Here is a 57,671-nt window from a genome sequence, read left to right as displayed (position 1 = left end):
TCGGCACCGAAGAACGTTTGTGAAGTCGCGCGGAGCCGGGGCTCGAAAGCGGCTCCACAGCCCGGCAGGGAAAAGCAAAGGTAACTCTTCCCCGAACGATCTGCATTCGATGGGATCAGAAAGCTCGCACGCCCTTGCCCGTCTGTCCAGATGTCCTCGTGCTTGCCGGTATAGTCATGAAGACGTACATGCGGGCCGAATCCTGTCTCACATGTGATCGAATGCTCGTTCACCGAATCGAAATTGAGTGCCGTCAACAGGCCCGGATGCCCGGTGCGATTCAGAACGATGACGTTCCCGTCGATGTGCTGCGTGACGGTGTTTCCCGAAGCAAGGTTCTCGTGAATCCAGATCAGATTGTCGATCCAGGGTTTGAGACCATATGCGCCGGGCCAGACGTCCTCTCCGAAATAGTCCTTCCCGTAAACGAACGGATACCCTTCGGTAGTCAATATGAAAGCATAGGCAAGCAATTTGTTCGATACGATCTGCTCGCCAGGTGACGTATCTGTGTCGGGGTTGTCGACGAAAGTGCACGAGAGATACGGATTCCAGCTTGCGTACCCAGCACCGTTCAGTGCGGTGACGTTGCCGCTGTCGCAAGCGGCCTGGAGCGCCCAATGAAGTGTGAAATCCGTGACCAGCGAGCGAGAAAGCATCGGCGACTGCGTGACCCAATCATTCAGTGCCGCAGGATTGCCGTCGAAGTATTCAGCGTAAGCAAACTTCGACGCCATCGATTTCGAACGCATGAATTGCGACACAAACGGAGCCCAGGTGCCCTTGACATCGTCGAAGCGCATACCGTCAGCATCCGTGGTGCGAAACAGCCAGTCCCCGAAGTCGATTGCATCGTGCAGCGTGTAGTCGAGTGGGACGCAATTCTGATAAACCTTCTCCCGCCCGAATGGAAAATCGTCGGCAGGAACCGGGACTGCGTCCTCTGGACGAAAAGGAGGAATGGGATCCTGGTTGCCAGTGCCGCCACGGAAGCATCCAGGCTGCATTGGACCACGGCCATTCAACGAATGGCCATCCGCGCCCGCATACCTGAAGACGCCCGGACCACCGTTCTCTCCGATGAGCTGATGCAGGACGACGTCGAGATAGACGTCGATGCCGACGGAGTGACAGCAGGCGATCATCCGGCGCAACGCGTCCACGGTTCCATAACGGGTCGGGGTACTACCCTGCTGCGGCTTGGATCCGAGGTCGCGCGGGTCGAATACGCCATACCCATCACATCCAGGTTCGGCACCACCTTGCGCCTTGCTCGCCGGAGGCAATTGCAATGCCGTAAAGCCGACGCTACGCAAGTCCGAAGCCATGCCCGCAAGGTAATCCCAAAGCCATGGCGCACCCGAATCCGTGCTTGGTGCTGGCACAGTAACCTTATCGCCACGCTCGAAAAATCGTCCCCATGCGATCAGAGCAACGCCCATTCGCTTTCCTTTCGGCTATGCACCAGATCAGTTACATTGCGTGCGACAGACCACGATTCGTACCCTCGATGCACCTGCATGCATTCGGCTGATAACAGAACCGGGGGCGGCGAAGTTTTCTTCAGGGTGGACGCGCGGCAACGCAATAAACCGTCTAGCGCTATTGTCTAGTAATAGTCGATCCTCACATAGAAGCAAGACAGTCATATAGTCTTCCACAGACTTGTTCGGCTGCATTCGGACGCCTTCAAGATTGCGCCCGAGATGATCCCTTTTGCTTCGTTTGCGTCCGTATCAAGGATGACCCGGTGTTCTTTAGGGGGTGAGTACAAAGACGTCTCAGGCGTTATAGTGTCCGAGAATATCGTTGTCCGAGCCTAATCTGTCGAGTCCCGACTACTTAATCGGAATGGACTAAACCGCTCGCGCGGTAGGGGGCTGCGGCCCGTCTCTGGCGGCGAATGGGAGGCCAGTGGCGCCGGCGCTTATGTTGGTGGTTGAGGCAATCCGCCTCGTCCTCCAGCAGGAGCCCCATCATGACCTCCTCCGATCCGGGCATCAGCCCGCTGCGCCGCCGTATGCTTGAGGACTTGCGCATGCGCAAGTTCGCACCCAAGACCCAGGCCGCCTACCTACGTGCCGTACGTCAGTTCGCCCGATACCTCGGGCGTTTACCCGATACCGCCACTGTCGAGGACCTCCGGGACTACCAGCTGCATCTGGTCGATCACGGCGCGTCGCCGGTGTCGCTGAACGCCGCGATCAGCGGTCTGAAGTTCTTCTTCGAAGTCACGCTCGGCCGGCCTGAGCTGATGGCGCGGATGCAGCCGGTACGCGTGCCTCGCACGCTCCCGGTTGTGCTCAGCCCCGAGGAGGTGCGCCGGCTCATCGCGGCAGCCGGAAACCTCAAGCATCAGACCGCGCTGTCGGTCGCCTATGGCGCCGGGCTGCGTGCGAGCGAAGTGGTCGCCCTCAGGGTCAGCGACATCGACAGCCAGCGCATGACCCTGCGCATCGAGCAGGGCAAGGGCCGCCGTGACCGCTACGCGATGCTCTCGCCGGTCCTGCTCGAACGTCTGCGCGTCTGGTGGCGCGTTGCCCGTGCCCAGGGCTGCATGCTCGATGGCGGGTGGCTCTTTCCGGGCCTCGATCCGATCGACCCGCTCAGCACGCGGCAACTGACCCGCGCCATCCATGCGGCCGCCGAGACCGCAAACATCGACAAGCGCGTATCCATGCACACGCTGAGGCATTCCTTTGCCACGCACCTGCTGGAACAGAAGGAGGATATCCGCGTGATCCAGGTGCTCCTTGGACACAGGCAGATCGAGACCACCACGCTCTATACCCAGGTTGCCACTGACCTCCTGCGCAAGGTGGTCAGTCCGCTGGACCGCCTGCCCGCCGGCTAGCCCGGCCGCACGCGGAGCACCCCGTGCTGGAGGTCGCGGATATCTTCCGCGCCTGCGGGCCGGCGTGGCGGCGCACGGTAGCGCTGAGCCTGGGGCAGCTGAAGGTCATGTCGGCCATCGAACAGTGCCGCAGTGCGGCACTCGGGGGGCATGTGCTGCGCTGCGCCGGCTGCGACCGCATCGAGGTTGCCTACAACTCCTGCCGCAACCGTCATTGCCCCAAGTGCCAGGGCAGTGCTGCGCATCGCTGGCTCCAGGCACGCCAGGCCGATCTGCTTCCGGTCGGGTACTACCATGTCGTCTTCACGCTGCCCGCGCCCATCAGTGCCATCGCCTGGTACAACAAGGCCGTCATCTACGGGCTGCTGTTCGATATCGCCGCCGAAACGCTACGCACCATTGCCGCTGATCCGAAGCACCTCGGCGCCCAGATCGGCGCGACGCTCGTGCTGCACACCTGGGGCTCGGCACTCACGCATCATCCGCACGTACACGGTATCGTCCCCGGTGGTGGGCTGTCGCCCGATGGTCAGCGGTGGATCGGATGCCGGCCCGGCTTCTTCCTGCCGGTACGTGTGCTATCGCGCCTGTTCCGCAGGCGCTTGCTCGAAGCGCTCACGGACGCGCACCGGCACGGCCACCTGCAGTTCTTCGGCCAGTACGCTGAACTTGCCGACCCAGCTGTCTTTGACGTGTGGCTTGCGCCGCTGCGTGCCTGCGAATGGGTCGTCTACGCAAAGCGTCCCTTTGCAGGACCCGAAGCAGTGCTCGCGTACCTGTCGCGCTATACGCACCGCGTCGCGATCTCCAGCCAGCGCCTGCTTGCATTCGATGAACGCGGCGTGACCTTCCGCTGGAAGGACTACCGTGCGAAGGGGCACACCCGCTACAAGACCATGACCCTCGAAGCCGGCGAGTTCATGCGCCGCTTCCTGCTCCATGTGCTGCCCGGTGGCTTCCATCGTATCCGTCACTACGGACTGCTCGCCAACCCGGTGCGCCGCGCCAGTCTCGCGAAGGTCCGCGAACTGCTGCACGTCGCGACCGACGTCAACACATCAGCTCACGAAACCGTCATCGAAACGCGCCCCGCCTTCATCTGCCGGCACTGCGGCGCGCCGATGATCGTCATCGATATCCTTGCGCGCATTGCACCGATCCGCGCACCACCCACGCGCCGGGGCGAGATATGAGCGCCACTGTTCCAGGACGAACAACCCGACCCTCGGCTTTGCGGCAACGCGGCCCACGAGCAGACCTTTGCGTCTGTCGCTTCGCACAGGCCCTTGCACGTCCGTTCCGCCATCACGATGGCGCCACTGCACCGCTTCGGCACAACCTCAGCCCTCAACCGGCCTCCCGCCTGACCACGCATCCCGCAACACCGCTCGCCATCCCGGGCAATCAATCGCCATAGCCCCGAAGACTCCATTGCATCAGAGCACTCCGCGGTTTCCTCCCTTCAGGTTTATTCAACGCCTGCCCGCACGCGCCGGCGCGCACCCCGAGTCCACGGACATGGGCAGGCATCGAACAAACCTCAAGAAATTCAGACCGTGCCTGCAATATTGGCTTGTCGTCACGCTTCGAGGAGTGAACTGCTACTGCCACCCGCGCACACGTGGAGTTCGTCAAACGGGTAGTTAGCAGTTCCTTCATTGCAAAGACGATCTATGCTGGTCCACAACGCTAACCCACATCAGGCTTACATTCCCGTATCGGAACGCCACCCCTAAACCTGCAAGTCCTTCGTGCCACGAGGCATGCGTCATAGCACGCGGGCAGGATGGTGCGTACGTCGCAAAGCAGTACCGTTCTCGCGCAGCGCGAGAAAACGCACAAGATGCCGACATTAGTTACCTCGCTGTCAACCGATTGACAATGGCGAGCGAGTAGAAAGAAGAGGCGCTGCGTTGCCGCGGATCTATCGACGGATCTAACGGCCGCTTTTATCCGCCAAGATTTAGACGGTTGGCCGAAGGCCTGCTGGTGTGCCGGGCCTCGCCAAGTACATCCCAAATCTCTGGGTCTGGAAGCCTCTATTAGAGGATGGCTGCTCTCGGCTAAGCGGATGGGCGGTTGCTCTTTCTCAAATCCGGTGGACAACGGTTCCACCGGACCACGACAGATTGGCAGAATATGCCGCTGCAGCAACGACGGTGCGTCAGAACCTGACCGTCAAATACTCGCCGTCGGCACATATGGCTTATCTCGACAGAAATTCGCGCGTTGGGCTAAAGGGCGATCTTGTTGTGCTTTATGAAAGCGCGATTTGCGATCATGCGGCGATGGTGCGTGGCGGATGTCGCAGGCGGCGAGAAGGAAGATCAGAGGCGTGACGGTATGACCTGATTGAGCCCGGGATACCTGAGTGAGTGCCTCGCTACCGATAAGTGGATGACCGTCACGCGGCTGGCTCGCCCAAACCTTCGAGGTCTGGTGTGATGCAAGCGCTGTTCCGTGCCGTTGCATCGCGCCGCCCGGCGCTCGGTCTGATCCATCACACGTACCGCGAGTCTCAATTCTGCGCTCACGCATATCAGAAGCTCGTCGGCTGGTTTGGCATGCAGGCATCGATGAGTCGACGAAGAAACTGCTTCGATAACGCGCCGATTGAACCGTTTTGGGGCACGCTCAAAAAAAGAGCTAGTCTTTCATCGACACTTCGCCACACGCGAAGAGGCTAGGTCCTGTTCACATTCTCACGAGCGGTCCAAAGGCACAGGCAAGCGAAGCGAAGGCGAGATAGTTCCCCGCGAGCTTGTCGTAGCGAGTGGCGACACGACGAAAATGTTTGATACGACTGAAAAATCGTTCGACGATGTTCCGGGTCCGATACAGCACGCGGCTATAGCGACGCCTGGTCTTCCGGTTCGAACGCGGCGGGATTACGGCCTTCGCACGCGTAGTGCGGATACTCTCCACAAAGGCGTTCGAGTCGTAGCCCTTGTCAGCGATGACCGCGCCGGTGCGCAAATGCTCAACCAGTTCATTCGCGCACGTGATATCGGAAACTTGTCCCTCGGTGGCAATCAACCGCAGGGGGCGTCCGGCGTCATCGACGGCAAGGTGCAACTTGGTGGTCAGTCCACCTCGCGAGCGCCCAAGCGCTTGCGGACCGTTTTTTTTCGAGCTCCGGACGAATGCTGGTGTGCGCGCACGATGGTCGAATCGATCAACACATGCTTGATCTCGGTTTCGTCAGCCACAGCGTGGATCACGCGTTCCCATACACCCTTGCGACGCCACCTGGAGAAACGCATGTACACCGTATGCCATCGGCCGAACGCCTTCGGCAAATCGCGCCACGGGCAGCCGGTCCGGCCGATCCAGAGGACAGCTTCGACAAACCAACGATTGTCGGCCGCCGTTCGCCCTGGATCGCCTTCCTTGCCCGGCAAGGCGGATTCGATTCGTGCTCATACTTCATCGCTCAATAACGTTCGAATCATCTTGCCCTGCTCGCGCAAAAGACAAGATGTAAGCACATTTCATCGAATGTAAACAGCCCCTAGGCGAGCCATCAGCGAATACATTGAGATCTTCCACAACAGGCAACGCACGCAGGCTCGTCTTGATTACCTGTCACCTGTAGCATACACGCAGCGATACTATCTTAATCAGGTCGCTGCTTAACCCGTTGGCGTCCACGCGTTCCGACCGACCTCAATCCGATGCGAGTGCGTCAATGTGGAGGTCGAGCTGGCACCGTCGAGTTCGACGTCCGGCCGCGGAAACTCAGTGGCACCGGAGTACTTTATCTGTCGGTTCCATGACGAACGTAGTTTGACGAAAATCCCCTTGGAATCGACGCGCGCTTTCCTATACTTTGGGACATTCCCCCAGCAAAAACACCTTCAATAAATTGAATCCGGATAGCCCGACGTTTGCCTGACAGGCAACTTTGCTAGGGCGCTGCACGGATCATCGCGATCAGGGTGAGAACCCTTGGCATCGCTCAATGCACGTCGCATCGCTGATGACGCAGGAGAGGGTTTCGACGCGAATTTGTCGATCCCCTGGTATGTGTTTGGACGCGCGTTTTCGCTCCAGGGCAAAAGCGGGCACGCCCCGGCATGAATATGGAGATCTGCGATGAGCAATGCTGCAAAGAAGGAAGTCCCTCCCGATGAACACCTTGCCGACACCACCCCTTACGGGTACGGTCCGGACGATTCGATCAGCGATGCCACTGAAAACGCCGCGATCACGCACCACACTCTGAATGTCAATGGAAAGTCGATTGCGTACACGGCGCGAGCCGGTCACCTTGTGACGACCGATACCTACAGTTCCCGGTCGGGCGCGAAACTGTTCTACGTGTCGTTCACGGCTGACGATGCAACGCCATCGACACGACCGGTAACTTTTTTCTATAACGGCGGCCCGGGCTCGTCGTCGGTTTTTCTGCTGCTGGGATCTTTCGGACCGAGGCGAATCAAAACGAGCATGCCGGACTTCACGCCGCCGGCGCCTTACACGCTGGAAGACAACCCGGATAGCCTGCTCGATCACACTGACCTGGTGTTCATCGATCCCGTTGGCACGGGCTACTCGACCGCGATCGAGCCACACAGCAACAAGGATTTCTGGGGCGTCGACGAAGACGCAGGCTGTATCAAGCAGTTTATCAAGCGTTATCTAACTGCATTCAACCGGTGGAACTCTCCGAAATACCTGTTTGGGGAATCGTATGGAACACCGCGTACCTGCGTGCTCACATGGATGCTTCACGAAGACGGCGTAGATCTGAACGGAATCGTGCTGCAATCGTCGATTCTCGATTATTCGCAGGCGAGCGACCCAATTGGTGTCCTGCCGACGTTTGCAGCCGATGCCTTGTTCCACAAAAAGGTTACCGTGTCGCCCGCTCCGGCGGATCTGCCCGGCTTCATGGAGCAGGTAGAGGCATTCGCGACGGGGCCCTATGTTAATGCGTTGAACAACTTCCCCAATGTCGCGCCGGACGTCCTCCAGCAGATGAGTGACATGCTCGGCATTCCGCCAATGGTCCTGAAGTACTGGCAGCTCAATCCGTCAATGGGAAATGGCTCGGCGTTCCTGACGAGCCTGCTGCTGGACGAAGGACTGGCCGTCGGCGCTTATGACGGACGTGTGACGGGCGAAGACACGGGCATCGCCGAATTCATCGCACCCGACTCCGGCGGCAACGATCCCACGATGGCGGCCGTGAGTGGCGTCTACACGGCGATGTGGAACGTGTACCTCAACGACGAATTGCAATACACATCGATTTCGCCTTTCATGGACCTGAACGATCAGGCATTCGAAAACTGGGACTTCAGCCACGTCGATCCCACGGGCGCGGAACGGGGCGGTGCCGGAAGTCTCTATACCGCCGGCGATCTGGCGGCTGCGATGGCCGTCAATCCTTACCTGAGGGTGTTTTCGGCGAATGGCTATTACGATGCGGTGACGCCATTCTTCCAGACGCTGATCAATTTCCAGAACATGCCGCTCGATAGCGCGCAGATCCAGAGCAATCTGACCTTCAGCAATTATCCCTCAGGCCATATGGTGTATCTCGACAATGCATCGCGAACGGCCATGAAGGCGGATCTCTCGTCGTTCTACGGGAATGCGCAGGCGCATGTCGAGGCGATCAAGGCAAAGATCAAGCCCGAGCAGAAGGCCATATCGGGCGCCGCAAAATATCGCAAACGCTCGAGCCGCACGCCGTACTGAATCTTTCGCAGAACAGTCAGCAACATCGCCGAGTGAGGCAATCATGAACGTATCGCATCGTAAGCTGCCCGGCAGCCTGAGGCGCGCCATGCCGGGTGCGAAAGTACTGGGGCAGGCCAATCTGCACGGCGTCATCGAAGTGACACTGAAGCTCCGACGCAAGCAGGCACTGCCGGAACTGGAAGCGCGTCCACCGAACCCGCTGACCCGGGACGAACTCGAGGCGCGCTATGGCGCGTCGCAAGACGACATCGACAAGGTGACGCAGGTCATGTCGGGTCTCGGTATCAAGACGGTCAGTTCGAGCGCTGGCGCGCGCACAGTCCGATTGTCCGGATCGGTCGGCGCACTGGAGTCCGCATTCAACGTCAAGCTTTTTAACTACTCGCACGCGGATGGGAACTATCGCGGGCGCGTCGGCTATCTGTTCGTCCCCGACGAACTGAAGGATGTGGTGCAGGGCGTGTTCGGACTCGACAATCGACGCACCTTGAGACGGCGACGTCAGCCGGTTCGCGACACGGGGGCGCGGCAGGCGCTTTCGTCGTCGACGCCAAAGTGGTATCTCCCTGAGCAGTTCGGCGCGCACTATCACTTCCCATCTGGCGACGGCTCGGGCCAGACAGTCGGCATTCTTGAATTTGGCGGCGGGTATTTCCCGAGCGATCTGACCAAATTCTGCGCGAAGGCGGAAGTCACTGCGCCGCAGGTCACGACAATCAGCACGGACGGGACATCGAGCGAGAGCAAGGACGGCGCCGAAGGAGAAGTGATGCTCGACATTGAAGTCGTCGCGGGTCTGTGCCCGCGCGCCAGCATCGTGGTCTATTTCGCCGCGTGGACAGAGCAGGGGATGATTGGCGCGCTGGACGCCGCCATGCAGGACAAGACCAATAATCCAGGCGTGCTATCAATCAGTTGGGGCGCGCCCGAGGGTAGTGATATCTGGTCCGATCAGGCCATGTCGCAGATCAACGAAACGCTGAAAGAGGCGGCATACCTTGGAATCACCGTATGCGTGGCTGCCGGGGACGATGGCTCGAGCGATGCGCTTGCCGATGGCCACGCGCATGCCGATTTTCCGTCCTCGAGTCCCTATGTCCTTTCTGTGGGCGGAACGACGATCGTCGATCTCGAGGGCACGAAGGCGGACGTCGTCTGGATGGAGGGAGACGGCTTGCGGGCCGACTCCGGTGGAAGCACGGGCGGTGCGGTCAGCGACGTATTTCAACGACCCGACTGGCAAAGCAGTATCACGATCCAGTCGGTCAATCCGGGCGCCATGACTGGCCGGTGCATACCCGATGTCGCTGCCAACGCGGACTGGGTTGCTTCGCCTTATCTGCTCGTCGTGGATAACCACGCCGAACCCAATGGCGGAACCAGCGCAGCGAGCCCGCTCTGGGCAGCGTTGATCGCATTGATGAACGGCCAGCTCGAAGGCGGAAAGCGCGTGGGTTATCTAACGCCCTTGCTCTATCAGGTGGCGGCTGGGGCAGCGGTGGGGCAAACGGTTGGCGCGGTTGGCTGCACCGACGTGACCTCGGGCAACAACAACACGGCGTCAGTAGGCGGGTATAGTGCCGGCCCCGGATATGACGCGGTATCGGGTTGGGGCACGCCGGATGGGCAAGCCCTGCTGGATGCGATCAAGGCAACCTTGTCGTCCTCGACACCTGCAGCATCGGCTGGCGCGTCTGCGTCCCCCGCATCGCCTGTGGCGACTTCATGACGCTCGTCATCAACTGTCAGGAGGAAAACATGGCAAGCGCGCAAAAAATCATGGTGATTCGCCACGGCGAAAAGCCTCAAGGTGCTGTACCACCCTACGGCGTCACGGTTGACGGTGAACAGGACGTCAATTCGCTGCTCGTTGCAGGCTGGACCCGCGCCGGCGCGCTTGCCGTGCTGTTCGCGCCGAGCCGCGGTGCACTGCAAAGCCCGCAGCTTGCACAACCGCAAACCGTCTTTGCAGCATCGGACGATGCGGGCAAGTCGAGCAAACGGCCAGAAGAGACAGTGAGCGTCGTCGCGCAGAAGTTGAAGCTTCAAGTGGACACGACCTATTCGGTCGGTCAGGAGCAACAACTCGCGGCGGCCGCGATGTCATGCACCGGTGTGGTGCTGATCGGTTGGGAGCACAAGCATATTCCGCTGATCGCCAACGCCATACTCGGCAACACAAGCGCACCGCAAACGTGGCCGGGTGACCGGTTCGACGTGGTATGGGTGTTCGATCTGAACGCGACCAGCGACGCCTATCAATTAACCCAGGTGTGCGAACTGCTGCTTCCCGGCGACAGTCCCGAACCGATTCCGGTGATTTCCAGTTGAGGGGCACGCGATGAACGCTGCATTCATGTCGGTCAAGCATATCGTCGTGCTGATGCTGGAAAACCGCTCTTTCGATCACATGCTGGGCTATCTGTATGCGGATCAGGGCAACCGGTCGCCGGGCGGCCAGCCCTTCGAAGGACTCACCGGCGACGAGACGAACCAGGACAGCGCCGGCAACCGCGTATCCGTGTTCAAGATTGCTCCAGCAGACCAGAACGCCTATTTCATGCCTGGAGCCGATCCGGGCGAGGGCTACGTCGCAACGAACATGCAACTGTTCGGCGTGGCAAGCGCCTCATCGTCGCAAGAACCTGGCAACGGCGGATTTGTGCGGGATTATGCCCAGACCCTTCAGTGGGAGGCGCGCAAGGGCGGGTCCATTCTGCCCGGTACGACCGGGAAGAACATCATGGGTATCTTTACGCCAGACATGCTGCCGGTGCTGTCGGGACTTGCACGCGGCTTCGCCGTGTGCGATCACTGGTATGCCTCGGCGCCGACGGAGACCATGCCCAATCGTGCTTTCGCTTGCGCAGCGACAAGTCAGGGGCACATGGACGACGTGACGAAAACCTTCACGTGCCCCAGTATCTTTGGGCGGCTGACAGACGCCGGACAGAGCTGGGCCATATACGGGTACGACACACCACCGCTCACCCGCCATAATTTCCCCGATGTGACCAACGCGCCTGAATCCCATTTCGGGTTGTTCACTGACTTTCAGGCGGCCTCAAAAGGCGGCACGCTGCCTGCATTCAGCTTTCTCGAGCCGGGCTGGAGTCCGACGGGGAACAGCCAGCATCCCAACTACGATGTCGCGCTCGGCGAGCAATTGATCTACGAAGTCTATCAGGCTGTGTCCAGGGGGCCGAACTGGAACCAGACGCTGCTGATCGTCACCTACGATGAACATGGCGGATGCTATGACCACGTGCCTCCGCCATCTGACGCGGTGCCTCCGGACTCACTTGCGGGCGAGTATGGATTCGATTTCAGGCGTTTCGGGGTGCGCATACCGACCGTGCTGATCTCACCGTGGATCGAAGCGGGTACCGTATTCCGTGTGCCAGATGGAGCCATGCCGCTCGATCACACGAGCATTCTGAAGACTGCGCAGTCGTTATGGGGCATGCCGGCGCTTACCGCACGCGACGCGGCGGCCCCGGATGTCAGCGGCGTGTTCACGCGTACAGCACCCCGTACAGACGACCCGCTCGCGGGTGTCACCGTGCCGACATCCGGTACGCCATATCCTGGCGGCGACGCGCCTTCCCATCTGCAGGTGATTCATGCCGAACTCGTCTCGCAACTGCCGGTTGCTGACGATTACGGGCATCCCCACGCTCCGATGCCTGCGCTGAAGACGAGTCAGGACTATACGCAGTACATCCGGACCCGAACGGAAGCGTGGATAGCACAGCGGCAGCGCCAAAGCGGCGACGCTACAAACTGAGCCGGACCGTTCAGCGCCATGCTGTCGTCGCGGCCTGTCGTTCTCTCGGGAAGGAATGGGGTCCGTGCGAACTTCAAAAACGTCAACGTTATTTCGTTTTCGAAAAGAACTGCTCCGCCCGGATCGCCCACACGAGGCGAACATGAAAAGTCCATTGCGGGGTTCGCGCTTGTTGCGGGGCATGGAAAGATTTTGGGGCGAATCATGAGAATCGACCACCTGAGATTATTTGCTCACTGGGCGCGCCGCGATCATGTGGCCGTCTTCAGGCGACCAATCCTGATGATCGTCGCGCTGTTGCTTATGTGCCTGGCCCAGACGGGCGACGCGCAGGCCAAAGACGCAACAGCGGTTGCCGCGACACCCGTCATCGATGGCTGGAACACCTGTGAATGGCGGTCGGAATCCGACATTGGATGGCGGCGTCGGACAGCCGGGCGACGCGATTGCTGTTCAGCCCGGCGACTCTGGGACGTTTCATGAGGCTCACATTCGGGTGCGTCGGAGGGAGCCCGTAGGGCGAGCGCAGACGCACCGGGGATGTTCGGTTCGGCAGGGGGATGACGCGGGAATCGGGATGCGGTAGAAGAACGACTACAACTGACCGCCGAAGAAACAGGCCCGACACCGGTCCTAACCGCCAAGTTCATTCCAGTGTCGAGCCCCACACGCGCACAACGGGGTACGGGTGCCGGGCCAGTATGGCACGGCTGATCCGCCTCGTCGATTCCGCTTCGGCATTGACGGGGACTGCCGATGCCGGCCACTGGCCGCCTCTTTCTGTGCGCCCGCTGCCGGGCGCAGGTCGTCGTGTGCCGCCGTTGCGATCGCGGCCAGATTTACTGCGGTGGCGACTGCTCACAGGCCTCGCGCCGCGCCCGCCTGCGCGAGGCTGGCCAACGCTATCAACTCAGTCGTCGTGGCCGCTTTGCACATGCCGAACGGATGCGTCGCTATCGTCAGCGCCTCAATAAAGTGACGCATCAGCGTTCCCCGACACCCGTCGCCAATGCTCTACTGCCACTGACTTCGACGACGACGGCCACCGCATCGACATCCACTGTCGCCGCGCCCGGATCGACGCCTTGCTGCTTCTGTCGCCGCATCTGTTCGGGCCTTGTACGCATCGGGCCACTGCGCCGTCGGGTCTTCCGTGATGTTCGTACTACTACTGACAGAACAGGAAACGACCCATGACCATTGGAGCTGAACTCGAGGCGCAGATCCTGCGCTATTACCACGTGGAGAAGTGGCGTTGCGGCACCATCGCGCGCCAGTTGCGCGTGCACCGCGGCACCGTCCAGCGCGTGCTGGCCCAGGCCGGCCTGCCCAGGATTGGCGCCGTGCAGCGAGCCTCACAGATCGATGCTTACCTGCCGTTCATCCACGAGACGCTAAAGAAGTTTCCCTCGCTCACGGCCAGTCGCCTGTATGCGATGGTGTATGAGCGCGGCTACCGGGGCAGTCACCACCACTTCCGGCACCTGATCTCGCTGCACCGGCCACGCCCGGTACCTGAGGCTTACCTGCGCCTGCGCACGCTGCCCGGGGAACAGGCGCAGGTCGATTGGGCCAGCTTCGGTCACCTGCAGATCGGTCGGGCACGACGACCGCTGATGGCCTTCGTGATGGTGCTGTCGTGGTCACGGCAGATCTATCTGCGCTTCTTCCTCGATGCCCGTATGGACAGTTTCCTGGCAGGACATGCCGGCGCCTTCGAAGCATGGTCCGGGGTCCCCAGGGTTCTGCTTTACGATAACCTGCGTAGCGCCGTGCTTGAGCGTCAGGGCGATGCGATCCGCTTCCACCCGACATTGCTCGCGTTCGCCGCGCATCATCGTTATGAGCCTCGTCCGGTGGCTGTCGCACGGGGCAACGAGAAGGGGCGCGTTGAACGGGCAATCCGCTTTGTACGCGAGAGCTTCTTTGCCGCTCGCAGATTCACGGACCTCGACGATCTCAACGCCCAGGCGGCAATCTGGTGCGCGGGACCCGCTGCTGAGCGGCCCTGCCGCGAAGAACCCATGATCACCGTGCGCGAGGCCTTCGGGCGCGAACAGCCCAGCCTGCTCACGTTGCCGGAGAATCCGTACCCGTGTGAGCTGCTTCTCGCCGTGAAGGTCGGCAAGACGCCCTACGTGCGCTTCGACCTGAACGACTATACGATCCCGTATACCCATGTGCGACGCACGCTCACGGTACGAGCTGATCCCCGGCGCGTACGCATTCTCGACGGCGCCGATCTGCTCGCCACCCATGAACGCAGTTACGATCGCGGCGCGCAGATCGAGATTGCCGCACACATCGATGCGCTCGTCGCAAGGAAGCACGAGGCCCGTCACCATCGCGGTCTTGATCATCTGGCCCGGGCTGCGCCGGCCAGCCGGACCCTGATGCTGCACGCCGCTGAGCGTGGCGGCAATCTGGGCAATATCACCACGCACCTGCTGCGACTGCTCGACCGCTATGGCCCGGCCGAACTGCAGGCCGCGATCGAGGAAACCCTTGCCAGCGACGCGGCGCCTCATCCCAATCCGGTACGTCTGGCGCTTGAGCGCCGGCGCGAGGCACGGCAGGCCCCGCCGCCAGTCACCCTCATCCTGCCCGAACACGTGCGCAACAAGGACACGCTGGTGACACCACACCGGCTCGACATCTACGACCAGCTTGCGGGAGGCGCCGATGAACACGCCTGAGAACCTTCATGGGCGCGCGAACGCCCTGCGTCTGTACGGACTGCTCGCGCATTGGACCGATGTGGCCGCCGAACAGTGGGTCGCGCCGCTGTTGCAGTGGGAAGAGGATGAGCGCGCCCGCCGATCACTGGAGCGACGTATCCGCGATGCCCGCCTGGGCAACTTCAAGCCGCTGTGCGACTTCGACTGGAGCTGGCCCACGCGCTGCGACCGGCTTGCCGTTGAAGAGTTGATGTCGCTCGGGTTCGTCAGGGATACCGCCAACGTCGTGTTGATCGGCCCGAATGGTGTCGGCAAGTCAACCCTCGCGCTCAATCTCGCCTATCAGGCGCTCGTGCACGGTCACACCGCGCTGTTCACTACCGCCGGTCAGATGCTCGGCGAACTGGCCGCACTGGACAGCGATTCGGCGCTGCGTCGACGCCTGCGCCGCTATGCATCCCCTGACGTCCTGGTGATTGATGAGGTCGGTTACCTCTCGTACTCAAACCGCCACGCCGATCTGCTGTTCGAACTGGTCAGCCGCAGGTACGGATCGGCAAGTACCGTGGTCACAACCAACAGACCGTTCTCCGAATGGCACGAGGTGTTCCCGAACGCCGCCTGTGTCGTCTCGCTCGTTGACCGGCTGGTCCATCGCGCCGAAGTCATTGCCATCGAGGGCGAGTCCTACCGGGTCAAGGAAGCGCGCGAGAGGGCCGAGCAACGCGCCAGCAGACGCAGTAGCGCGCGTGCGGAGAAGAAATCATGAAGCGCCTGGCACACCTGCCTTCGGGCATCACCCGTGGGCTCGACTTCCTGATACCGGACAACTGGTCGCCGGAACAGGCGCTCGCCGTCGTCGAACTCATCGGGGATCTGCGTGCCCGGATCTGCATGCACTATGACCTCGCCCTGCATGACCTGCTGCACGAACAGCATTCCCCTCCCGAGGATCCCAATCTCAACGACATCGGCGATCCATTCTGATTGGGACCGGCCACCCCGACCGAGGCCGTCAACGGCGCTTCATTGTTGACGGTCCTGGTGAACCTTGTGCCGCCATTTATGTGCGGATTTACGCCGCCGTCAACAACACCAGGCCGGAAACCATCCAGCATCACCAGACATGGATATTCACCCCATCTACGACGCTTCCAAACGGCAAGCGCGGCCTGCTGATTGTGTTGCACGGCTGCATACAGACCAATACCGATCTCAAGAAGTTTGGTAACCTAGATGCACTTGCGAAGAATAGAGGGGTCGTAGTAGCAGTACCTTTCGTCGGTGCTGACAACTTCGGTGGCAATCTGTACCACTGCTGGGATTATGATGGAGCTAGAGATGCCAGCGGGAACATGGACGATCTGATCAAACTGACAGAGAAAATCGAAGATGATGCGTCCCTGAACATCGACCCTAATCAGGCATACCTTGTCGGATTGTCTTCAGGTGGTGCTATCGCTTTGGCGATTGGTTGCAAAGCGCCCCAGATATTCGCCGGCATTGGAGCAATCGCTGGTCCGTCAGTGGGAAGTTCCCAGTTCCTCGCGACTTCGGAACCTCTGTCCACTAATGTTGAGGATGCGGTAAGCAAATGTAGATCGCTTGCCCAACCAAATGAAGCTGCGCTGGATACCCAGATTACCAGCATCGCGTACGGAAATATGGACAAGGACGGTCCAGCCGAGACTTTCGACTACTCGGAAATCGACCAGTCCTTTGACGACGCGCACGCTGGGCAGTTGGCCGTAGTGAGTATGCATTGGAGCATCGACAACGTCGAGGTCCTGCGACGCATATATGGTTCGGAAGCCATGGGGCCCACGCAGGACGTGCAAAACGGCGCGGGTGTACAACAAGTGGCGGTAAAAGACGGAAAAGAGCGAATTTCGCTTCTGATGGCGAAAAACGTGGGACACGCCTGGCCTGCCGGCACAGGGCAAGCGAATACCGCAGATGGCGGAGACTGGATTGCTCAACGCGGGATCGACTACCCGGATTATGTGATGGATTGGTTCTTACGCAACAATCTCCGGACGGGAGCGTCGACGTCGTCATCACAAACACAGCTGTACCGGTGATGTGTGCCGGATGATCTTGGCTATTTTCGCCCACCCCGGAAATATCTACTGAACTAATTTAATCGGGATATGCAGAGTTCAAGAATACGCGGACTGCACGAAAAGGAGCCCAATTCAGACGAGCCTTTCGGCTCCCGCCTCACAGCATTAATTGACACGGGCTGAGGCGCAGGTTGCAACCGCATCGCTCTTTCGGATGGCAGCTTGAACGGGATTATCAGGACTTTTGCTTGGGAACACTTGCCGTTTGCCACCAGTGTTGACAATGCGAGGAGAACGCTATGAACGACGTCGTTATCGCCTTATTGAATTGTGTTGCAAAGTTGCTTGACCCCGTGAACCTGTATAATCTTTTCAAGACCGAAAAAAATCAGGAGACCGGCGCAAGGTTGTTTATGCTTTTTGCCGCGGTCGATGAAGTTTACTTTAATGGAGAAGTTGTTGTCAACGATCTCGAGAGCTATGTCAGAAAGATGACATGCTACCTGCAAGATGAAAGACAGCGATGGGCATTAGGTGGGCTAAAGGCAGTCGATCATATGAGTGTACATATTGATCGGCAGCTGGAGGCCATTGAAGCACTCGTGAATACGGCTCAAGAACTGGATGCCGAATTACGCATTGTAGACCCCGAAGGGTACGCGAAGCTGCGACTGTTATCAGGCGGGATACTCATCGAGAAAAAGCAACTCCTCAACGCTCTCGATTCCATGATTCAATTACTGCGGCACGATAAGGTCCCGCTGCTGGGCCCTAGCGCTCAGGATCTGCTGAGAGTGGCGAACGAGTTGGTTTGCGAGTTCGATGTACACGCCGCCGGTCTCGAAACAGAGATGACAAGGAAAATGGCCGACACGGTCGCTGCTTTGGGGGAACAATTCGAGCTTGGAGCAGTGGCATATACCACCGCTTGGGATGAGTCAGTATTTCGACTAGTCAAGGAATATCTGGCCACAAGGAATCCCCGCGCCCAACTGCAGGAGATACATATGGTCGCATTGCAGATCCGGGAAGCGGTGTCAAAAGTCTTTGCGCCAGACCAGATTCTCTGGCTCGTGGGTTCGAGCAGATTCCGTTCTGCATATCGCAAGAGTAAATAGGAGCCATCCAGGCGCCTTGTAATCCCCGCAGGCGGTGACAGTTTGGAGCCGAAAGTGAATGACCAAAATAGGGCGCGTAACCAATACGAGTTTTTCGGGGGCAGTAGGTGCTTATCCTGCGGGAAAAACTCCGGACATAGGTCTAAGGGGGCTACGATGGTTTTGCGAGAAGGCGCGATCCTCTGAACTACGCACTTTGCTACTTCTTTTGGACAATACGCAAAATTTAAAAAAAGGTAATTTGGAATTTATTTTTGATCTACGACATCAAATGCAGGCAGAAGGGTTATCACTAATCACGGTGGCGGGCATCTACCAGCCGACACTAGAACAATTTTTTGGTGATTTTGAAAAAAACGAAAGTTGGAGAAAGTTAAGCTTGGATGTCTTCCGGCGTGACATGAGTTTCAGTTGCGTTTCAAACCAAGACGACCTGAGACTCACTCTTGAATGTGTTGATTTAGCCGAAGACGGGCGAGGGCAAAGCTGGGTCCAATTTTTCCTTCCCATGGCATACGCAAAAGGATTCCGCCTTGCGAACATGACGGATGCCTTGTTCGGTAAGCTCTCCGCGGAATCGAAGTGGCTCGAACTCGGATTTCCGTCTGGCGCAGTCTTCGCGATAATTCGAAAGTTTCTATCGTTAGCTACACACCATGACGGCGGGTCCTGCTCTTTGGACGGCTTAGCCAACGACATCTTGAATAGCGTGTTCGAAACGTCCGGATTTCGTGCTGCAATGGCCGACAAACTCTCTGCTGACGTCTACAACGGACACATTTAGTCGACCAGGGCGATCATGGATACGTTCGAATGGGTTGGCCTTAGGTACTCGCCCCTGCCATACGAATCAACGCCATCAATCATTGGAAGATTCGCATATTTCAACGTCCTGAGTCGCAGCTCGCTTACCAAGCTAGTTGACTTCAAGAGTGACTCGGGACTTCGCCCCTATCCGCGCGGTATTTACGTCGATAAACAGAAGTTCATTGCGCAGACGGGTTGGGAATTTCCCGGCGAGGAGAGTAGGTTTTTTGCTGCGACCCGGGAGTTATCGGGCTTGCTTTTTTCCAATAGCTTTCGATTCTGTCCTTCATGCCTTGACTGCGGGTACCACAGCTACTGGCATCAATTCGAAGGGCTTGAGCGATGCCCACTCCACGGCGAGGTACTAACGAGATTCTGCCCCAATTGCAAAAGACTGGTGGGCACCGTCGCTTTCGGAATTGGCAATGGGTCCGGCTTCTACAACTGCCCTCATTGCAGCGCGCCGCTGTCGGGCAGTCCGTTTTCCTCAGAGAGTCACGAATACCTTCGAGACCACACGTCGTCTCTCGATGCATTCAGGCCACTACAACAATGGTGGGCGGGGGATGATGACCTGCAAACGAAAGACGTAATGCGCATCGTGTCGCGGAAAGTGATTTTCAAATGGGCACATTGGTGTGACGACCGAGCAATCCTCCGAGGTATGGCCCGAAGATTGACGGCTTGCGCACTTGAATCGATGGGAGGGGAGTCGCTCAAGCGTATCACCGTGTTGCGCTGGCCTCTTCAATTGACAACAAACAAATCTTCCGATGACGAGCGTATCGGTCACCTGCAGTGCTCTCCCGAGCGAGAGAGCACTGCATACAGGACGACCTTGCGTGCACTTCATAACTGGGCAGTTGGCAAGCGCGGAGGCGCCATCTTAGCGCGAGACATTCGCACGCTTATGCTAAGAGGGGTTGTGAGCACAGAAGGCAGGGATTTGCGGCAACTTGCACTTGCGTGGTTCCGCTTGCGTTTTGAGCTATGGCCGGCAACGCCTTTCGGATGGGTTAATCCCGATCAAGCGCGTTGGGGAGCACATTCACGACTTCGTCACATGGAAAAATTTGAACCGAGGCCCCCCTTGAGCGCATTTTTGCTTGCGACATATTCACTGATGCTTGAAATTGTGAAACGGCGAGAAAGGGAAAGCGAAGTGTTAGATGTCGGCAGCATCCGAATCGTTGACTCCTGCGTTCCCGTCGTGTACTTACCTGACTATCGGCTTTCGCTGAACACCAGTGAACCGTCAGAAGGATTTGTAATCTTTCCGTCACTTTCGGGGTTCGATTTAGACTCCGTCTGGCTCAAGAGGGATGACGCGGCGTAAATTTAGTGCAATCTCGTCCGCGGTTGACCGGCGCTGCTCAGATTCGGAAGTAACACCGAGGCTTTCAGATGTTTTTCGGTGGGAAAGACTGACGCTTTTAGATGACATTGGGTGGATCCTACTGATTCGAGAGCCACGCAAATTTGGCAAAAACATTGAACACCGAAATATCCCGCCTTAACATGGGATTTGCGTCAGTTTACAGACGCCTTTAGATGGAATCACTGAATGTGGATATATTGATAATGCAACGTAAAACGCACCATATACTACACAATTCAACCATAAACACGACATTAGTACTATAATGTCGTGTTTATGGTTGGCGTGCGGATTGTTCAATCGTTAGTGTCGATGTCCTCGAGGCTTGGAAGCCGGTCGAAGCCTGACGACAATGAGTCTGTCGCGGACAATCTCGCTTTCCTGCTGGACTGCTCTATGGCCTAAATTTAGAAGCCCGGCGTCAGGACGACTTTCCCTGACGCCGTCCTGCCGTTCTGCAAATCGTCGAACGCCTGGCTTCCGGCATCGAGCGGCCGCACGTCGAGCCAATCCAGCGAACCGAACGCGCCTTCGTGCAACGCCGAAACCGTCGCGCGAAGATCCGCCATCGTATATGTGTACGTACCCAGCAGCGTGATTTCAGCGAGCGTCAGCTTGCGCATATCGATTTCGCTTGCCCAATCCTGGAGGCCGATGTGCATCACGACGCCGCCAGGCTTCACCGACGATAACGCGAGCGCGCGTGTCGGCTTTGCGCCCACGGCATCGATCACGAACTCAAACCGGCTTTCAGGCGCCGGCGCGTCCAACGGATCCCATGTCTCGCACTGCGCATGCTGCTGCGCCGATCGTCGACGCAGCGGATTGACCTCCGCCATTTCAACCGACCGGCAGCCATACGATTTCAGTAACAACGCCGACAGCAATCCAATCGCCCCGCCGCCAATGACGAGCGCGCGGGTTTCCGGCAACGGTCTTTGCAGCGCGCGCATCGACAGATTCAGCGCATGCAGCGCCGTAGCAGCCGGCTCGGTCACCGCGGCGTGCGTTGCGGGCATCTCCTGCGGAATTTCGACAACGCATCCCGCAGGCAACGACATGTATTGTGCGAATGCACCCGGACGCGTCATGCCGACCATCGTCCGGTTCGCGCACAGATTGTCGCGCCCCTGCACACAATATTCACAGTGCCCGCAGGTGATCAACGGATTGCCCGTGACGCGCAAGCCTTTCGTCAGATGCGGTGCGCGCGTCTCCACGATCGTGCCGGCGAACTCATGACCGAGAATGAGGCCGGGTTTGCGTCGCGGATCGTGGCCGTGGAATGCATGCATATCGGAGCCGCAAATACCGACCGCATCGATCCTGAGTATCACCTCGCCGTCGGCTGCCAGCGGTTCGGGCCGATCCAGCAACTGGACCTCATTGGGCTGCGTGTAGACAAGTGCTTTCACAAGCGTTCTCCATCGTGCAATTGCGTTACCGCCTACCGCGCGGTGTACCCGCCGTCGACCATGATGGTCTGGCCCGTGACGTACGCGGACGCGTCACTCGCAAGAAACACCGTGACGCCATACAGATCGTCGAGTTGTCCATTGCGTCCGATGCACGTGTTCTGCGCGTGCATGTCCGCGACGCGCGCGTCGTTGAAAACGGGAGCCGTCAGCGCAGTGGGGAAAAAGCCCGGCCCAATCGCGTTGCACGTGATGCCGTAGCGTGACCACGCCTGCGCGATAGCACGCGTCAATTGCACGACACCGCCCTTCGCCGCGCCGTATGGCGCGCTATCGTTGAATGCACGGTATGACTGCAGCGACGCGATGTTGATGATGCGACCATGTCCGCGCGCCTTCATCGAGGGTGCGAGCGCCTGCGTCATGAAGAACGGCGCGCCAAGATGCAGTGCGAGCTGCTGTTGCCACGCTTGCGGCGTTACTTCATCGAATGGTTGACGCAGATTGACGCCCGCCGCGTTGACGAGAATGTCAATCTGGCCGTGCTGTGCCGCTGCATCGAGCGCGCAGGCGCGCGCCGCATGCGCGTCGCTGAGATCGCACGCGTGCATGTGCGCATCAATACCGTCATCCCGCAGCCGCATTGCCGCTTCGTCGAGCGCATCACTTCGCCGCGCCACCAGCACGACGCGCGCACCCGCCCCGCCCAACGCGCGCGCCATCGCTTCGCCGACGCCCGAGTTGCCGCCGGTCACGAGCGCGGTTCTGCCATTCAGGTCGAATAGTCGAGCGATATTCAACGGTGTCCTCCTTCGTCGTACCGGTTGCACATGCCGATGGCGTTCATACCTGTACCGGTTCGCCACGCACGAATGCTTCGTCGGGAAAGTACTTCTGCAAGCGGTCGTCAGCGGTACGGGCGTGGGCTTCCATGCCTTCGAGCCGCGAGATACGCGCCGTCACTTCGCCAATGCGCTTCGCCGCATCGCGCGTCATGCGCTGCCACGTCAGCGTCTTCACGAACTTGTGCACCGAGAGCCCCCCTGAATAGCGCGCTGCGCCCTTGGTGGGCAGAACGTGATTCGGACCGCTCGCCTTGTCGCCGAATGCGACCGTCGTTTCTTCGCCGAGAAAGAGCGAGCCGTAGCACGTCAGATGTTCGAGCCACCAGTCCAGATCGGCAGCCTGCACTTCGAGGTGTTCCGATGCATAGCGGTCAGACACGTCCACCACTTCCTCTCGCGTGTCGCACAGGATCACTTCGCCGTAGTCGCGCCACGCGGCGCCTGCGGCATCGTGTGCGGTCGGCGGCAACGCATCGATGAGTTGCGGAACCCGCTCAATGACCTCGTCGGCGAGCGCCTTCGACGTCGTGAACAACCATGCCGGCGACTCGTGGCCATGCTCGGCCTGGCCGACCAGATCGCTCGCGACCATCGCCGGGTCGGCACTGGCGTCGGCGATCACCGCAACTTCCGACGGCCCCGCGAAGACGTCGATCCCAACCTTGCCAAAGAGCGCGCGCTTCGCCTCCGCGACGAACTTGTTGCCCGGCCCCACCACAACGTCCGCCTGCTTGCCGGTAAAAAGCCCATACGCCATCGACGCAATCGCCTGCACGCCTCCCAGCGTCATCACGACATCGGCGCCTGCCGCCTTGAACGCATACAGCACATACGGATGGATGCCGCCTCCGCGAAACGGGCTCGAACAGGCAATCACCGTCTTCACGCCCGCTGCCTTGGCAGTCGCAACGCCCATGTATGCCGACGCGATATGCGCGTACCTGCCAGCAGGCGCATAACAACCGACCACGTTGACGGGCACCACTTTTTGCCCTGCCGTCACGCCTGGATACAGTTCGACCGAGAAATCCCCAATCGAGCGCCGCTGGGCGAGCGCGAAGTCGAATACCTGTTGCGCGGCGAAATCGATATCGGCCTTCACGTGCGCGGGCACTTCGAGCGCACGCCGTTCGATCTCATCGGCGCAGACGATGATCGGACCGTCCCAGTTATCGAGTTTCTTCGCATACGCACGCGCGGCGTCTTCGCCATGCGCCTGAATCTGCGCAAGCATTTCAGCGACGACCTGTTGCGCCGTCGCGGTCTCGGTTTCCGGCGTCTTGGCTGCTTTCTTCAGGTAAGTCACGCTCATCGCCTTCTCCTTCATCGATGTTAAAAATAATGCAAGCGCTTGCAGCGAGGGGCTTTTAAAAGGCCACACCGTGGCCTTTTTGCGCGATCGCGACCGCGCGTTATTTGCTGCCGTCCATTGCGAACGCCGCGAGTTTAGGGTCGCCCATCACACGCTTCATCGCGCTGTCGTCGATATAGTCTTTTGCTTCGGGGACGGACGCGAGCGCGCCCGATGCATGCATGAACTGCGCGATCTTCGTGAACGAATCGTCGGCCTGCGATGCGCCTTTCGTGCGGTCCATCGCGGCGAGTTGCTGCTTCAGGTCGAAGGTCGGGCGCGTAGCGAATTCCTTGCGCATCGAATCGTCGCTGATGTTGACGCCGCCCTCCTGGTAAAACTTCTTCATCATCGCGACGGCCTGGTCAGGGTTCGCCTTCATCCACGCCCATGCATGCAGATAGACGGCGAGAAATTTTGTCACCTGATCGGGATGCTGCTTCTCGAATTCGCCACGCGTGACGAGCGCGCCGGGCACCGATGCGCCGCCGTCCTTACCGGAGCACAACACGCGCGCGCCCGCCTTCTCTTCGAGCGTATAGTCATACGGCGCCCACACGCCCGCGTAATCAGCATTGCCCGACGACACAGCGGAAATGATCTCGGCCTGGCCCATGTTCTTGAGCGTCACATCAGCCTTCGTCAGCCCATACTTTTTCAGGCATGCCTGTACCGCGTAATCACCCGTCGAGTTGGACGTCAACACGATGGTCTGGCCTTTCAGCGACGCCGGATTGCGGCGCACCGCGTCATAACGCGCCTTGCTCGCCATCAGAACGTTGCCCTGCGATTCGTCGTTCGTCAGGCCGATCACCTGAATGCCGAAGCGCTTGTAGCCGAGCACGGCCGGCACGGAACCCGTGCCGCCCACGTCCCAGGATTTCGACGCCGCCGCCGCCATCTGCGGCACGCCTGCGGGAAACACCGAAAACTCGGGCTTCAATCCGACCTCTGCCCACCACCCTTTTTCGGTTGCGACATAAAACGGCAACGCCCAATACAGCGCGGGCTGATAGCTGACCCTGATCAGAGTGAGATCGGCGCACCACACCGTGCCCGGCAACGCCGCACTGCCCGCGCAGAGCAACGCAATGAAAGGGATCGCACGCAGACGTTTCATGTTGGTCTCCTGTTTTATGGGGTATTGCGCTCAGCCGTTGGAACCGGTGGCAGTTTGATGCAGCTTCATGCAGCGACACGTTCGACAGCGCCGTGTTCGTCGCGCAACGACTTCCAGATATGCGTGCGCAACCGGACGAACGATTCGAGATCCATCACGTCTTCGATCCGCTTGCACGCGTCCCAGCCATGCTGCTCGCGCACGGACTTCACATCGATCACTTCTTTCACGCGCCCCGGCCGGCCCGTCATCACGACGACGCGATCCGCGAGATACACCGACTCTTCGACCGCGTGCGTGATGAACAGCACCGTGCGCGGATTCACGCGCGTGAGCCGCACCAGTTCTTCCTGCATGACGACCCGGGTTTGGGCATCGAGCGCGCCGAACGGCTCGTCCATCAGCAGCACGCCGGGGTCGAGCGCATACGCGCGCGCGATCGCGACGCGCTGCTGCATGCCGCCCGATAGTTGATGCGGATACGCCTGCTCGTAGCCGCGCAGATTCATCAATGACAGATAGCGTTCGATCGTTTCGCGTCTTGCGTCGGCGGCCATGCCCTTCGCGCGCAAGCCGAGATCGATGTTGTCCCGCACTGTCTTCCACGGGAACAGCGCGAACTGCTGAAAGACGACCGCACGATCGGGTCCTGGCCGTGTCACCTTGCGGCCCGCCACCGTCACGCTGCCCGAAGTCGGAAACTCGAGACCCGCGACCATCCGCAGACACGTCGTCTTGCCACAACCCGACGGCCCGACGATCGCAACGAATTCCTTGTCGGCGATTTCCAGTTCGACGTGTTCCAGCGCGACGACGCTCGCCTTGTCGCGCCTGAACATGCGGGACACATCATTGAAACGAATCATGCTCATCGTGCGCTCCGTCACGGTTGAGAGAGTGAAGCCACGGGTGCCAGGGTCTGTTTACATATGGAACGCACGTGCGTTGCCGCGAGAAGGGCCGCTCGCAAGGATTGCGACGCCGCGAATACTCGACGTATTCGCAAGGAGCATGACGCAGCGAGCGGCCCTTCTCGCGGCAACCCCAGTTCTGAATTTCATTCCAGGGGAATGCCCGCTATCGGCCGCATGGCGGCGTCGTGCGTCGCTCACGTGGCGCGGCCACGCAGCGCTCCTTACTCCTTGCCCTGCGCCCGATAGCGGGCATTCGCACGTGCGTTCCATATGTAAACAGACCCTAGTGCCGGGCCACGCGCCGGTTGCGCATCGCGTACGCTTCGATGCGTCCAAGCAGCAGGTCGATTGCCGCGCCCACCATACCGATTGCGATCATCGCGCTCATCACCGTCGCAGTGTCGATTGCCGCTTGTCCCTTGACCATCATGTAGCCAATGCCGCTCGACGCGACGATCAGTTCGGCGCCGACCAGCGACATCCAGCCCAGTCCCGCCGCGACGCGCACACCTGCGATCACCGACGGCAACGCGCCTGGCAGCAGCACTTCGCAGACGATCATCCGGTTCGACGCGCCGAGCATGCGCGCCGCTTCGAGCAGCCTGCCGTCGACCTGCTGCGCACCGCGATAAGCATTGACGACGCACGGCGGAAACGCACCCGCAAAAATGATCAGCACCGGGCCACCGATGCCCGTGCCGAACCACAACGCGGCAAACGGCACCCATGCAATCGGCGCGATGAAACGCACGGTTTCGAAGAGCGGCGTCACGCAGTAGTCGAGCCAGCGGAACCAGCCCATCGTCAGACCGAGCGGCACACCCAGCGCGACGGCCAGCAAAAAGCCCATCAGATAGCGCTGCAAGCTCGACCACAGATGCACTTCGAGCGTGTAACCGACAAACGGATGCGTGAGCAGATCGGCAAACTTGTGAACGACTGCAAGCGGCGTCGGTAGAAAGATCGCGGGGACGAGTTCTGCTGCCGATGCCAGCCACCAGATGCCGAAGAATGCGATCAGCCCCGCGGCATTCAGCGTCCAGAGCGGCATGCTGCGTTGAGCCACAGCACGCCCAGGCTCGCTGACCATCTTGCGCTGGCGCAACGTGCGTGCCGCACTGCCGGACTCGCGATTGACGCCGACGGGCTCGATGTCAGGATGCGCGACACCGCGCAGATGACCCGGTTTCATCTGTTCGCTCTCCAAGGCATGAGTTGCCGCTCGATTTGCCCAAGCGCGACCGTCATCAACCATCCACACAGCGCGACCGTCAGCATCGCAACGACGATCATCGCCGGATAGATGTCGAGCGAGCCTTGCGTCAGCAGATGCCCGAGACCTTTGACCGCACCGATCAGTTCGCCCGCCACGAGCGTCGTCCATGAAGCCTGCAATGAGAGGCGCAAGCCTGTGAAAATCATCGGCAGCGCGCCGGGAATCATCACTTCCAGCACGAAGCGCGAACGCCGCAAACCCAGCATCTCGGCGGCTTCGAGCATCGGCACGTCGAGATTGCGCACGCCCGCGAAACTGTTGATCACGCATGGCACGAACGCCGCGAACCAGATCACCATCACTTTCGCGGAGTCGCCGAGTCCAAGCCAGACGATCGCGAGCGGAATCCACGCGAGCGGCGGAATGGGTCGCAACAGCAGAAAGATCGGGTTGAAGAACGCCTGTGCACGCGGCGAGTAGCCCATCCATAGGCCGAGCGGCACGCCCGTCACCGCCGCCGTCGCGAAGCCGTATAGAACCAGCTTCACGCTCTGCACGATGTGCTGGTCGAGACGGCCGTCGGCATAACCGTCCGTCACCACCTGGGCAAGCGCCTGCCAGGTATCGAACGGAGTGGGGAATCTCGACGGTGCGACGATGCCTGTGAGAGCCGTCAGCACGTACCACGCGGCGAGCGTTGCTGCGAGCGTGCCGATGCTGCACAGGAAGCGCGGTGAACGCAATGCGGGGAACACATTGTCTCCTGCCTGTTCAGCGGCGTGAAATGCAACGCGCCGCGCAATGAAATGTAACCGCTTGCATTTGAATATAGACGCTATGATCACGGGTCACATCGGGATTTATACCAATTCGAATGATGTTGTACTGTCGTTCGCTTGCAATCGGGCACTACAATCAATTGAGCCTATCCAAACCTGTCTGATCTGCCGCAATGAATACCTTGCCACGCGCCCGTATCAGCGATGTCGCCACACTCGCCGGCGTCTCGACGGCAACTGTGTCGCGCGCTCTCTCCAACCCCGACATGGTGAAAGCGGACACGCGCGCGCGCATCCGTGATGCGATCGCCACGCTGGGATATGTGCCCGACGGCGCGGCGCGCGCGCTTGCGCTGGGCCGTGCGCGAATGGTCGGCGCCATCGTGCCGACGCTCGACAACGCGATCTTCGCGCGTGCGGTGCAAGGCTTGCAAACCACACTGTCGAATTCCGGCTATCAGTTGCTGATCTCCGCGCACGAGTACAACCTGTCCGCGGAAATCGAAGTCGTGCGCGCGCTGCTGGAACGTGCTGTCGACGCAATCGTTCTGGTCGGCACCGACCATGCGCCGCAAACCTATGAACTGATTCGCGCGAGCCACGTCGCGCTGCTGCTGACCTGGTCGCACGCCGAGCGCCCCGGCGCAGCCGGCAGCGGCGACGCAGATACACCGCCGTCGATTGGCTTTGACAACCAGTTGATCGGGCAACTGGCCGCTGAACATCTGCTCGAACTCGGTCATCGCCGCTTCGGCGTGATCTCGGGCTTCACGCGCCATAACGACCGCGCGCGTCAGCGGATCGAAGGCTTCCGGCGAACCCTTGCACAGCACGATATCCGTCTGCCTGATGCGAACATCATCGAACAGCCATTCGGCTTCGAAGGCGGTCGCGCCGGGCTCAAGCTACTGACGCAATTGCGCCCTGCTCCAAGCGCCATTTTCTGCGGCAATGACGTGCTCGCGCTGGGTTGCCTGTTCGAAGCGCAATCGACCGGTATCGCCGTGCCGCAGCAGTTATCGATCGTCGGTTGCGACAATCTGCCCATCGTCTCGCAGATCACACCAGGTCTCACTACCGTGCTGTTGCCCACTTACGAACTCGGCGAACGCGTCGCGCGCGCACTGCTGCGCTGGCTCTCGGACGGCGTGCCGCCGCAGCGCGAGTGTCTGCCGATCGAACTGATCGTGCGTGGCACGAGCGGTCCGGCGCCCGCGTGAAGTGCGCCTGGTTCCTTTCGGCGCATTCGCGCATCACGCGACCAATGTCTGCAACTGTGTGAGCAACGCATCGGGAATCTCGATTCCATCGCGGCTTGCCGCGTCGGCCAACGCATGCCGCCGTTGCCCTGGCAAACGGACATCCGCATCCTGCAACATCGCCGCGACAAGCGCCTCGACCCGTTGTACGTACATCTCATTGCCCGCCAGCGCGCCCGGATCGATGGCCCAGAACAGATGGCCGATCCGCGAGCGTGCCCCCTCCTCGGTCAGGAACGATCCCGCTTCATAGCCGAAGTTCGCGCCCGCCAGCGCTGCCGCCAGCAGCTCGACCATCAGCGCGAGCATCGCGCCTTTCGCGCCGCCGAACGGCAGCATCATGCCGTCGAGCGCCGCCTTGGCGTCGGTGGTCGGCGTGCCGTCACGGGCGGTCGCCCAGCCGGACGGTATGGGCTTGCCATCGCGCGCCGCAACCATGATCTTGCCGCGCGCCACTTGCGACAGCGACAGGTCGACTATCAATGCGTCGCCATTGCGGCGCGGAAACACGGCGGCAATGGGATTGGTGCCGAATAGCGCATGACGCCCGCCCCACGCGGGCATCGCCGCCGGGGAATTGCTGAACGCAAGGCCCACCATGCCCGCCGCGCCGATCGCCTCCAGGTGATATGCGCCGACGCCGAAATGATGGCTGCGGGTCACGCTCGCCACTGCGCTGCCGTGTTCGCGCGCACGGCCGATCAAGGTCTCGACAGCAAGCGCGCAGGCGGGAAACGCCATGCCATCGGCGGCATCGACGAGCACGGCGGCGTTGCGCGTCGCAACAATGGAGGGCTTCGCCTGCGGATCGACGCGCCCGTTGCGCAACTGCGCGACGTACATCGGCAAACGCGAAACACCGTGCGACGACAACCCGCACGAGTCCGCATACACCAACGCGCGGGCCGTGGCCGTCGCGGTCTCCGGCGTTGCGCCCGCGTTGCGGACGGCGCGCGTCGCGAGGTCGAGCAGTTCGTCGGCTGAGACTCGCGTCATCGTGAAATTCCTTCGGTCACGTGTGAATCACGCTGCGCAAGCAGGGCCTCCGTCACGCGCGCCGCAACGAGCGTGCTGACACGTTCGTTCGACTGCATGGTCAGCCCCGCAATGTGCGGCGTGAGAATGAGGTTTGGTGCGTCGGCCAGCGGGGAACGGGCGGCGAGCGGCTCATCGTTGAAAACGTCGAGCGCCGCGCCGCCGATGCGGCCTTCGCGCAACGCCAAGGCAAGCGCCGCTTCATCGACGATCCCGCCGCGCGACGTGTTGACGATAATCGCGTGGCGCTTCAGCGCCGCGAGTTGCGATGCGCCGAGCAGATTGCGCGTGCTGTCGACGAGCGGCACATGCAGCGTGATCACATCGGCGGCACGCAACGCTTCGTCGATGCTCACGCGGCGTGCGCCGGTCGCGGCCCAGCACGCCGCGTCGGCCGGCTGCAGCGGATCGTAGGCGAGCACCTGCATGCCCAGCGCGCGCGCGAGTTGCGCAACGAGTTGCCCGATGCCACCGAAGCCGATTACGGCAAGCGTGCTACCCGCCGCTTCGCGGCCATTCGAAAGCGCCGCGCGCGGCCATTTGCCCGCCGCGACCTCCATGCTCGAACGGTATGCACCGCGCAGCAGCATCAGTGCCGTGGCGAGCACGTACTCGGCCACCGCGCGTGCATTCGCACCCGTCGCCGGGAACACCGATACGTTGCGTTGCGCGCATGCGTCCAGATCGATGTTGTCGAGCCCGACGCCCAGACGCCCGACTACGCTCAGACGCGGCGCGGCATCGAGCAGCGCGGCCCTTACCTGCGTGCGATTGCGCACGATCAGCGCGTCGGCATCGGCCAGCAACGCGTTCAACGCAACGGGTTGATCCACAAGCGACGCATCGGCATGCACGTCGAAGCGCTCGCTGAGCGCTGCGACTGCGCAAGCGTCGATGAATTCGCTGATGACGATCTTCTTGCGCGTCGCGCGCGGATTCGTATTCAGGTTCGTGCTCAATTCGAGCGCTCCTGTACATACGCGGGCGGCGCCATGTCGTTGACATCGCTTGCGTTCGCTTGCGGCTCGCCGCGTTGAACTTCCGGCGGCGCGGCCAGCAGTTTGCGCGCGGCCTGCACATCGAATGCGCCTTCCCAGCGGGCGACGACAATCGTCGCCACCGCATTGCCGATCATGTTCACGATCGCGCGAACCTCGTTGAGCACGCGATCGATACCGAGTATCAGCGTAATGCCCGCAACCGGAATGATGTTGTGCGTCGACAGTGTCGCCGTCAGTGCGACCAGCGCCGCACCCGCCACGCCCGCGCCGCCCTTTGACGTCACCATCAATATCGCCAGCAGCCCGATCTGTTGCAGTAGCGTGAGATGGGTATTGGTGGCCTGCGCGATGAAGAGCGAGGTCATCGTCAGATAGATCGCGGCGCCGTCGAGGTTGAACGAATAGCCCGTCGGCAGCACGAGCCCGACTACCGGCTTTGGACACCCAAGCCGTTCGAGCTTTTCCATCAAACGAGGCAACACCGATTCCGTTGTAGACGTGCCCAATACGATCAGCAGTTCCTCACGCAGATACTTGAGCAGCGGCCACAACCCCACGCCCGCCCAGCGGCAGATCGTGCCCAGCACCAGGGCGATGAAGAGAATGCTCGTCAGATAGAAGCACACGATCAACAGACCGAGTTGCTGCAACGTCGAAATGCCATATTTTCCGACTGTGAACGCCATCGCGCCGAACGCGCCAAGGGGAGCCAGGCGCATGATCATTTCGACGATCCGCATCAGCGCTTCGCCGCTCTGTTCGATCACGCGCGACAGGAAGCGGCTGCGCCGCGACATGATCGATAGCGCGATGCCGAACAACACCGAGAACAGCAACACCTGCAGCAGATCGCCCCGTGCGAACGCGCCCACGACCGAATTCGGCACGATCTCTTCGAGGAAGCTGGTGTTCGACTGCGCGTGAACTTCCGTCACGTAATGGCTGACTGCATGCGTATCGAGCGTCTTCGGATCGATGTTCAGCCCGGAGCCGGGGTGCAGCAGATTGGCGACGACAAGGCCGATGACGAGCGCCACCGTCGTCACCGCTTCGAAGTACACGATGGTTTTGAGGCCGACGCGCCCGACCTGCTTGAGATTCTCCATCCGCGCGATGCCGACGGAGACGGTACAGAAGATCACCAGCGTGATCAGCATCTTGATGAGCCGGATAAAGGTATCACCGAACGGCTTCATCTGGACGCCCAGATCCGGCCAGAAATAACCGACGAGAATGCCTGCCGCAAGTCCGATCAGAACCTGCACGTAAAGATGTTTTAGCACGCGCAAGATGGTGTCTCCTCCACTCGCTGCTGCTGGAAAATGGAACAGCGCCGTGCGGCGCGTGCCGGGCTTCCTGGGCCCGAGACGTCACGCGTGCGCGCGCTGCTGCGAAAGCTCCATTGAATACAGGGGATCCGAAGCTGACGCGAAGCTAACTGTCATCGCAGCCGCCTGCGCGATCGGGATTCAAGCGCCATGCAGCGCGGCCCGTCGCGAGGACGGGCCCGGAGAAATTACGCGCTTTCGAACAGGCGCGTCAACACGAACTCGCGGTGTCCCAGCGCTTCCGCCGACGTAAAGCGCCCGTTCGCGGTGCGCAGCATCGATTCCAGCAGTTTGTCGCCAGCCTGATCGAGATTCTGTTCGCGCTGCAATAGTCCCGACACATCCACGTCGATATGCTCGCTCATCGTGCGCACCGTACGCGGGTTCGCGCAAATCTTGATGACAGGCACGATCGGATTGCCGATCACGTTCCCCTGCCCGGTCGGGAAGAGATGCACGGCAAAGCCCGACGCGGCGCACAGCGTCACCATCTCGGCCGCGGCTGACGACGAATCCATGAACCACAAGCCCGGCCCCGTCGGTTCCTCGGCCTTGTCGAGCACGCCGTCGACGCTGCACTTCTTGCCGATCTTCTGGATATTGCCCAGCGCTTTTTCTTCGATGGTCGTCAGGCCGCCCGCGATGTTGCCTTTGGTCGGCTGCGACTCCGACAGATCGTCGGTCTTCCAGCGGTTGATCATGTCCTGATAGCGGTCGAACATGAACTGGAAGCGCTCGCGCACCTGGTCGTTCGCGCAACGCGCGGCAACGATCTGCTCGCCGCCCGTGAGTTCGGACGTCTCGCCGAAGACGAGCGTCGTGCCCAACCCGTAGAGCTTGTCGAACGCATTGCCGACAGTCGGGTTCGCGCCGCAGCCGGACGTGGTATCGGATTCGCCGCACTTCGTGGATACCCACAGGTCCGAAATCGGGCATTCTTCGCGATCGAGAGACGTGGCGTACTGCACCATCTCTTTCGCGGTTTTCGACGCACGCATGATCGTATCGTGATCGCCATGCAGTTCGATGCCGAAGCCCATCACCGGCTTGCCTGACTTCGCAATGCCGTCTACGACGCGCTTGGTCCAGCCTTCCTCGATCCCGATCACGACGACCGCCGCGACATTCGGGTTGCAGCCGGCGCCGATCAGCGTGCGGAAATGCAGATCGAGGTCGGCGCCGAACTGCAGGCGGCCGTATGGATGCGGTAGCGCCATCGTGCCTTTGATGGCCGTTTCGACGGCCAGCGCGGCGGCGTTCGACAAATCGTCGACGGGCAGGATGATCACATGGTTACGCACGCCGACGCGTCCATTGGAACGGCGAAACCCGCGGAAAGTGGTGTTCTGGTCAATCACGCTCATGGTGGCTCTCTTCGATCTGGCTCTGTTGAGTGGGGAAGCTCGCTCGCAATGTCGATGCGCGAGCTGGTCGATCCTCGCGCCGGCTACCAGCGCTTCGTCTTGATGTTGTGAACATGCGCATGTTCACCCGCGCGGATCGGCGCAACGACCTTGCCGATGTCCACGCCGTACTTGAACACCGTGTCGCCGACCGCCATGTCTTTCAGCGCCACCTTGTGACCGATCGGAATGTTCTGTTTCGCCGAGATCGTCACGACCTCGTCGTCGTCCATGATCCACGCGTTCAACTGGGTCCCCGCCTTGATGCCTTCGACAACCGCCACACCGACGGTGTCTTTCGCTTCGTGCAGCACGATATGAATCGTTTTGCGGTCTGACGAAGGGCTGGCGGAAGATCCTTCACCGGATTGTTGCGGTGCACCTGCTGCGGTGTGGCTCATCAGTTGTCTCCAGTCTGTTGGTACGGTTTGGTTCGCCTGCGTGAACCCATCTTAGGCGGCACATTTGCATATGTCAACCATATCATCTATATGTGTTTGATGAACCGTATGAAGTAGAATCAATTGAAAGACAGCAGCAATGAAAATGCAACGACAGGATGAGATCGATGAATACGTTGACCACGGGTATCAATCTACCGAACGGTGCGGCCACCACGCCGGCAATCGGCGGCACGCGCTACAAGGAAGTGAAGAATGCGATGCTGGCCGCGCTGGCCGCGCACGAATGGAAGGGCGGCGAAACGATTCCTTCGGAAAAGCGGCTGGCCGAACGCTTCGGCGTATCGATCGGCACGCTGCGCAAGGCAATCGACGAACTGGTGGCCGACAACATTCTGGTGCGCCATCAGGGGCTCGGTACTTTCGTCGCGCAACACCAGCGTGATCGTCATTTCTTCCGCTTCTTCCGCATCGTGCGCCAGGACGGCGACAAGACCTACCCGACCGTAACGCTCGTGCAGTTCAGGAAGGCCAAGGCTACGCGCGATATCGCGACGCTGCTGAAAGTCGCAACGGGCGCGCGCGTGTTCACGTTCATCAACCGTCTGGCGCTGCATGGCGAAACGGTGATGATCGACAACATCACCGTACCCGAGGCGCGTTTTCCGGGCCTGACGGAAGCCGCGCTGCGCAGCCGGCCGAGCACGCTGTACAACTTCTATCAGGATGCGTTCAACATCAACGTGCTCGGCACCGAGGAACGCGTGCGCGTCGCGGTAGCCAATGAACTCGAAAGCAAACTGCTGGAAGTGCCGCACGGCACGCCGCTTCTTGAAGTGCGGCGCGTCGCGTATTCGTATCATCAGGCGCCCGTCGAAGTGCGGATCTCGCATGCGAACACCGCACGCTACGAATACGTCGGTGCTTCGGCATCGCACGAAGAGCCGCTCTGACAAGGCCGGAAGCCAAGCGCGGTGCGCAGCGCCAAAAGCCGCCGGCCGCGCGCCGCACATGTCACGTTTTCCCGCATTTGCAATCAACAGCACGATCACCTACACTCGCTACTCATACAGATGAGTTAAATCATACGGCGCTGAATTCGCTGAATGCCACAGTCACCGAAGCAAGGCATTTCACGCGCAATCCGGTTGCCCACAACACACCTTCTGTGAACCTGATTCCGGCCGCGCCGCGCAAACCGTTTTGTCGCGAGCAGGCCGGCAACAAGGAGACACTCACGATGCGTACCCCGCCTCATCGTCATCCCGCTCATGTCCTTCATGTCGCGCCTTGCCGCGTGACGCATGCGTTGCGCCGGCCGCAGCCACGCGAGACCGAATAGGCACACGCAGCCCCCACCCATCCGGTTTATCCGGTGTCGCATTTCAACAGATTGGCCGTGCCGTTCCTGTCGCAAGGAGTGTCCAGCAATGAGCCTTCGTAAAGTTGCCGTATTTCTCTCAACGCTGCTCGCTCTCGGCGCAGCTCTCATCAGTGCGCCCGCCCGCGCCGAACTGTCGGAGATCCGGATCGCGCGCCAATACGGCGTCAGCTATTTGCCGCTGATGCTGATGCAGGATCAGAAGCTGGTCGAAAAGCACGCCGCGCAACTGGGCGTGCCGAATCTGAAAGTGTCATGGGTCGAATTCGCGGGCGGCAACGTGATGAACGACGCGCTGCTGTCCGATTCGTTGCAGATCGCGTCAGGCGGCGTCGCGCCGCTCGTGCTGCTGTGGGCGCGTACGCGCGGCACGCCCGTCGAGGTCAAGGCGCTGTCGGCGATCAATTCGATGCCGCTGCTGTTGAACACCAACAATCCGACGGTGAAAACGTTGAAAGACTTCACCGGCAAGGACAAGATCGCGCTGCCCGCAGCGAAGGTGTCGATCCAGGCAATCACGTTGCAAATGGCCGCGGAAAAGGCCTTCGGCGCCGGCAACCAGGGGCAGCTCGATAAATACACTGTCTCGCTGGCTCATCCCGATGCGCAGCAGGCGCTGCTGTCGGGCAATAGCGAAGTGACCGCGCATTTCGGCTCGCCGCCGTTTCAGGAACAGGAATTGGCCCACCCTGGCGTGCGCACCGTTGTGAATTCGTATGACGTTCTGGGCGGCAAGTCGACCTTCAATCTGGTCTGGTGCATGACCAAGTTCTATCAACAGAATCCGAAACTCGTGCAAGCCTTCATGGCCGCGCTCGACGATGCCGAAGCGCAGATCACGAGGGACAAGCACGCGGCCGCACTCGCCTACCTGCGCATCAGCAAGGACAAGAGCAATGTCGCCGACATCGAAAAGATGATTTCGTCGCCCGATGTCGCCTTCACGACCACGCCCGAAAACACGGTCAAATACGCGGATTTCATGGCACGCACGGGCCTGATCAAGACCAAGCCCGCCTCGTGGAAGGACATGTTCTTTCCGACCGCCCAATCGCTTCAAGGGAGTTGATCATGCATCGCACGCGTGCTGGAGCCACCCGCGCCACATCCTCGCCGAGCGGCATGCCGTTACTGGATGTCGCCGGCGTAACGCTGCAATACAAGACGCCGCGGCATCTCGTGATGGCAACGTATCGGGTCGACTTTCAGGTATTCGAAGGCGACCGTTTCGTTTTGCTTGGGCCATCGGGTTGCGGGAAGTCGACGTTGCTCAAGAGCGTCGGCGGCTATCTGCTGCCGACGGAAGGTTCGATCACGCTGAAGGGCAAGACGGTGACGAAGCCGGGCCCCGACCGGATGATGGTCTTTCAGGAATTCGACCAGTTGCTGCCGTGGAAGACGGTCAAGCAGAACGTGATGTTTCCGCTGCTCGCTTCGCACCGGCTGTCGGCGCGCGAAGCGGAACAGCGCGCGATGCATTACATCGACAAGGTCAACCTCACGAAATTCTCGGACAGCCATCCGCATACGTTATCGGGCGGCATGAAGCAGCGCGTGGCGATTGCGCGCGGCATGGCGATGGAACCGGACATCCTGCTGATGGACGAGCCGTTCGCCGCACTCGATGCGCTCACGCGCCGCAAGATGCAGGACGAACTGCTGACGCTATGGCAGGAAACGCGCTTCACCGTGCTATTCGTCACGCATTCGATTCCGGAAGCGATCAAGGTCGGCAGCCGGATTCTGTTGCTGTCGCCGCATCCGGGGCAGGTCAAGGCAGAACTCGATACGGCGGCGGCAGGTGAATCCGCTGCCGCGCTCGAAAAACGCATCCAGCACATGCTGTTCGAAGACGAAATCCACGAGGCAGAGAATGTCTGACGCTACCGCACACGGTTCCGCATCCGTCCATCCGCCCCGCGACGACATGATCACGCGCGCGCCGCGCGGCGAGATCATTCGCGAACCCAGCGATGCACAGCATTTCAGCGTCGTCGAAAAGCCGCTGTCACCGTTCGAGCGCCTGTACAACCAGAGCTGGCTGCGCAAATTTCTGATCCTCGCGCTGCTCGCGCTGGTCTGGGAAGGCTACGGACGCTGGCTCAACAATCCGTTGCTGTTTCCCACTTTCAGCGCGACCGTCGACGCGTTCTTCACGAGCATCGCAAACGGCGAACTGCCCGGCAAGGCATGGGCGTCGATCCACGTATTGCTGCTCGGCTACGGCTGCGGTCTGCTGCTGGCCGCGTTGCTGACGGCCGCCGCGATCACGTCGCGCATCGGCACGGACTTTCTCGAAACGATGACGTCGATGCTCAACCCGCTGCCCGCCATCGCGCTGCTGCCGCTCGCGCTGATCTGGTTCGGGCTCGGCAACGGCAGCCTGATCTTCGTGCTCGTGCATTCGGTGACATGGTCGGTCGCGTTGAATACGCACTCGGGCTTTCTGTCGGTGAGCAACACGCTGAAAATGGTCGGGCGCAACTATGGGTTGCGCGGCGGGCGCTACGTCGCCGCGATTCTGGTGCCCGCTGCGTTCCCGAGCATTCTGACCGGCCTGAAGATCGGCTGGGCCTTCGCGTGGCGCACGCTGATCGCGGCGGAACTCGTGTTCGGCGTGAGTTCGGGTTCCGGCGGCCTCGGCTGGTTCATCTACGAAAACAAGAACCTGCTCGACATCGCGAACGTGTTCGCGGGTCTGTTCACGGTGATTCTGATTGGCCTCGCCGTCGAAAACCTGATCTTCCGCGTCCTCGAACGCCATACCGTGCAACGCTGGGGCATGCAGTCGTGAAGCATGGCGTGCACGCACGGGAGGCTCGTTGCTAAGCGCCGACATCGCGCTGCTGGTGATTGGAGGCAGCGCGGTCGCCGGCTTCGTGTCGGGGCTGGCGGGATTTGCGTTCGGTCTCGTCGCGATGGTGTTCTGGGCGTGGGCGCTGCCGCCGCAAGCCATCGGGCCGATGCTCGTGGTCGGCTCGCTGGTCGGACAGATGCTAACCGTGCATACGGTGCGCTCGCAGATAAGGCCGAAGATCATCGGTCCGTTCATCGCAGGAGGCATTCTCGGCGTGCCGATCGGCGCGACGCTGCTGCCGTTCATCGATCCCGTCGGCTTTCGGATCGGCGCCGGTCTGCTGATGATCGTCTATTGCGGCGTGATGCTCGCCGCGAAAGATCTGCCGACGGTGACGGCAGGCGGTGCCTGGGCGGACGGCGGCGTCGGTGTGGTCGGCGGCATTCTGGGCGGCATTGCGGGGCTCGTCGGTCCGGCACCGACCATATGGTGCATGCTGCGCGGTCACAACAAAGATACGCAGCGCGCGATCTGCCAAAGCTTTTTCATCGCGATGCAATCGCTGACGCTCGTCACGTATGCACTGACGGGCCTGATCGGCAAGCAGACGTTAGTACTCTTCGCCTGGATGCTGCCGTCGTCGCTGCTGTTTGCGTGGCTCGGCTCACGGCTTTATCGGCGTCTGTCGGACACCGCGTTTCGGCGGGTGCTGCTTGCGCTGCTGTTCGCTTCGGGCGTGGCGCTGCTGGGCTCATCGCTTGTTCACGCGATAAAGTAAGGCCGATGCGGCAACGTCAAGCGGAGTGAGCGTCATGAGTGCGATTCGCTATTTCGTCACGTTTCTGTCCGTCGCGCGCCACGGCTCGTTCGCCGCAGCCGCCGACGAAGTGTGTCTCACGCAGGCCGCCGTGAGCCTGCAGATGCGTTCACTGGAACGCGATCTCGACATGGTGCTGTTCGAACGGAGCGCGCGCTCGGTCGCATTGAGCGAACAGGGACGCACGATCGTGCCGCTCGCCGAAACGCTGGTCGCCAACTATCGGCGGATTCTGGCCACGGCAGGCCGTGACGAACTGGCGGGCGTCGTGCGGGTCGGCGCGCTGGTGTCGTCGCTGATGGGCGCGTTCGCCGATGCGATGCTGAATCTGAAACGCCGCTACCCGCGCCTCGAACTGAAGCTTTTCACGGGCCTGTCGAGCGACTTCACGCTCCGCGTGGAGAACGGAGAACTCGACGCCGCCATCGTCACGCAGTCGCCCACCGGCTTTCCCGCCGCATTGAAGTGGACGGTGCTGTATCACGAGCCGATGGTGCTGATCTCGTCGGCTGACAATCCGCGCGCGCACGTCGACACGCTGCTGCGTGAGCCGTTCATCCGTTTCGACCGGCAGACGTGGACAGGCATGCTGATCGACGACGCGCTGCGCGGCCTCGACGCTTGCGTGCACGACATCATGGAGCTGAACTCGCTCGAATCGATCTGCGAAATGGTGAAGCGCGGCTTCGGCGTTTCGGTAGTGCCGCGTCTCGCGAATGCGAACTGGAATCACGAATCAGGGCTGCGCGTGACCGAGTTGCCCGAGCGGATCGCGCCGCGCCGCGTCGGCCTGCTGGAACGGCGCGAACACGGACGCGAAGCGTTCACGGCCGCCGTGAAGCGTCACTTCACGACGGCGGCCGACGTTTGCGCCAGTGGCAATGATTCGTCGAGCAGCGACTGACCAGGCTTCACGCGCGTGAACTGCACGCGCCGGCGGCTGGTTTCGAAGGCGTTCTGCTGAAGCCGCAGGCATACATACTCGGATGTGTCCAGATCTCCGGCGTCGGGAAAGTCTTCGCGGAAATGCGCGCCGCGCGAATTCTCGCGCAGCAACGCCGACTCGGTGATCGCGCGGCTAACGAGCGTCAGGTTGTGCAGGTTCATCCAGTCGTGCCACGACAGGTTGAAGCGCAGATCGCGTCCATCGACACCCGTGCGGTCCAGCCGTTCGCCGATGTCGATCAACGCGCTTCTCGCGCGCAGCAAGCCCTGCTCGTCGCGCAGGATGCCGACGTCGCGCCACATCAACTCGTACAGGTCGTCGCGTATCGATTCGAGATCGCCCGCAGGCTGGCCGAGCGGCCGCGTGCAACGTTCGATGGCGCGCTCGATCTGACTGGCATCGGCGGTGGCGAGGCGCCCATGGCGCGGCACCCAGCGCGCGAGCGTCTCACCCGCAATGCCGCCGAACACCGTCGAATTCGCGACGCCGTTGCCGCCCAGCCGGTTCGCGCCGTGCACGCCGCCCGCATCCTCGCCCGCGACGAAGAGGCCCGGCAGCGTCGTCGAACAGTCGGTCTCGAACAGCACGCCGCCCATCATGTAGTGCGCGGTCGGCACCACTTCGACCTGGCCGCCCGCCAGATCGAAGCCGCAATCCGCGCAGCGTTCGACCATGCCCTTGAAACGCTGGCGCACGCTGTCGGGCCCGAGATGATCCATGCGCAGATAGACGCCGCCGTTCGGCGTCGTGTTGCCCGCGCGCAGTTCACGGAAAATGCTGCGCGAGACGATGTCGCGCGTCGCGCGCTCGCCGCGCGGATCGTAGCGGTGCATAAAGCGCTCGCCGTCGCCCGTCAGCAGATAGCCGCCCGCGCCGCGCAGCCCTTCTTCGAGCACGGTGCCCGTCATGCGCGTATGAGTGCCCGCCAGCAAACCCGTCGGGTGGAACTGCACCATCTCCATGTCGCGCAACGTGAGGCCGGCACGCAGCGCCATCGCCATGCCGTCGCAACTCTTGTCTCCGCTCGGCGTGTGGTACTTGTACATCGTGGGGCCGCCGCCCGTCGCGAGCAGCACGGCCTTCGCGCGCACGAAGACGAATTCGCCGCTGCGAATGTCGATCATCAGCACGCCGGCCAGTGCGCTGCCGTCTTCGGACTCGATGAATTCCACCGCGCGATGTTCTTCGAGCCGCTCGATCCCGCGCGCCCACACCTGTTCGGCAAGCCGGTTGATGATCTCGATGCCGGTCTGATCGCCCTTGTGCACCGTGCGGTCGAAGGTTTGCCCGGCGAATGCCTTCTGCTTCAGCGTGCCGTCCGGGTTGCGGTCGAAGAAGCAGCCCAGTTCGTTTTCGAGTTCGTTTATCCGCTCGACCGCGCGTGTCACCAGCGTCCACGCGAGTTCCTGGTTCGACAGCCATTTGCCGCCTTCGATCGTATCCATGAAGTGACGTTCGATCGAATCGCCCTGTGCTAGCGCGACGTTATAGCCGCCCTGCACCATGCGCGTACAGCCGCATTTGCCGAGCAATCCTTTCACGGCGATCGTGATGCGCAACTGCGGCGCGTCGGCCTGCGCATGCAGCGCGGCAAACAGGCCCGCGCCGCCGCTGCCGAGAATCAGGATGTCGGTATCCACGTGCTTCATGGTCGGTTCCCGTGATGAACGACGCTGCGTTCGTTCAGCTTCTGATGCCCAGCGACGCGAGCACCGCTTCGCGCCGCTCACGCGTGCTCTGCTGGACCTTCGTGTAGACGCTGCCGCCGTGACTATCCATCGCGACGAGCAGCGGGCCGAATTCGCCGATCCTGAAGCGCCATAGCGATTCGGGGTTCAGGTCGTCGAGATCGACGTCTTCGATCTGTTCGATCCATGTCGTCTCCAGCGCCGCCGTGCCGCCGACGATCGCGAGATACACGCCGCCGTATTTTGCGAACGCATCGCTCGACGCCTGCCCGAGCCCGCCCTTGCCGATCACGATGCGCACGCCGTACTGCGCCATCAGCGCCGCGGTGAAGCGCTCCATGCGTGCGGACGTCGTCGTGCCGACGCAGACGGGCTCGTAGCCCGCCGGATGTGCGTCCGAGCGTGGCACCTTGCGCACGTTCGGCGCGGTGTGAATCACCGCATGGCCGCGCAGATCGAAGCGAGTCGTGCGACCACGGTCGAACATATGGATCTGCGTGGCGTCGCGGATGCCGAACAGCGTGCCTGTCAACGTAACGGTATCGCCCGTGCGCAACGCGCGAATCTGCGCTTCGCTAGCGGGCATGGACAGCGTGTGATGAGTCATCGATCGTTCCTTGACGGTGTGCGTGCCGATGCGGACAGCCCGCGTGTCAGTAGCCGTACTCGACGCCCGCCGGCGTCAGCGTGGCGCGCGCGCGGCGGGCCGAATGACACTGCATGTTCACGGCAACCGGATTCATCGTGATATGCGTCGCCGCCAGTTCGAGGTGGACCGCGAACGATGTCGCGTCGCCGCCGAGCCCCTGCGGGCCGACGCCCAGGCGGTTCACCGCGGCCGACAGTTCCTCCTCCAGCGCGGCCGCCGCCGGATCGTCGCAATGCGTACCGAGCGCGCGCGTCGCGGCACGCTTGGCGAGCCACACGCACAGATCCGATGTACCGCCGATGCCCACGCCTACAATCGTCGGCGGACACGTCTTGCCGCCCGCATCGACCACGCAGTCGATCACGAAGCGTTTGATCGCGTCGACACCTTCCGCCGGAATCGCCATTTTCAGAAACGAGTTGTTTTCCGAACCGCTGCCCTTCGGAATCATTTCGATCACGAGCGTGTCGGCTGTCGAGTCGAAGTCGATATGGATCGCGGGCATCAGCACGCCGCAAGACGAATGTTCGTTTTTCCGCGTCAACGGATGCACGACCGACGAGCGCAATGGATGCTCGCGCGTGGCCCGTTCGCAGCCGCGCCGGATCGCTGCTTTCAACGCGACGCCGTCGAGCGCGAGGCCCGTGCCGATCGTCACGTTGTAGATCGGCAGCCCGGTGTCCTGGCACAGCAGGTTGTCCTGATCTTCGGCAATCGCGATATTGGTGCGCATTGTGCCCAGCACGCGGCGCGCGGTGTCGTCGGTTTCAGCGCGTTCGAGGCGCGCGATACCGTCCTTGATGTCGGGCGGCAAATGCTTCAGCGCGCGTATGTACAACTGCTTCGCGACCTCTTCGATCTGCTGCATGTCCATTGATGAATCTCCGTCGGGGGACCGTGCGTTCACGACGTGAGCGACAGCGCAAACGCCAGCCCGATGACCAATGCGCCGCCCGCTGTCGCCGCGATCAGGTTCTTGCGCAAACCGCTCCATGGCCGGTATTCGATGAGCAGAATGCGCACGCCGCCGAACAGATGCGCGGCCAGCAACGTGACGAGGCCCCACTCGGCGAATACGAAGGCGGGTTGCCTCGTCACGACTAGAAACGACTCGAACGATGCTGCGCTGTGCAAAGCGGTGCCGAGCGCCCAGAAGTGCAGCGGCAGAAAGAAGGCGAGCGCGAGCCCGGACAGACGGTGCACAAGAAAGGCCCACCACGCGGGATGGTTGCGCGCGCGCGAGTCGGCGCGCCGGCCAGGGGTGCGGTGTCGGGCGTGGTTCGGGTCTGTGGCTGGTTTCGCTGCGCGTGCGATGTCGCTCATTGCGGCCCTCCTACCAGCGCGAAGACCGCGCGCAGACCGGCAATCGCCAACGCAATGCCGAGGATCACGCTCGCCACCCCGACGCTGCGCCCGCGCCAGCCGAGCCACTCCTCGGCGATCCTTCTCAACCCGACAGGCACATGCGCGGACGACGCAAGCACGAACACTGAATAGAACACCGCCCACGCCGTATTGCCGTGCAGACGCGCGATCACGTTCGCCGCGCTCAGCCCGCCATGCACGACGATAATCATGGTGACAAGATGGACGGCCACGCATAAGGTCAGCACCATCGCCGACAGGCGCTGCAACCGCCAGCCGCTCATCATCGCGGATCTCCTGTCGGCGCATGGCCGCGAAGCCGCTTCAGGCCAGCAATGCTGGCCGTCGGCTGCAGCGACTTGGGACACCGTTCGGTACACGAGCCGAGCGTATGGCACGAATGACAGCCTGCGTCGTTGGAGACGGCTGCGACGCGGGTTTGCTGCTGGATGTCGCGTACGTCGTTGACGAGCGTCCACGCACGATTGAGCGCGGCGGGTCCAAGATAGTCGGGGTTCCATGCGACGACGTCGCAGCTCGCATAACAGACACCGCAGCCAATGCATTCAATCCCCGCGTCGGCCGCCTTGCGTTCGGCGGAGGCGGGATCGACGCAAGTGGCAGGTTCGTTACGCGTGTGCTCGCCCTTGAAATAGCCCTTCGCGTCGCGCCATTTGTCGAAGAAGGCGGTCATATCCGTCGCCAGATCCTTGATGACGGGCAGGTGATTGAGAGGCGCGATTTCGAGCACGTCACCGGCGTGCTTCATGACTTTGGTGACGTGCGTGCGGCAGGTCCATCGCGCGCGGCCGTTGACGGTCATTGCGCATGAACCGCACATGCCGACCCGGCACGCAAAGCGATAGGACAGCGTCGCATCCAGATGGCGCTGGATGTGGATCACCACGTCGAGCACGGTCTGACTTTCCATGCGCGGCACGTCGAAGCGCTGAAAGCTGCCTTCGTCGTTACCGCGCCAGACGTCGACCTTGAGTTGCGGGGGAGTGGTTCGCATCGTGACCGTTGAGGTTCGAATGATTGCGAAGCCAGTCTAAGGGGCGCGCGCCGCCCGTCAAAGCCAAAGATTCTTGTTGCAAGCTCAAGGTTTTTTTATGCTCGCGGGCGTGCGAGTGCCTGTGAGAACGCTTGAGAGGGCGTTGTCACGTTCGCGCGCTGATCAGCGCAAAGAAATCGCCTCGCCGCTCCCGGCCAACAAGATAGCTTGACTGCTGGCTTCGGGTCCATTGCGTTACGAGGCCGATGAAGACGCGCGAATTTTGCATACTGGACTGCCTTATTGCGGCAAAACCCAATTCGCCAATCCTTACCTGGATGTAACGTTCGGGAAAGATCCCGGCAACGTTCAGGGGCCAATATGAATTCTGTTGGGCCGGCTTGCCGGTACCTGTCAGCGGTACCACGTGCCGCGAACGTAGCCACTCGACAATTCATTTTGACGCGGCACATCGCCGCTCCGTACGGAGGATTCATCATGCGTCACATCTCTCATCTTGCAGTCGCCATTGTGCTCTTTGGAACAACCGCCGGCGCTGCATTCGCGACTCCCTCAACCAGCTATACGACGACGGTCCATTTGCGAGACGGCAAGCAGGTGGTGTGTGCCGTGAACGAGCCGGCCGCCCTCGCGCAGCAAGCTACCGGCCAGACGCTGACCCAGCGGGAGCGCAACGAAGCTCAAATCGATGCGACCGCGGGCCTGGGCAGCGCACAACACAGCAAAAGCGATTATCCGTCGCCGGCCACCGCACCGAGGGTGCACTGCTCCTGAAAACGACCGGGGCGGACGGCACGTGCGTGTGTGCGGTCCGTGCTCGTCAAGACAGTCACAGCCTGCCTGCGAGGCGTCCCTCAAAAATATTGAACTATCCTCTCCCGCGCTGCTGCACGCCGTTTGTCAATTGACGGTCCTTCTATCCGCTTGACTGAGAAAGAATCTGTGATGCGATCAATGGCAAACAGTCGCAGCGCCCTCTTTATTCAACTTCGATCGGAGTCGTATCATGAAAACAAGGCTTATCGCCGCAGTTCTCTTCGCACTTTCCCCATCGATTGCTGCACCGGCCTTTGCCAGCGGCTATGGTCCGGCTCCGTTCTACCGTCCTGGCGTCGGAGCTCCCGCGTCTCAGCGCGGACAAAGCGCGCTGACCGTAGCAGCCAGGCGCAACAACGCTGCTACGGCAAACATTGGCGGCTATGGCGGCGTGGATGCAGCATTGTCTCAATCGGGCGGCCAGCAGGCTGCGGCAGGCCAGCGCGCGCTCTTTCGCGCTCACTAAGCGCAGCCGGGCGCAAGCTCAGTCCCTCGCTGACCCATGAGGATCTGTCTTTGTTGGCCGAGGTCCTGAAAGCGAATCCCTCACGGATAGTTGTGCCGAAAAAACCATGACAGCGCCGTATAGTGGCGCTGTAACTCGCATACCCTGTTCTCCAGTTTAACGAAATATTAACGGTCAAAAACCTCTGTCATGCTGCAAACGAAGCCGGGCGCTCTTCATTGCGGCGGCTCATACGTTTTTGGTCTTCATTGATTCATCCTTTCCGCGAAAGGCATGACTGCTCTGCCATCAGTTACTGATGGAGGCCACGATCTTCGATATCGCCTGGTGGAGATTGACAACAGCTCGTGCTGCCTTTTCGTGCGGCGCCGCTACGGCGGGCTTGCACTGAGGTTCGTGCGACAAGGCTGCAGATAGCCAGGGTGAGACCGATAATCTTGAGCGTCGAGGCCGATTCGCCAAAGCAGGTGATGCCGACGACTGCCGAGACTGCCGTACTGGCGCCGGCCCATGAGCATAGGCCAGACCCATTTCGATGTGCGCAACGTTTATACCGAACGTTGGGAAGAGGATGTCAGCGGTACCACGGATGCGTTTAGATTAGTACAGGACGGAGCACCCCTCGGCGACGGTCGAATGCGGATGGGCTTTCAGATCGTGATCCCGTCGCCGTGGCTGCTATGGACGCCGGGCCCGGACCGTCGCAATGCCGACTGCGGCTCCCGTCACAAGAACCGGGCAAGATGGTCCGGACGGTCTTCCTGCCGGCATGAACTGGCAGATTGAAATGCGTCACGCGATCGCTGCCGCCCCCCGCCCGCTCGAGTCGTACAATGTCCGGCAGATCCGGAATGCTCCTGCGGAAAAGGTCCCGACCGGGGACGGCGAGGAAGAACCATCATGCGCGTGCTGGTCGTTGAAGACGATCGGAAGATTGGCTCGTTTGTCGTGACGGCGCTGCAGCAGGCCGGCTTCGCGGTCGACCATGCGGAAGACGGCGCGAGCGGACTGGATCTGGCGCTCGCGACCGCCTATGATGCAGCCGTCATCGATATCATGCTGCCCCGACTGGACGGACTTTCGCTCATCGAGACACTGCGCCGTGAGAAAGTCACCACACCGGTCATCATCCTCAGTGCCAGACGCACCGTCGATGATCGGGTCAAGGGTCTCCAGACGGGGGGCGACGACTACCTGACCAAGCCTTTTGCGCTGACTGAACTGCTGGCGCGCGTCGGCGCGCTGATCCGCCGGAGCACCGGCGCTTCCGAGCCGACCCGACTGGTCGTCGGTGAACTGACGCTCGATCTGCTCGCACGCGAAGTATCGCGGGGGGACCACAGGCTCGATCTGCAGCCGCGTGAACTGTCCCTGCTCGAGTACCTGATGCGCAATGCGAACCGCCCGGTGTCGAAGACGATGATCCTGGAGCATGTGTGGGATTACAGCTTCGAGCCGCAGACCAACGTGGTCGACGTGCTGGTCTGCCGCCTGCGCAACAAGGTTGATCGTGATTTTCCGGTGAAGATAATACATACCATCCGGGGAGTGGGGTATGTTCTTAAAGGCCCTTGATCCCCTCCGCAAGACGATCAGCTTTCGACTCGCGCTGTGGTACTCGGCGTGCTTCATTCTCAGCACCACCTTGCTTTTCGCACTCGCCTATTTTCTGCTCGCCTCCACGCTGCAACAGCATGATCGCGACGACGTTGAGCAGCGGCTTCACCAACTGGCCGCCCAATATCAGGCAAGCGACCTCGCCGGCCTGAAAAAGGAACTGGCTCTGGAGACCCGGCTACGGAAGTCAAAGCCGTTCTTTATCCGCATTGCCGGACCACGCAATACGACAGTCTTCCTTCAGATCCCGGATCAGTGGGCGGCGTTCGACGTAAGCCGGCTCGAGCGCGCACCGCTCGCCGCTCCCGGCGATCTGATCCGTGTGCCGGCACAGGACGATGAGGCGGTTCTCGAGATTGCCGGCACCCGTCTGCCCGACGGCGGCATACTGCAGGTCGGCAAAAGCACCGAGCAGCGCGACAGCGTCCTGGAGAGCTTTGGGCGGATCGTCGCCGGGGTCATGGTCCCGATGGTTGTTGTCGGCGTGTTCGGCGGAGTGTTTCTCGCGCGACGATCCCTGCGACCGGTTCGCCAACTCATTCAGGCCGTCCATGCGATCGAGGCAGGGGCCATGGAGGCGCGGGTGCCAGTCCGCGAGACCGGTGACGAACTGGACGAGCTCGGCAAGCTGTTCAACAGGATGCTGAACAAGATTGCGACGTTAATCCAGGGCATGCGCAACGCGCTTGACAACGTCGCCCATGATTTACGCACGCCGGTGGCCCGCATCCGTGGCATCGCGGAAATCGCGCTGCGCTCGGAGCGCGACCCGGATAGTTGCCGGGAGGCGCTGGCGGACTGCGTGGAAGAATCGGATCAACTGCTTCAGATGCTGAACACGTTGATGGACATATCCGAGGCAGAAACGGGCACGCTCAAATTGCACCTGGAACCGGTAGACATCCCGACTCTCCTGGCCGATGCCGTCGACCTCTACCAGCTTGTGGCTGAAGAAAAGGCCATTGCCGTCTCGATCGTCGCACCGCCGCACATGTGGTTGACAGCGGACCGCAACCGCCTTCGCCAGGTCATGGGGAATCTGCTGGACAACGCCATCAAATACACGCCGGCGGGCGGCCGGGTCGAGGTGGAAGCCTACGCTTCGCAGAACACGATGGTGATCCGCGTCGCGGACACGGGCATCGGCATGACGCCCGACGAGTTATCGAAAAGCTGGGACCGGCTGTTTCGCGGCGATCGCAGCCGCTCGCAGCGGGGCTTGGGACTGGGCCTTAGCCTCGTGAAGGCCGTCGTCGAAGCGCACCAGGGCCGCGTCACAGCGTCGAGCAATCTGGGCGCCGGGTCCGTCTTCACCGTCACGCTTCCCGTCGCCTTTCCGGGCGGGAGCCCGTTCCCCCCGAACGACCAGTCAACGCTTACCCGGACGTAACGTTCGGGAAACGTCCCGGCAAGATTCAGCAACCAAAATAGTTGCTGTGGGGCCCGCATGCGAACTCCCGTCCCAGCGCAGGATCTCTGAAGGAGAAGCGGATGAACACCGGCGACAAATCCTTGCACTGGCTGGTCGACAAATGGCTTGCGCCAGGCCCGGCGACGCCTGCTCACGTCACCCGGTTCAGTCGCACGCGTTCCACCCGGAAACGCTATGTACGCGTCGAGACATCTCGACCGGCCGGCACGTTGACCATCCTATTCTTTCGACATGACGATGGCTCGTGGTGCGTGTTTCCGCCGGAAACCGACCGACCGGCGATGGGCATTGGTCAACGCGCACGGTGACGCGGGCCAACCGCGGGTACAGCAACATCGCCACCCGGCGCGGGGTGGACTGTCCGGGTACCTTACCTCGATGTAATGTCCGGGAAAGATCCGGGCAAGATTGAGCGACCACTATAGGCTCTGTGGAGCAGGCATGCCGATGTCCGTTCGCGGTGTCGCAGCGCTGACGCGGACATCGGCATCGAGTCGGCCTTGCAACGCAAACGGTTCGCTCAGGGAGTATGGACAATGAACGGGAAGCAACGGCTAGGTATGGCGATGGGCGCGCTTACCGTGGGCTTCGGACTGTCTGGCGGCGCATCCGCGGCCGGCGACGGCCATACCCAGGCCCCGGCCTATCAGTCCAGCATCAAGGTGCCGGAGCAGCAGAACGGGAAACGTGGTGAAGCGGCCCGGCTTGCCGCGCTGGCAAGGATCGACGCGACCCGGGCGACCTCAGCCGCTTTGGCCCAGGTACCCGGAACCGTGCTCAAGGTCGCCCTCGACAACGAAAACGGCAACCTGGTGTACAGCGTGGAGATCAAGACCACCAGCAACGACATCAAGGACGTGAAGATCGATGCGGGCAACGGGGCGATTGTGCACGTGGAGACTGCCAGCGACGAAGAGGAAACCGAGAAATAGCCGGCCACGGACATATCAATATTCAGCAACGCAGAACGATCGACGTGAAGCCGCCAGGAGAGCGGCGACACGAACCTCAACTGATCTGGCTTCGTGAAAGGAATCGAAATGAGCAGACTACTGTTAATCATCGTTGCCGCGGCATTTTTCACGGTGACTTTCGCTGCGGCGGCCGCTGACACGATTGCTTCGGGTGTCGGGGAGACCGCTTCCCACCCGCAAGCCACTCCTGCCAGCAAATATCAACGCGAGAGTAGCAAACGGGAAATGAAAGAAGAAAAACGTGAGAACAGGAAGCAGGAGATGAATGACGCGAAAGAGACCAGGCAGCAGGAAATGAAAGAACAATGAGAAAGTCGCTGGCACGAAGGCTGTGTGAGCCTGCCGGCGCATGCCCCCAAAGCATGCGCCGGCTCCCGGACACGATCTTCCCTTATCAGATGGCTGGGAGATTCGCGATGAAAACTGTCACGCCTGAGACAGCAATGGTTGTGGCAACCCTGGTGGGGGTGGTCTCCATGCTGGTGCGCAAACTGGCGTCCCAACCGAGCGAATGCAGGGTGCCGTAGCGTATGCCAGCGGCGGGATTGGACTGGATGAAGCAAACGCCATCAGGCAGGTCGCCGTGCAGTATCCGCTGGAACTGGAATTTGCCCGTGCGGCCACGTCACAGAATGAATACGTGTCTGATGTCAGGGTTCTGATAAAAAACCAGGAAGGCAAGGCCGTTCTCAATACCACCGCCGATGGCCCCTTCCTCCTCGCGAAATTATCGGCAGGAAAATATACCGTGAGTATTGACCGGCAGGGCGACACGAAGCAGCGCGTGGTGCGGATCAAACCGCACAGGCACGAGCAGCTGATTTTTGCGTGGCAGAAGTAACGGGCGCAGCGCGATTACAGGACAGGAGGCACTATGCAAGGCAGAACTCGGATCAAGGGGTACTTCCGGTTACTGCCCATGGCCATCTTTGCCGTCGCTGCCCTGATCGGCAGCGCGACGCAAATCGCGGGCACGCCAGCGATGGCAACAGAACGGCCGGTCACGCCGGAAAAGAATCCACCCGGCGACATTCCAGAGACCCAGGTCTTCATCACCTACGCCTCGCCACTGGGTTTCTCGCTCAAGGTACCTGAAGGCTGGGCGCGAACGGATCATCCCGATGGGGCAGGCTTCTCGGACAAATACAACGCGGTCGACGTCACCGTCACATCCGCTCCCCGTGCTCCCACTGCCACCTCCATAGCCAGTCATGAGGCGGCGGATCTCGTCCAGGGCGGTCGTGCAGTCAGGATAGCGGCGATCAGGCAGGTCATGCTGCGATCCGGCCCAGCGCTTCTGATCGTCTACACATCGAATTCCGGACCCAACCCGGTCACCAACAGACAGTTGCGCCTGGAGAGACATCGCTATCTGATCTACCGGGGCGGCAAGCTCGCTACCCTTGATCTCTCTGCCCCGCTTGGAGCCGACAATGCCGATCAATGGAAACTCATCTCAGATTCGTTCCAATGGCGTTGACGCGCAGCCGCTGGAAGCGTTTGAACTCTACCGTTTCTTCCGTAGCGGCGATGACGAAACGGCCGCGTTGCGCGGTGTGTCGCTGCGACTCCGGGCAGGAGAATTCGTCGCGCTGATGGGGCCTTCCGGAAGCGGCAAGTCCACGCTTCTGGCTTGCCTGGCCGGGCTGGATGAACCGGATGGGGGACATGTCGAGGTGATGGGGCTGCGCCTGTCGCGACGGCCCGAAGCGGTTCGCGCCGCGTTGCGCGCGCGGCACATCGGTATCCTGATGCAATCGGGCAACCTGTTCGAGCACCTCACGGTGGAGGCCCATATGCGGCTGCAGATGTCACTGTCCAGGCAGTCCAGCCAACGGACGATCGATCACCTGCTCGAGGTGATGGGACTGGGCGGGCAACGCCGCGCACGCCCCTCGCAACTGTCGGGCGGCGAAGCGGCGCGCGCCGGGCTGGCGGTTGCCCTGTCGTCGAATCCTCGCGTGCTGCTGGCAGACGAACCGACAGCGGAGGTGGACGCGGCCACCGAAACGGACATCCTGAACCATTTGATGGAACGATGCCGCGCCGGAGTCGCAGTCCTGATCGCGACGCACAGCATGGCACTGGCGTCACATGCCGACCGTCTGCTCGGCATTCAGGATGGGCGCCCTCACCCATGTCTGACACCCTGATCAAGGCCCAGTCAGTGGGCCGGCGCTATCAGCAAGGCAGGGTGTCTGTCGCCGCAGTCGCGTCTGCGACATTCCGCCTGCACGCGGGCGATCATGTCGCCCTTGTCGGGAGATCCGGGAGTGGCAAGTCGACCTTGTTGCACCTCATGGCAGGACTCGACGCGCCGACAAGCGGCGCGATCTGTTGGCCCGCGTTAGGCGCCGCGGACACGCTTCTGCCCGCGAAAATTTCGCTGGTGTTCCAGGTGCCGAGCTTGCTGGAGCCGTTGACGGTGAGTGAGAACGTCGCACTGCCGCTGCTGATGGCGAAAGCGACCTGCGATATCGGCAAGGCGGTGGCGGATGCGCTCGCCACCTTTGGTCTTGAGCGCCTGCTGGCCAGGCTGCCCGAAGAGCTGTCGGGTGGTCAGATGCAGCGTGTCGCGATGGCACGGGCGATCGTCGGAAACCCGCGCGTGATCCTCGCCGACGAGCCGACTGGCCAACTCGATCAGCCGACCGGCCGCGCCTTCCTTGACGCACTGGTGGCCCATCTCGCCGGCACCGGGACGGCACTCGTCATCGCCACCCATGATCGGGCGGTTGCGGAACGCATGGATAGCGTCTGGTATCTCGAGCGCGGCACGCTCATCGACGCTCCCAACACTGCGGGGGCGATATGACCTGGCTGTGGTTTTTGGGGCTGGTCCAGGAACGCAAGGCGCGCCTCGCAGGCGCAGCGGCGGGCATCGCGATCACCGTCGCGTTGCTGGCCTCGCTCGGCGCATTTCTGGCCCAAAGCACCGCTTCCATGACGCGCCGCGCCATCGCGGGCGTACCGGTTGACTGGCAGGTGCAACTGGTCTCCGCGACCACCGCCCAGTCGGTCACGGCAGCCATTGGACAGGCCGCAACAGTTTCCCGGCTGCAGACGGTCGGCTATGCCGATGTCGCGGGTTTCGAGGCCCATACCGGCGCAAGCGTGCAGACGACCGGCAAAGGCAAGGTGCTTGGCCTCGATGCTGCCTATGTGCGCGACTATCCAGCGCAGTTCCGGACCCTGCTCGGCCGCCTGGATGGCGTGCTCATCGCACAACAGACGGCGGCCAATTTGCATGTGACGGTCGGCGACGCAGTGACGATCCACCGTATCGGCCTGGCGCCCGTCGATGTCAGGGTGGCTGGCATTGTCGATCTGCCGCATGCTGACTCGCTGTTCCAGGCGGTCGGGGTTCCGGCCGGGGCGGCACCGCAAGCGCCACCCGACAATGTGCTGTTGATGCCCATTGACGAGTGGCACCGCCTGTTTGACCCGCAGGCGGCGATCAGGCCGGATTCGATTCGCGTACAGCTGCATGTCCGCTTGGCGCATGACCGGCTTCCAGGCGATCCGCAGGCGGCTTTTGAGGCGGTACTGGGTGCGGCGAGGAACCTCGAGGCTCGCATCGCGGGCAATGGTATCGTGGCGGACAATCTGGCGGCCAGGCTCGACGCGGTACGCAGTGACGCGCTGTACGCCAAGGTCCTGTTTCTCTTTCTCGGCGCACCGGGGGCGCTCCTCGCCACCTTCCTGACGATGGCGGTGGTGGCATCCGGCGCCGGCCGGCGCCGGCGCGATCAGGCGCTGCTGCGAATTCGTGGCGCCTCGCGCGCGCGGATCATGAAACTGGCGGCGGTCGAAGCCGCGTGCGTGGGTATGGGCGGCACGATTGCCGGACTGGTCCTTGCGACGCTCGTGTCGCGCATGCTGCTCGGCGTGGATATGCTCGCTGTTTCCGCTGTCGGCTGGATCGCCGCCGCCCTGGCTGGTGTTGTGCTCGCCCCTGCCATCATGCTTGCCACAGCCTGGATCGATGCCAGGCAGACCACGGTCGCGACCGCCCGGATGACGATCGGCTACGATCACGCCGCGCTCTGGCAACGCATCGGCCTCGATTTCATTTTCATTGCCCTGTCGGCTGTCATCTTCTGGAGAACATGGAGTACGGGCTATCAGGTCGTGCTGGCGCCCGAGGGAACGCCGTCATCATCGATCGATTACCCGGCCTTTCTCGCGCCCGTTCTGCTATGGCTGGGTCTCGGCCTGCTGGCGGTCAGGGTGTGCCTGACGGGACTCAGGCGGGGTCGGGCACGTCTGGCCAGGTGGCTGGACCCCATTGCGGGCTCCCTGGCGGGCATTGTTGCCGCGGCCCTCAGCCGACAGCGGAAACGCATGACACAGGGTATCGCCCTGGTCGCGCTGGCCTTTGCTTTCGCAACATCGACCGCCATCTTCAACACAACCTACAACGCGCAGACGCGCGTCGACGCTGAACTCACGAACGGCGCAGACGTGACGGTCACCGGCACGTCGCAGGCACCGGCGTCAACGAAACTCAGGGAACTCGCGGCACTCCCGGGTGTGAGCGCGGCGCAGTCGATGCAGCACCGGCTCGCCTACGTCGGCACGGACCTGCAGGACCTGTATGGCATCGACGCCAGGCACATCGGGGAGGCAACGAGGATGTCAAATGCGTATTTCGTGGGCGGCAATGCGAAACAGACGCTGGACGAGCTCGCGCGAACAACCGACGGCATTCTCGTTGCGGAAGAAACCGTCAGGGATTTTCAGTTGCAGGCGGGTGATGAGCTCAATCTGCGTCTGCAAAATGCACACGATCACCAGTATCATGTTGTCCGGTTCCACTTCATTGGCGTCGTCCGTGAATTCCCGACCGCGCCCCGTGACTCCTTTCTGGTCGCGAATGCCCGTTACGTGGGACAGCAGACCGGTGCGGATGCAGCGGAAATCGTTCTGTTGAAGACGTCCACCTCCCCCGCGCAAATTGCTTCCGCGGCGCGGGGCATTGTTGCCTCGCTGGCAGCGGTGCAGGTCAGCGATGTGGGGCAGGCCCAGCATCTGATCGGATCCAGTCTGACCGCCGTCGACCTTGGCGGCCTGACGCGACTGGAGCTTGGCTTCGCCGTCGTTATGGTGGCCGGCGCGGCGGGGCTCGTTCTCGCGCTCGGTATTGCCGACCGGCGGCGCACCTTTGCCATTCTTTCAGCCCTCGGTGCGAAACCCCGGCAGCTCGGCGCGTTTCTGTGGAGCGAGGCCCTACTGCTCCTTGTCACCGGGACCAGCATCGGCTTACTGACCGGTTTTGCGCTCGCATGGATGCTGGTCAAGCTCCTGACCGGAGTTTTCGATCCACCGCCCGAATCTGTCAGCATGCCCTGGCTTTATTTGACTACCGTGGTCGGCGTGGCGTTGCTCTCAGTTGTCTTCGCAGTGATTGGGGCGCAGTGGGAAACGCGCATTCCGCCAGTCCAGCGCATGCGCGAGATTTGACAGGAACGCGCTTGCCACCGAAGGTCAACCGGAATCCGGTAAGTTTTCGCATGGACCGGCCGGATGGCAGCGGCGCAGCACTCCGCCGCTGCCATCCGACCGCTGCGACGTTAATGCCACCGCCTCGTCGTCCACGAGGTCGGGTTTTCAGCGGACATTGCCTGCAATCGGTCCCGAAACCGTAGTTCCTGCAGCGACGCGGGGCGAAGCGACTTCCTGATCAGCAAAGATGCCACCGCCGCGTCGGCCCTGGCCGGCTTCACTGCCAAACTCAACTCGATTGCCGCACCGCTGCGCCAGAGCTTTACCTACGACCAGGGCAAGGAGATGACCCGCCATCACGAACTCTCTGCCGCCACCGGCGTGAAGGTCTACTTCTGCGACCCGCACAGCCCCTGGCAGCGCGGCACCTGTGAGAACACCAACGGGCTGCTGCGCCAGTACCTACCCAAGGGCACCGATCTATCGATCTACAGCCAGGACGAACTCGATGCGATCGCCGATAGCCTCAACCATCGACCCCCGTGCGACGCTCGACTCTCACTCGCCGCTCCGGGTGTTCGCCGCGATGCTCGCAGCCGCCAGTCAGTCCTCAACTCCCATCCATTGAACCCAGTGTTGCACTTCGTTCTTGAAACCGCCCCACCAGGCTTGTCGTTTCAGAGTGTTCGAAATTCCGCGCTAACATAGGTTCGATTGCCCAATTGGATGGAGTGAGCAGGCACTCGTCGACGCCAGGGAATGCCGCCGCGTCCGCGGGTCTAGTGGATCTTGAGATGCCGCAACACGCAACTGATCCACGAAGTCGGACAGCTTTAGTCAAACGGTCTGCAGAATGAGAAAACGATTACCTCCGCTTAACTGGTTGCGCGCATTTGAATCCTCTGCCCGGCATCTCAGTTTCACCCATGCGGCGACAGAGTTGAGCCTGACCCAGGCGGCGGTAAGCCAACAGGTGAAGGGACTCGAGTCGCAGTTGGGGGCAGTCCTCTTTAAGCGCTTGCCAAGAGGACTCGAGCTCACTGAGGCCGGGCTAGCCTATTTGCCGGTTGTCCACGAGGCCGTAGAGCGTCTGGCGGCCGCAACTGAAGAGATCTTCGGGCAAGGTCACGGCAGAGTCCTTACCGTTCGGGTCAGCCTGGTGTTTTTTACCCATTGGCTGGCAATGCGCTTACCCGACTTTCGTGAACGCCACCCCGAGGTCAATCTGCGGATCACCAGCAACATATGGGGGGGTGATTCGAGCGTGACCGACGTCGAAGCCGATATGGAAATCCGCTATGGACATGGAGAATGGACGGGACTCAAGGCCGAGCGGCTGACCTGGGATACGTTGCTGCCGGTCTGCGCCCCATTCTTGCCCTCCGAACAGGCGCCACTTGCTACTCCGAAGGATCTCCGTTACCACGAACTACTCCACGTCCTGGGCTACGAGGAGGGCTGGGGATACTGGTTGAAGAAAGCAGGCGCGGGACAGGTCGACTCTTCGAAGGGAATGCAGTTCGATACCTTGATCTCTGCTTTGAGAATGGCCGAGCTTGGTCAAGGGGTGGCCTTGGCGCGCTCGTCGCTGGTCCAGTCGATGCTGGACACCGGGCAACTGATAGCGCCTTTCAAATCCCGGCTTACGACCAGTGAAGCTTTCTACCTGGTCTATTCTCCTCACAGCATCGTCAACCCTGATGCCGCGGCGTTCGTGGCCTGGTTGAGTGCGAAGGCTCAGGAGGGGCGTGCGCGAAACTGATCAGGCAGGTTGACATCGCACGTCCATTTCGCCGGGCTGC

General features: G+C 61.3%; 54 protein-coding genes and 4 pseudogenes (1 of these 58 running past the window's edge). 36 read left to right on the top strand and 22 right to left on the bottom strand.

All coding sequences use genetic code 11. The features are described 5' to 3' along the window. On the bottom strand, window positions 1–1,442 hold the 5' portion of the coding sequence (locus OKW30_RS09040; protein ID WP_429346548.1) for a hypothetical protein. It extends 334 nt beyond the left edge of the window; the window shows 1,442 of its 1,776 coding nt (coding positions 1–1,442); its start codon is at window positions 1,440–1,442; its stop codon lies off the left edge, out of view. Window positions 1,443–1,978: 536 nt separating this feature from the next. On the opposite strand from OKW30_RS09040, the gene OKW30_RS09035 reads away from it, so the two are divergent. The 3 genes and pseudogenes from OKW30_RS09035 to OKW30_RS09025 form a co-directional block, all read left to right on the top strand. Further along, a complete protein-coding gene (locus tag OKW30_RS09035) occupies window positions 1,979–2,854 on the top strand; it encodes a tyrosine-type recombinase/integrase (RefSeq protein ID WP_184062687.1) in 876 nt (291 codons plus the stop codon). Window positions 2,855–2,877: 23 nt separating this feature from the next. Next, window positions 2,878–4,047 carry an IS91 family transposase gene (locus OKW30_RS09030; protein ID WP_429345668.1) on the top strand — a complete coding sequence of 390 codons (1,170 nt, stop codon included), beginning with the start codon at window positions 2,878–2,880 and terminating at the stop codon, window positions 4,045–4,047. Window positions 4,048–5,292: 1,245 nt separating this feature from the next. Beyond that, window positions 5,293–5,542: pseudogene (locus OKW30_RS09025) on the top strand (IS3-like element ISBvi4 family transposase); the annotation flags it as partial. Between the two features lie 6 nt (window positions 5,543–5,548). Here the strand turns inward: OKW30_RS09025 and OKW30_RS09020 are convergent. After that, a pseudogene (locus tag OKW30_RS09020) lies at window positions 5,549–6,255 on the bottom strand (IS5 family transposase). A 112-nt stretch (window positions 6,256–6,367) separates the two neighbouring features. On the opposite strand from OKW30_RS09020, the pseudogene OKW30_RS09015 reads away from it, so the two are divergent. The 5 genes and pseudogenes from OKW30_RS09015 to OKW30_RS08995 all read left to right on the top strand — a co-directional run. Continuing rightward, window positions 6,368–6,490 (top strand): annotated as a pseudogene (locus OKW30_RS09015) (IS3 family transposase); the annotation flags it as partial. A 459-nt stretch (window positions 6,491–6,949) separates the two neighbouring features. Continuing rightward, the gene (locus OKW30_RS09010) at window positions 6,950–8,560 is read left to right on the top strand and encodes a S10 family peptidase (RefSeq protein WP_184074215.1); all 1,611 of its coding nucleotides are present in this window, start codon (window positions 6,950–6,952) and stop codon (window positions 8,558–8,560) included. Next, on the top strand, window positions 8,466–10,292 hold the full coding sequence (locus OKW30_RS09005) for a S53 family peptidase (RefSeq protein WP_429346547.1): 1,827 nt from the start codon (window positions 8,466–8,468) through the stop codon (window positions 10,290–10,292). Before OKW30_RS09010 ends, OKW30_RS09005 begins: the two co-directional genes overlap by 95 nt. Beyond that, window positions 10,289–10,894, top strand: a complete 606-nt coding sequence (locus OKW30_RS09000) for a hypothetical protein (RefSeq protein WP_429346546.1) — start codon at window positions 10,289–10,291, stop codon at window positions 10,892–10,894. The genes OKW30_RS09005 and OKW30_RS09000 overlap by 4 nt, the downstream gene beginning before the upstream one ends. Before the next feature lie 10 nt (window positions 10,895–10,904). Then, window positions 10,905–12,350 (top strand): alkaline phosphatase family protein, encoded by a 1,446-nt coding sequence (locus tag OKW30_RS08995; protein WP_184074219.1) that lies wholly within the window; start codon window positions 10,905–10,907, stop codon window positions 12,348–12,350. A gap of 858 nt (window positions 12,351–13,208) precedes the next feature. On the opposite strand, the gene OKW30_RS08990 is transcribed toward OKW30_RS08995, so the two are convergent. Together OKW30_RS08990 and OKW30_RS08985 are read right to left on the bottom strand one after the other, a co-directional pair. Then, window positions 13,209–13,334, bottom strand: coding sequence for a hypothetical protein (locus tag OKW30_RS08990; protein ID WP_256211476.1), 126 nt, complete (start codon window positions 13,332–13,334; stop codon window positions 13,209–13,211). Next, window positions 13,334–13,477, bottom strand: a complete 144-nt coding sequence (locus OKW30_RS08985) for a hypothetical protein (RefSeq protein WP_176133875.1) — start codon at window positions 13,475–13,477, stop codon at window positions 13,334–13,336. The genes OKW30_RS08990 and OKW30_RS08985 overlap by 1 nt, the downstream gene beginning before the upstream one ends. Before the next feature lie 66 nt (window positions 13,478–13,543). Here OKW30_RS08985 and istA point away from each other — a divergent pair, with 66 nt between their 5' ends. The 7 genes from istA to OKW30_RS08950 all read left to right on the top strand — a co-directional run bounded on the left by istA (window position 13,544) and on the right by OKW30_RS08950 (window position 20,352). Further along, window positions 13,544–15,046 carry an IS21 family transposase gene (gene istA, locus OKW30_RS08980; protein ID WP_429345680.1) on the top strand — a complete coding sequence of 501 codons (1,503 nt, stop codon included), beginning with the start codon at window positions 13,544–13,546 and terminating at the stop codon, window positions 15,044–15,046. Beyond that, a complete protein-coding gene (istB, locus tag OKW30_RS08975; protein ID WP_429345679.1) occupies window positions 15,033–15,797 on the top strand; it encodes an IS21-like element helper ATPase IstB in 765 nt (254 codons plus the stop codon). Before istA ends, istB begins: the two co-directional genes overlap by 14 nt. Next, on the top strand, window positions 15,794–16,015 hold the full coding sequence (locus OKW30_RS08970; RefSeq protein WP_429345678.1) for a hypothetical protein: 222 nt from the start codon (window positions 15,794–15,796) through the stop codon (window positions 16,013–16,015). Before istB ends, OKW30_RS08970 begins: the two co-directional genes overlap by 4 nt. Before the next feature lie 80 nt (window positions 16,016–16,095). After that, a complete protein-coding gene (locus OKW30_RS08965; RefSeq protein WP_429346545.1) occupies window positions 16,096–17,109 on the top strand; it encodes an alpha/beta hydrolase family esterase in 1,014 nt (337 codons plus the stop codon). 281 nt (window positions 17,110–17,390) lie between these two features. Next, window positions 17,391–18,209 (top strand): hypothetical protein, encoded by an 819-nt coding sequence (locus OKW30_RS08960; protein WP_429346544.1) that lies wholly within the window; start codon window positions 17,391–17,393, stop codon window positions 18,207–18,209. A 58-nt stretch (window positions 18,210–18,267) separates the two neighbouring features. Beyond that, entirely contained in the window at window positions 18,268–18,993 is a 726-nt protein-coding gene (locus tag OKW30_RS08955; protein WP_429346543.1) for a hypothetical protein, read from the top strand. Between the two features lie 1,086 nt (window positions 18,994–20,079). After that, complete coding sequence (locus OKW30_RS08950) at window positions 20,080–20,352, top strand: hypothetical protein (RefSeq protein WP_429346542.1); 273 nt, start codon at window positions 20,080–20,082, stop codon at window positions 20,350–20,352. A gap of 449 nt (window positions 20,353–20,801) precedes the next feature. Here the strand turns inward: OKW30_RS08950 and OKW30_RS08945 are convergent, their stop codons facing one another. The 7 genes from OKW30_RS08945 to OKW30_RS08915 all read right to left on the bottom strand — a co-directional run bounded on the left by OKW30_RS08945 (window position 20,802) and on the right by OKW30_RS08915 (window position 28,010). Next, entirely contained in the window at window positions 20,802–21,809 is a 1,008-nt protein-coding gene (locus OKW30_RS08945) for a galactitol-1-phosphate 5-dehydrogenase (RefSeq protein ID WP_429346541.1), read from the bottom strand. Between the two features lie 32 nt (window positions 21,810–21,841). Further along, complete coding sequence (locus tag OKW30_RS08940; protein WP_184066472.1) at window positions 21,842–22,609, bottom strand: SDR family oxidoreductase; 768 nt, start codon at window positions 22,607–22,609, stop codon at window positions 21,842–21,844. A 43-nt stretch (window positions 22,610–22,652) separates the two neighbouring features. Continuing rightward, entirely contained in the window at window positions 22,653–23,966 is a 1,314-nt protein-coding gene (hisD, locus tag OKW30_RS08935; protein WP_429346540.1) for a histidinol dehydrogenase, read from the bottom strand. Window positions 23,967–24,066: 100 nt separating this feature from the next. Further along, window positions 24,067–25,125: an ABC transporter substrate-binding protein gene (locus OKW30_RS08930; RefSeq protein WP_429346539.1), complete on the bottom strand. Its 1,059-nt coding sequence runs from the start codon at window positions 25,123–25,125 to the stop codon at window positions 24,067–24,069. Window positions 25,126–25,190: 65 nt separating this feature from the next. Then, entirely contained in the window at window positions 25,191–25,997 is an 807-nt protein-coding gene (locus OKW30_RS08925) for an ABC transporter ATP-binding protein (protein WP_429346538.1), read from the bottom strand. 325 nt (window positions 25,998–26,322) lie between these two features. Next, a complete protein-coding gene (locus OKW30_RS08920; protein WP_429346537.1) occupies window positions 26,323–27,231 on the bottom strand; it encodes an ABC transporter permease in 909 nt (302 codons plus the stop codon). Next, on the bottom strand, window positions 27,228–28,010 hold the full coding sequence (locus OKW30_RS08915; protein WP_184073951.1) for an ABC transporter permease: 783 nt from the start codon (window positions 28,008–28,010) through the stop codon (window positions 27,228–27,230). The genes OKW30_RS08920 and OKW30_RS08915 overlap by 4 nt, the downstream gene beginning before the upstream one ends. Window positions 28,011–28,207: 197 nt before the next feature. Here OKW30_RS08915 and OKW30_RS08910 point away from each other — a divergent pair, with 197 nt between their 5' ends. Continuing rightward, window positions 28,208–29,254, top strand: a complete 1,047-nt coding sequence (locus OKW30_RS08910; RefSeq protein ID WP_429346536.1) for a LacI family DNA-binding transcriptional regulator — start codon at window positions 28,208–28,210, stop codon at window positions 29,252–29,254. 33 nt (window positions 29,255–29,287) lie between these two features. Here OKW30_RS08910 and OKW30_RS08905 read toward each other — a convergent pair whose 3' ends face one another. The 5 genes from OKW30_RS08905 to OKW30_RS08885 form a co-directional block, all read right to left on the bottom strand. Continuing rightward, on the bottom strand, window positions 29,288–30,289 hold the full coding sequence (locus OKW30_RS08905) for an Ldh family oxidoreductase (protein WP_429346535.1): 1,002 nt from the start codon (window positions 30,287–30,289) through the stop codon (window positions 29,288–29,290). Beyond that, entirely contained in the window at window positions 30,286–31,287 is a 1,002-nt protein-coding gene (locus OKW30_RS08900; RefSeq protein ID WP_184043536.1) for a hydroxyacid dehydrogenase, read from the bottom strand. The genes OKW30_RS08905 and OKW30_RS08900 overlap by 4 nt, the downstream gene beginning before the upstream one ends. Then, window positions 31,284–32,618: a C4-dicarboxylate transporter DctA gene (dctA, locus tag OKW30_RS08895; RefSeq protein WP_429346534.1), complete on the bottom strand. Its 1,335-nt coding sequence runs from the start codon at window positions 32,616–32,618 to the stop codon at window positions 31,284–31,286. Before dctA ends, OKW30_RS08900 begins: the two co-directional genes overlap by 4 nt. A 227-nt stretch (window positions 32,619–32,845) precedes the next feature. Beyond that, the gene (locus tag OKW30_RS08890) at window positions 32,846–34,021 is read right to left on the bottom strand and encodes a UxaA family hydrolase (protein WP_184073948.1); all 1,176 of its coding nucleotides are present in this window, start codon (window positions 34,019–34,021) and stop codon (window positions 32,846–32,848) included. Window positions 34,022–34,104: 83 nt separating this feature from the next. Further along, complete coding sequence (locus OKW30_RS08885) at window positions 34,105–34,374, bottom strand: UxaA family hydrolase (RefSeq protein ID WP_244144807.1); 270 nt, start codon at window positions 34,372–34,374, stop codon at window positions 34,105–34,107. Between the two features lie 254 nt (window positions 34,375–34,628). On the opposite strand from OKW30_RS08885, the gene OKW30_RS08880 reads away from it, so the two are divergent. From OKW30_RS08880 to OKW30_RS08855, 6 genes are all read left to right on the top strand, one after another. Continuing rightward, entirely contained in the window at window positions 34,629–35,414 is a 786-nt protein-coding gene (locus OKW30_RS08880) for a GntR family transcriptional regulator (RefSeq protein ID WP_187629374.1), read from the top strand. Between the two features lie 477 nt (window positions 35,415–35,891). Beyond that, entirely contained in the window at window positions 35,892–36,911 is a 1,020-nt protein-coding gene (locus tag OKW30_RS08875) for an ABC transporter substrate-binding protein (RefSeq protein ID WP_429346533.1), read from the top strand. Between the two features lie 2 nt (window positions 36,912–36,913). Further along, window positions 36,914–37,723: an ABC transporter ATP-binding protein gene (locus OKW30_RS08870; RefSeq protein WP_260336690.1), complete on the top strand. Its 810-nt coding sequence runs from the start codon at window positions 36,914–36,916 to the stop codon at window positions 37,721–37,723. Next, entirely contained in the window at window positions 37,716–38,636 is a 921-nt protein-coding gene (locus OKW30_RS08865; protein ID WP_429346532.1) for an ABC transporter permease, read from the top strand. The genes OKW30_RS08870 and OKW30_RS08865 overlap by 8 nt, the downstream gene beginning before the upstream one ends. A gap of 28 nt (window positions 38,637–38,664) precedes the next feature. After that, complete coding sequence (locus OKW30_RS08860) at window positions 38,665–39,417, top strand: sulfite exporter TauE/SafE family protein (protein WP_184073943.1); 753 nt, start codon at window positions 38,665–38,667, stop codon at window positions 39,415–39,417. 34 nt (window positions 39,418–39,451) lie between these two features. Then, window positions 39,452–40,360, top strand: a complete 909-nt coding sequence (locus tag OKW30_RS08855) for a LysR substrate-binding domain-containing protein (protein ID WP_429346531.1) — start codon at window positions 39,452–39,454, stop codon at window positions 40,358–40,360. On the opposite strand, the gene OKW30_RS08850 is transcribed toward OKW30_RS08855, so the two are convergent. Genes OKW30_RS08850 through OKW30_RS08825 form a run of 6 tightly spaced genes read right to left on the bottom strand, consistent with a single transcriptional unit; the run spans window position 40,300 to window position 45,119 of the window. Continuing rightward, window positions 40,300–42,051, bottom strand: coding sequence for an L-aspartate oxidase (locus OKW30_RS08850; RefSeq protein WP_429346530.1), 1,752 nt, complete (start codon window positions 42,049–42,051; stop codon window positions 40,300–40,302). The two genes, OKW30_RS08855 and OKW30_RS08850, sit on opposite strands and share 61 nt — an antisense overlap. 34 nt (window positions 42,052–42,085) lie before the next feature. Beyond that, on the bottom strand, window positions 42,086–42,697 hold the full coding sequence (locus tag OKW30_RS08845; protein ID WP_184043520.1) for a FumA C-terminus/TtdB family hydratase beta subunit: 612 nt from the start codon (window positions 42,695–42,697) through the stop codon (window positions 42,086–42,088). A 46-nt stretch (window positions 42,698–42,743) separates the two neighbouring features. Further along, entirely contained in the window at window positions 42,744–43,613 is an 870-nt protein-coding gene (locus OKW30_RS08840) for a fumarate hydratase (protein ID WP_184073937.1), read from the bottom strand. A gap of 29 nt (window positions 43,614–43,642) precedes the next feature. Next, entirely contained in the window at window positions 43,643–44,062 is a 420-nt protein-coding gene (sdhC, locus tag OKW30_RS08835) for a succinate dehydrogenase, cytochrome b556 subunit (protein ID WP_429346529.1), read from the bottom strand. After that, on the bottom strand, window positions 44,059–44,391 hold the full coding sequence (locus OKW30_RS08830; protein ID WP_429346528.1) for a succinate dehydrogenase: 333 nt from the start codon (window positions 44,389–44,391) through the stop codon (window positions 44,059–44,061). The genes sdhC and OKW30_RS08830 overlap by 4 nt, the downstream gene beginning before the upstream one ends. Next, on the bottom strand, window positions 44,388–45,119 hold the full coding sequence (locus tag OKW30_RS08825; RefSeq protein WP_429346527.1) for a succinate dehydrogenase/fumarate reductase iron-sulfur subunit: 732 nt from the start codon (window positions 45,117–45,119) through the stop codon (window positions 44,388–44,390). Before OKW30_RS08825 ends, OKW30_RS08830 begins: the two co-directional genes overlap by 4 nt. Window positions 45,120–45,596: 477 nt before the next feature. Between OKW30_RS08825 and OKW30_RS08820 the strand changes: the two genes are divergently transcribed. The 14 genes and pseudogenes from OKW30_RS08820 to gcvA all read left to right on the top strand — a co-directional run bounded on the left by OKW30_RS08820 (window position 45,597) and on the right by gcvA (window position 57,631). Next, window positions 45,597–45,893: a hypothetical protein gene (locus tag OKW30_RS08820; protein WP_184073934.1), complete on the top strand. Its 297-nt coding sequence runs from the start codon at window positions 45,597–45,599 to the stop codon at window positions 45,891–45,893. Between the two features lie 232 nt (window positions 45,894–46,125). After that, complete coding sequence (locus OKW30_RS08815) at window positions 46,126–46,401, top strand: hypothetical protein (protein ID WP_184073932.1); 276 nt, start codon at window positions 46,126–46,128, stop codon at window positions 46,399–46,401. A 900-nt stretch (window positions 46,402–47,301) separates the two neighbouring features. After that, window positions 47,302–47,976 (top strand): response regulator, encoded by a 675-nt coding sequence (locus OKW30_RS08810; RefSeq protein WP_429346526.1) that lies wholly within the window; start codon window positions 47,302–47,304, stop codon window positions 47,974–47,976. Further along, the gene (locus OKW30_RS08805; protein ID WP_429293048.1) at window positions 47,957–49,408 is read left to right on the top strand and encodes a sensor histidine kinase; all 1,452 of its coding nucleotides are present in this window, start codon (window positions 47,957–47,959) and stop codon (window positions 49,406–49,408) included. The genes OKW30_RS08810 and OKW30_RS08805 overlap by 20 nt, the downstream gene beginning before the upstream one ends. A gap of 101 nt (window positions 49,409–49,509) precedes the next feature. After that, window positions 49,510–49,758, top strand: a complete 249-nt coding sequence (locus tag OKW30_RS08800; protein ID WP_184073927.1) for a hypothetical protein — start codon at window positions 49,510–49,512, stop codon at window positions 49,756–49,758. A gap of 228 nt (window positions 49,759–49,986) precedes the next feature. Then, window positions 49,987–50,382 (top strand): PepSY domain-containing protein, encoded by a 396-nt coding sequence (locus OKW30_RS08795; RefSeq protein ID WP_184073925.1) that lies wholly within the window; start codon window positions 49,987–49,989, stop codon window positions 50,380–50,382. Window positions 50,383–50,490: 108 nt separating this feature from the next. Continuing rightward, window positions 50,491–50,733 (top strand): hypothetical protein, encoded by a 243-nt coding sequence (locus OKW30_RS08790; RefSeq protein WP_184073923.1) that lies wholly within the window; start codon window positions 50,491–50,493, stop codon window positions 50,731–50,733. A gap of 202 nt (window positions 50,734–50,935) precedes the next feature. After that, entirely contained in the window at window positions 50,936–51,265 is a 330-nt protein-coding gene (locus OKW30_RS08785; RefSeq protein ID WP_184073921.1) for a carboxypeptidase regulatory-like domain-containing protein, read from the top strand. Between the two features lie 33 nt (window positions 51,266–51,298). After that, window positions 51,299–51,904, top strand: coding sequence for a hypothetical protein (locus tag OKW30_RS08780; protein WP_429346525.1), 606 nt, complete (start codon window positions 51,299–51,301; stop codon window positions 51,902–51,904). After that, window positions 51,858–52,577, top strand: coding sequence for an ABC transporter ATP-binding protein (locus tag OKW30_RS08775; RefSeq protein WP_429346524.1), 720 nt, complete (start codon window positions 51,858–51,860; stop codon window positions 52,575–52,577). The genes OKW30_RS08780 and OKW30_RS08775 overlap by 47 nt, the downstream gene beginning before the upstream one ends. Next, window positions 52,562–53,239, top strand: coding sequence for an ABC transporter ATP-binding protein (locus OKW30_RS08770; RefSeq protein ID WP_429346523.1), 678 nt, complete (start codon window positions 52,562–52,564; stop codon window positions 53,237–53,239). The genes OKW30_RS08775 and OKW30_RS08770 overlap by 16 nt, the downstream gene beginning before the upstream one ends. Then, window positions 53,236–55,887 carry an FtsX-like permease family protein gene (locus OKW30_RS08765; protein WP_429346522.1) on the top strand — a complete coding sequence of 884 codons (2,652 nt, stop codon included), beginning with the start codon at window positions 53,236–53,238 and terminating at the stop codon, window positions 55,885–55,887. The genes OKW30_RS08770 and OKW30_RS08765 overlap by 4 nt, the downstream gene beginning before the upstream one ends. A 228-nt stretch (window positions 55,888–56,115) precedes the next feature. After that, window positions 56,116–56,409 (top strand): annotated as a pseudogene (locus OKW30_RS08760) (IS30 family transposase); the annotation flags it as partial. Between the two features lie 313 nt (window positions 56,410–56,722). Continuing rightward, window positions 56,723–57,631 (top strand): transcriptional regulator GcvA, encoded by a 909-nt coding sequence (gene gcvA, locus OKW30_RS08755; RefSeq protein ID WP_090805019.1) that lies wholly within the window; start codon window positions 56,723–56,725, stop codon window positions 57,629–57,631. The last annotated feature ends 40 nt before the right edge of the window (window positions 57,632–57,671 follow it).

The sequence above is a fragment of the Paraburkholderia sp. Clong3 genome (assembly GCF_050436485.1).
Lineage (GTDB): Bacteria > Pseudomonadota > Gammaproteobacteria > Burkholderiales > Burkholderiaceae > Paraburkholderia > Paraburkholderia tuberum.
The sequence above is the reverse complement of the archived record's forward strand: the minus strand, read 5'-3'. Positions and strand labels throughout refer to the sequence as shown.

Bases quoted from the DNA above. Each gene is read 5' to 3' on its own strand.
- OKW30_RS09035 (WP_184062687.1), top strand. From the start codon at position 1,979: ATGACCTCCTCCGATCCGGGCATCAGCCCGCTGCGCCGCCGTATGCTT.
- OKW30_RS09010 (WP_184074215.1), top strand. From the start codon at position 6,950: ATGAGCAATGCTGCAAAGAAGGAAGTCCCTCCCGATGAACACCTTGCC.
- OKW30_RS09005 (WP_429346547.1), top strand. From the start codon at position 8,466: ATGTCGAGGCGATCAAGGCAAAGATCAAGCCCGAGCAGAAGGCCATAT.
- OKW30_RS09000 (WP_429346546.1), top strand. From the start codon at position 10,289: ATGACGCTCGTCATCAACTGTCAGGAGGAAAACATGGCAAGCGCGCAA.
- OKW30_RS08995 (WP_184074219.1), top strand. From the start codon at position 10,905: ATGAACGCTGCATTCATGTCGGTCAAGCATATCGTCGTGCTGATGCTG.
- OKW30_RS08990 (WP_256211476.1), bottom strand. From the start codon at position 13,334: ATGCGTCACTTTATTGAGGCGCTGACGATAGCGACGCATCCGTTCGGC.
- OKW30_RS08985 (WP_176133875.1), bottom strand. From the start codon at position 13,477: ATGCGTACAAGGCCCGAACAGATGCGGCGACAGAAGCAGCAAGGCGTC.
- istA (WP_429345680.1), top strand. From the start codon at position 13,544: ATGACCATTGGAGCTGAACTCGAGGCGCAGATCCTGCGCTATTACCAC.
- istB (WP_429345679.1), top strand. From the start codon at position 15,033: ATGAACACGCCTGAGAACCTTCATGGGCGCGCGAACGCCCTGCGTCTG.
- OKW30_RS08970 (WP_429345678.1), top strand. From the start codon at position 15,794: ATGAAGCGCCTGGCACACCTGCCTTCGGGCATCACCCGTGGGCTCGAC.
- OKW30_RS08960 (WP_429346544.1), top strand. From the start codon at position 17,391: ATGAACGACGTCGTTATCGCCTTATTGAATTGTGTTGCAAAGTTGCTT.
- OKW30_RS08955 (WP_429346543.1), top strand. From the start codon at position 18,268: ATGACCAAAATAGGGCGCGTAACCAATACGAGTTTTTCGGGGGCAGTA.
- OKW30_RS08950 (WP_429346542.1), top strand. From the start codon at position 20,080: ATGGAAAAATTTGAACCGAGGCCCCCCTTGAGCGCATTTTTGCTTGCG.
- hisD (WP_429346540.1), bottom strand. From the start codon at position 23,966: ATGAGCGTGACTTACCTGAAGAAAGCAGCCAAGACGCCGGAAACCGAG.
- OKW30_RS08930 (WP_429346539.1), bottom strand. From the start codon at position 25,125: ATGAAACGTCTGCGTGCGATCCCTTTCATTGCGTTGCTCTGCGCGGGC.
- OKW30_RS08925 (WP_429346538.1), bottom strand. From the start codon at position 25,997: ATGAGCATGATTCGTTTCAATGATGTGTCCCGCATGTTCAGGCGCGAC.
- OKW30_RS08920 (WP_429346537.1), bottom strand. From the start codon at position 27,231: ATGAAACCGGGTCATCTGCGCGGTGTCGCGCATCCTGACATCGAGCCC.
- OKW30_RS08910 (WP_429346536.1), top strand. From the start codon at position 28,208: ATGAATACCTTGCCACGCGCCCGTATCAGCGATGTCGCCACACTCGCC.
- OKW30_RS08905 (WP_429346535.1), bottom strand. From the start codon at position 30,289: ATGACGCGAGTCTCAGCCGACGAACTGCTCGACCTCGCGACGCGCGCC.
- OKW30_RS08890 (WP_184073948.1), bottom strand. From the start codon at position 34,021: ATGAGCGTGATTGACCAGAACACCACTTTCCGCGGGTTTCGCCGTTCC.
- OKW30_RS08880 (WP_187629374.1), top strand. From the start codon at position 34,629: ATGAATACGTTGACCACGGGTATCAATCTACCGAACGGTGCGGCCACC.
- OKW30_RS08875 (WP_429346533.1), top strand. From the start codon at position 35,892: ATGAGCCTTCGTAAAGTTGCCGTATTTCTCTCAACGCTGCTCGCTCTC.
- OKW30_RS08870 (WP_260336690.1), top strand. From the start codon at position 36,914: ATGCATCGCACGCGTGCTGGAGCCACCCGCGCCACATCCTCGCCGAGC.
- OKW30_RS08865 (WP_429346532.1), top strand. From the start codon at position 37,716: ATGTCTGACGCTACCGCACACGGTTCCGCATCCGTCCATCCGCCCCGC.
- OKW30_RS08855 (WP_429346531.1), top strand. From the start codon at position 39,452: ATGAGTGCGATTCGCTATTTCGTCACGTTTCTGTCCGTCGCGCGCCAC.
- OKW30_RS08850 (WP_429346530.1), bottom strand. From the start codon at position 42,051: ATGAAGCACGTGGATACCGACATCCTGATTCTCGGCAGCGGCGGCGCG.
- OKW30_RS08845 (WP_184043520.1), bottom strand. From the start codon at position 42,697: ATGACTCATCACACGCTGTCCATGCCCGCTAGCGAAGCGCAGATTCGC.
- OKW30_RS08840 (WP_184073937.1), bottom strand. From the start codon at position 43,613: ATGGACATGCAGCAGATCGAAGAGGTCGCGAAGCAGTTGTACATACGC.
- sdhC (WP_429346529.1), bottom strand. From the start codon at position 44,062: ATGAGCGACATCGCACGCGCAGCGAAACCAGCCACAGACCCGAACCAC.
- OKW30_RS08830 (WP_429346528.1), bottom strand. From the start codon at position 44,391: ATGATGAGCGGCTGGCGGTTGCAGCGCCTGTCGGCGATGGTGCTGACC.
- OKW30_RS08825 (WP_429346527.1), bottom strand. From the start codon at position 45,119: ATGCGAACCACTCCCCCGCAACTCAAGGTCGACGTCTGGCGCGGTAAC.
- OKW30_RS08820 (WP_184073934.1), top strand. From the start codon at position 45,597: ATGCGTCACATCTCTCATCTTGCAGTCGCCATTGTGCTCTTTGGAACA.
- OKW30_RS08815 (WP_184073932.1), top strand. From the start codon at position 46,126: ATGAAAACAAGGCTTATCGCCGCAGTTCTCTTCGCACTTTCCCCATCG.
- OKW30_RS08810 (WP_429346526.1), top strand. From the start codon at position 47,302: ATGCGCGTGCTGGTCGTTGAAGACGATCGGAAGATTGGCTCGTTTGTC.
- OKW30_RS08805 (WP_429293048.1), top strand. From the start codon at position 47,957: ATGTTCTTAAAGGCCCTTGATCCCCTCCGCAAGACGATCAGCTTTCGA.
- OKW30_RS08800 (WP_184073927.1), top strand. From the start codon at position 49,510: ATGAACACCGGCGACAAATCCTTGCACTGGCTGGTCGACAAATGGCTT.
- OKW30_RS08795 (WP_184073925.1), top strand. From the start codon at position 49,987: ATGAACGGGAAGCAACGGCTAGGTATGGCGATGGGCGCGCTTACCGTG.
- OKW30_RS08790 (WP_184073923.1), top strand. From the start codon at position 50,491: ATGAGCAGACTACTGTTAATCATCGTTGCCGCGGCATTTTTCACGGTG.
- OKW30_RS08785 (WP_184073921.1), top strand. From the start codon at position 50,936: ATGCAGGGTGCCGTAGCGTATGCCAGCGGCGGGATTGGACTGGATGAA.
- OKW30_RS08780 (WP_429346525.1), top strand. From the start codon at position 51,299: ATGCAAGGCAGAACTCGGATCAAGGGGTACTTCCGGTTACTGCCCATG.
- OKW30_RS08775 (WP_429346524.1), top strand. From the start codon at position 51,858: ATGCCGATCAATGGAAACTCATCTCAGATTCGTTCCAATGGCGTTGAC.
- OKW30_RS08770 (WP_429346523.1), top strand. From the start codon at position 52,562: ATGTCTGACACCCTGATCAAGGCCCAGTCAGTGGGCCGGCGCTATCAG.
- OKW30_RS08765 (WP_429346522.1), top strand. From the start codon at position 53,236: ATGACCTGGCTGTGGTTTTTGGGGCTGGTCCAGGAACGCAAGGCGCGC.
- gcvA (WP_090805019.1), top strand. From the start codon at position 56,723: ATGAGAAAACGATTACCTCCGCTTAACTGGTTGCGCGCATTTGAATCC.